Below are 56,106 nucleotides of genomic sequence, written 5' to 3'. Positions count from 1 at the left end.
GGTCGGGAACAGCAGGATCGGCAGGAACAGCAGGGAGATCCCGCGCAGCGCGTAGTACACGGCGAGCAGCCGCCGCGCCTCGAACCGGTCGGTGAACCATCCGGACGCGATCGTCCCGACCACGTCGAAGACACCGATGACCGCGAGCAGCGACGCGGCGGCCTGCACCGGCATGTGGTGGTCGTGGGCAGCGGGCACGAAGTGCGTCTTGACGAGCCCGTTCGTCGAGGCGCCGCAGATCGCGAACGATCCGGCGAGCAGCCAGAAGGGCCCGGTCCTGGCGGCTCTGAACAGCACCCGGACCGCCCGCCGCGCGGCACCGGTCACGGGCGCCGGCTTGGCGACGAACTCCTGGGCCCCGTACGCCTTCACCCCCACGTCGGCGGGGTGGTCCCGCAGGAGCAGCCACACGAACGGCACCACGGCGAGCGCCGACAGGGACACGGTGACCGCGGCGGGCTCCCAGCCGTGCCGCTCGACGATCCACGACAGGAGCGGCAGGAACACCAACTGGCCCGAGGCCCCGGCCGCCGTCAGGATGCCGGTGACGAGGCCGCGCCTGGCCACGAACCAGCGGTTGGTGACGGTGGCGGCGAAGGCGAGCGCCATCGAACCGCTGCCCAGGCCGACCAACACACCCCAGTACATGACCAGTTGCCAGGCGGCGGTCATCCAGACGGTCAGCAGTGACCCGGCGGCGATGACCGACAGGGCGACGGCGACGACCTTCCGTATCCCGAAGCGGTCCATGAGGGCGGCGGCGAAAGGGGCCGTGACCCCGTACAGCGCGAGGTTGACGGAGACGGCGAAGCCGATGGTCCCCCGCGACCAGCCGAAGTCCTGGTGCAACGGTTCGATGAGCAGTCCTGGCAGCGAGGCGAACGCGGCGGCCCCGATGATCGTCACGAAGGTGACGGCGGCCACGGCCCAGGCCCGGTGGGGGCCCCTCCTGCCACGCCGCGCACGGGTGTCGGGGAAGTCCTGCGTCGGTGTCGTAGTCACAGACCAAGAGCCTGGGCCACGGAACGTTCCCGGACGAGTGGCCCGACCGACAGCATTCGCTAGGATCGGGCCATGCGTGTTCCCCGGCACCGCGTCGCCGTACTGGCCCTTGACGGACTGATCCCCTTCGAACTGGGCATCCCCCAGCGCATCTTCGGCAAGGCCCGCACCCCGGACATGCGACCGCTCTACGAGGTGGTCACGGTCGCCGTCCGCGAGGCGGGCCCGGTCCAGACGGACGCCGACTTCGCGATCCTGGTGGAGAACGGCCCGGAGGCCCTCGCCACCGCGGACACGGTGATCATTCCGGCGTCGTACGAACTCGGCCCGGTCTACGAGGAGGGTCGCCTCGACGCCGACCTGGAGGCGGCCTTCGCCCATATCCGGCCCGGCACCCGCATGGTCTCCATCTGCACCGGCAGCTACGTCCTCGCCGCCGCGGGCCACCTGGACGGGCGGCCCGCGACCACGCACTGGGCGGAGGCGGCCCACTTCCAGGAACTGTTCCCCTCGGTCCGGGTCGACGCGGACGTCCTCTTCATCGACGACGGCGACGTCCTCACCTCCGCCGGGGTCGCGGCGGGCCTCGACCTGTGCCTGCACATCGTGCGCCGCGACCACGGCACGGCCGTCGCCAACGACGTGGCCCGCCGCACGGTCGTCCCCCCGCACCGCGACGGCGGCCAGGCACAGTTCATCCGACGCCCGCTCCCCGAACCCCGGTTGGCGACGACGACAGCGGCCCGCGCCTGGGCCCTGGCCCGCCTGCACGAGCCGATCCAGCTCCGCGACATGGCCGAGCAGGAGTCCATGTCCGTACGCACCTTCACGCGCCGCTTCCGCGAAGAGGTCGGCATCAGCCCCGGCCAATGGCTCACCCAGCAACGCGTCGAGCGCGCCCGCCACCTCCTGGAGACCTCCGCCCTCTCCATCGACCAGGTCTCCCGCGACGCGGGCTTCGGCACGGCCCAGTCCATGCGACAGCATCTCCAGTCGGCGCTGGGAGTGACCCCGACGACGTACCGCAGAACGTTCCGCTCCGCGGCTTGACCGGCGCCGCGGCGCACCCCCCACCGACCGTCATCCGCGTACGAGACGGGAGGGGCCGGTCGGGGTATGTGCGCGCGCAGCACACCAGCACGCGGTAGCGGCGGCCGAAGCAACCGGCGAGGCCATCAAGATGGCGAGCACGGACATACCCCGGGCGGCCCCGCACCCACCCACACACCTGTCGGATCGAGACGGAAACCCGCCAACGCACCCCAGACGGCCACCCTCCCTTCCTGCCCTTCCTGGCGACGAGGGCGCTAGAACGTCAGCACCCCCCGAGCGACCCGCCCCCGCTCCGCATCCTCGACCGCCTTGCCGAAGTCCTCCACCGGATAGGTCCGCGTCACCAACTCGTCCAGCAACAACCGCCCCTCCCCGTAAAGCTCCGCATACAGCCGAATATCCCGCTGCGGCCGAGAGGACCCGTACCGGCACCCCAGCACCGACTTGTCCAGAAACAACGCGGCGGGCACGAAGGAGGCCTCCGCATCAGCCGCCGGCATCCCGAGCAGCACCGCCTGCCCATGCCGGTCCAGCAGGTCGATCGCGGCCCGCACCAGCTCCACCCGCCCCACGCACTCGAAGACGTGATCGGCCCCGTCGGGCAGAACGCCCCGCACCTCCCCCACATCCGTCAGGAACTCCGTCGCCCCGAACAGCCGAGCCACCTCCTCCTTCCCGGGATTCGCATCGACGGCGACGATCCGCAGCGCCCCGGCGATCCGCGCGCCTTGCAGCACGTTCAGCCCCACCCCACCGGCCCCGATCACCACGACGGAGTCCCCCCGGTCGACCCGCGCCCGGTTCAGGACCGCCCCCATCCCGGTCAGCACCCCGCACCCCATCAACGCGGCCGACGTCATCGGAATCCCCGCCGGGATCTTCACCGCCTGCACGGCTTTCACCACGGTCCGCTCCGCGAAGGCCGAATTGGACGCGAACTGATACACCGGTCGGCCACCCCGCGAGAACGGCTGCCCGGGCATCCCGATCGCCTGTCGGCACATGGTCGGCCGCCCCCGGTCGCATTCGGCGCAGGCCCCGCAGTTGGCCAGGGTGGACAGCGCCACGTGGTCCCCCTCGACCACATGCGTCACCCCGGCCCCCACCGCCTCGACCACTCCGGCCCCTTCATGCCCGAGCACCACGGGCCGCGGGAACGGAATGGTCCCGTCGATCACGGAGAGGTCGGAGTGGCACAGCCCGGCGGCGGCGACGGCGATCCGCACCTCCCCGGCCCCCGGCTCCCGCACGTCGAGATCGTCCACGACGACGACCTGTCGCCCGTCGAACAGAACACCCCGCATGACCTACGCCTCCCTGGGCAGGCCGAGCACGCGCTCGGCGATGATGGTGCGCTGGATCTCGTCGGAGCCGCCGTAGATGGTGTCGGCGCGGCTGAAGAGGAACAGCCGCTGCTGGTCGTCGAGTGCGTAGGGCGCCGCGGCGGACCAGTCCAGCGGCCCGACGGCGCCACCGGCCCCCCGGACGCGGATGGCCAGCTCCCCGAGCCGCTGATGCCAGCCGCCCCACAACAACTTGGCCACACTGGAAACCCCACCAACACCAGCACCCGCACCACCACCCCCACCCGCACCGCCCCCTCCACCCCCACCCAACATCCGCAACGCATTCCAGCGCATCACCCGCAACTCACCCCACAACCGCACAATCCCCTCCACCACCACCGGATCCCCCACCGCCCCCGAGGCGACCGCACTCCTCACCACCCCCCGCAACTCCTCCTCGAACCCCACCTGCTGCGCCAGCGTCGACACCCCCCGCTCGACCCCGAGCAGCCCCATGGCGACCCGCCACCCGTCCCCCTCCTCCCCCACGAGATCCGCCGCGACGGCCCCGTCGAAGAACACCTCGTTGAACTCGCTCGTCCCGGTCAACTGCCGGATGGGCCGCACGTCGATCCGCCCGGGCTGGTCCATCGGCACGAGCAGGAACGACAGCCCCCGGTGCCGCACCGACCCCGCCTCGCTCCGCGCGAGCACGAAGCACCAGTCGGCCTCATGGGCCAGCGACGTCCACACCTTCTGCCCGGTGACCCGCCACCGCCCGTCCCGGCCGCGCGAGGCGCACGTCCGCAGGGAGGCGAGGTCCGACCCGGCGCCGGGTTCGCTGTAGCCCTGGCACCACAGCTCCTCGCCCCGGGCGATGGGCGGGAGGTAGCGCCGCCGCTGCTCCTCGTCGCCGTACGCGAGCAACGTGGGGGCGAGCAGGTTCTCCCCGATGTGTCCGTACCGGCCCGGGGCCCGCGCCCGGGCGTACTCCTCGGCCCAGACGACCTGCTGCGTCAGGGTGCCCACGCGATTGCCGTACGCACCGTCGCCCCACCCGAGCCCGATCCACCCCCCGCTCCCCAACTCCCGCTCCCAGGCGCGCCGTTGTGCCGCTCCGACATGCTCACTGCCGGGCCCACCCCGCCCCACGATCCGCGCGAACCGCCCGGTCAGACGCGTATCGAGCCACGCCCTGGCCTCCTCCCGGAACGCCTCGTCCTCTTCCCCGAACCCGAACTCCACGCCACCGCCCCCGCCCCCGCCCACACCACCGGGCCCCCACCGGGGCCCGGCCGCTCCCCGGCCGCTCATGAGTTGGGCCGCTCCGCGGCGGCGGCGGCCCGGGCCATCTCCGCCACGACCGCGAGCATCGGCATCGGGTCGACCCCGACCGTCCCGGGCAGGAAGTCGGCGATCCGCTCGGGCGTCCAGGACCCTTCCGCGTACCCGGCGCGCAGCTCCCGCGGCTGCGCCCAGACCGCGATCTTCGGTCCGGCCACGGTGTAGACCTGCCCGGTGATCCCTTCCGCGCGGGCTCGTTCGCTGAGCAGGTAGACGACCAGGGCGGCGACGTCCTCCGGCTCCCCGATCTCCGTCAGCTCCATGGGTACGTCGGCCGACATCCGCGTACGGGCGACGGGCGCCACGGCGTTGGCGCTGACCCCGTACTTGTGGAGCCCGAGGGCGGCGCTGCGCACCAGGGAGATGATCCCGCCCTTGGCTGCGCTGTAGTTGGCCTGCGCGACGGACCCCTGATGGTTGCCGCTGGTGAACCCGATGAGGGTCCCGGACCCCTGCCCGCGCATGACGGCACTGGCGGCCCGGAAGACGGTGAAGGTGCCTTTCAGGTGAGTGGCGACCACCGGGTCCCACTCCTCCTCCGTCATGTTGAAGAGCATGCGTTCCCGCAGGATCCCGGCGACGCAGACCACCCCGTCGACGCGCCCGAACTCCTCCACGGCCACGTCGACGACCCGCTGTCCGCCGGCCATGGTCGACACGTCGTCGGCCACGGCGACCGCCGACCCGCCCGCGGCCTCGATCTCCTTGACCACCGCCGACGCCACCTCGGAGGTGGGCTCGCCGCCCGTTTTGGACACCCCGTAGTCGTTGACGACGACCTCGGCGCCCTCGGCGGCGCACGCGAGCGCCACGGCGCGGCCGATGCCCCGCCCCGCTCCTGTCACGGCGACGACCTTGCCTGCCAAGAAGTTCCCCACGCCCGGCCCCTTCCCGCAGTTTCTGACGGCCCGTTAGATTTTGCTCGGGTTCGGATTCTACGGCCCGTCAGATACCGGAACACAAGACCCGGGGAGGCCCCGATGCCGTTGCCCGCCGAGTTCCACGACATCGCCAAGCGCGTGAACAACTGGGGGCGTTGGGGGGAGAACGACGAGATCGGCACCCTGAACCTGGTCACCGACGAGGTGGTCCGGCTGGCCGCGTCCGAGGTCCGCCGGGGCCGCCGCGTCCCCCTCGCCCTGCCGCTCAAGGAGGACGGCGTGCAGGCGGGCCTGATCCCCGGCCGGATCAACCCGCTGCACACGATGGTCCAGATCAACCAGCGGATCTTCGGCCCCGACACGGTGGCCACCAGCGACGACGCGGTGACGATGGGCCTCCAGGCGGCCACCCACTGGGACGCGCTGACCCACGTCTCGCACTCGGGCCGCCTCTACAACGGCCGCCCGGCGGACACCGTCACGGCGCACGGCGGAGCCGAGTTCAGCGGCATCGACAAGATCCCGTACCTCGTCTCGCGCGGCGTCCTGCTCGACGTGGCGGCGGCGAAGGGCCTCGACCGGCTGCCCGGCGACCACGCGGTGACGCCCGAAGACCTGGACGAGGCGGCGGAGTTCGGCCGCGTCACCGTCCGCGCGGGCGACATCGTGCTGGTGCGCACGGGCCAGATCCAGGTGTATCTGGCCGGTGACAAGCACGGTTACGCGTATCCGTCCCCTGGCCTGTCGGTCCGCACCCCGGAGTGGTTCCACGCCCGCGATGTGGCGGCGGTCGCCAACGACACGCTGACCTTCGAGATCTTCCCCCCGGAGATCGAGAACCTGTGGCTCCCGGTGCACGCCCTCGACCTGGTGGAGATGGGCATGGTGCAGGGCCAGAACTGGAATCTGGAAACGTTGTCCACAGCCTGTGGAGAAGAGAACCGCTACACGTTCCTGCTCTCGGCGATGCCCGAGCCGTTCAGCGGCGCGACGGGCACCCCGGTGGCGCCGGTGGCCGTGCTCTGAGCCGCGCGGGACGGCGAAGCCGCGAGGGGTGCGGGACGGCGGTCCCGGCACCCCCACGGCGACGATCCGACATGTCGCCGAGGGCCCCCGTCACAAGGGCCCTCGACGTCCCCTCGCAGCGAATCGCTGACCACAATCGTGATCAAACGGGCACTGCGCGTCAACACCCGCAAGAAGATTCACCGTTGATGTGCCTATTTCTCCGGGCGCGCACCGAAGCACGGGGCGGGAGCGGACCCGGCGCGCGCCCACCCGGGTCCCAGCGGTCGCACACGGGCGGTCTCACACCGCCTCGAAGGCCACCCCGTCGTAGGACCCGACGCCCCCGGCCGCGGCTGCCGCCGCGCACCGGTCGAGTTCGCACCAGATGGCCTTGCCCGCGCCCTCGGGGCGCCAGCCCCAGCGGTCGGCGAGCCCGTCGACGAGTTCCAGGCCGCGCCCGTTCGTCGCCTCGCCGTCCGCGTGCCGGGGCGCCGGTGGCCGGTCGCTCGCGTCGGCCACCTCCACCCGCACCATGCCGGGACACACGCCCTGGACGCCGGGCAGCACCATGCGGAGCACCGCGGGGCGTCCGGTGTGCACCACGGCGTTGGTGACGAGTTCGGAGACGAGCAGGACCAGCGTCTCGGCCAACGGCTCATCGGCCTGTATCCCCGAACCGGCGAGGCGTGACCGCACCCACCTGCGGGCCCGCCCGACCTCTGCGGGGTCGGCCCCGACCTCCAACTGCACCTGAAGCACCTGCACCGCTCACACCATCCGAATCCGGCGGGACCGTTGGAGTTCTGCCTCGCGCCACTGACCATCCTGGACACTGCCAAGGATCACGGTCCGTGATCCCGTTGCTGCACAGCATGGTTGACGTACAGTCACGTCAACAAGGGCTTCGGGCATATTCCCGCGCGAAGGAGTACGCGTGCGGCATACTGTGCGACGCGTATCGAGGGGGGTCGAACAAGCGGGCGTGACGCCCCGCCCTGCGCTGCGAACGGCGCACATCCCGGGCCCCGGGGCCGCCTCGGAGGCAACACCGGCACCTTCACCCGGGTTCAGCACCACTCGCATCTGCCACAAGGTACCGGAGCCGGATGCCGACTCCGCGCCGTGACGAGCCTCCCGAAGGACACAACCCGGTATCGGCGGACCGTCACTCTCCGTGCACCCTTGCTCAAGGCGTCCGCCGGATCTTCACAGGGCGGCGGCGAGCACGTCCTCGGCGGCCCGCGCGCCTCCCCCGAGCTCGGCCCGCACCCACGCCCGCTTCAGATGCAGGTGCACATCGGCCTCCCAGGTGAAACCCATGCCGCCGTGCACCTGGAGGCAGTCGCGGGCGCCCCGCACGGCGGCCTCGTCGGCGAGCAGCTTCGCGGCGGCGGTCTCGGCCGGGTCCCGGGTCACGGCGGCCGCGTACACGGCGACGCGGGCCATCTCGGTCCGTACCAGCATGTCGGCGCAAAGGTGTTTGACGGCCTGGAAGGCGCCGACCGGCCGCCCGAACTGGTGGCGGATCCGGGCGTGTTGGACGGCCATGTCGAGGGTGCGGCCGGCCGAGCCGAGCTGTTCGGCGGCGTACAGGAGGGTGGCCTCCGGCGGGGGCGGGGTCCGGTCGCCGGGCACGGTGTGCAGCGGTGTGAGCGGGTCGACCGAGGCGAGCGGTTCGGCGCCGCCCGCGTCGCCGCGCACCACGTCGGCGGCGTCCGGCCAGGGCAGCAGCCCCCCGTACGGCTGTGTCACGACCGTCTCGCCGCGGGCCGCGCCCGGTACGTCCCCGGCGGCGAGGAACGTGGCCACGAGGGGTCCGGGCAGCAGCGCCCGGCCGCACTCCTCGAACACGACGACGGCCTCCGGCAGGCCGAGCCCGAGCCCGCCCGCCGCCTCGGGCACGCGGAGCGAGAAGAGGCCCGCCGCGCCGAGCTCCCGCCACAGCGACCGGTCGAGCGCGGGCCGCTCCACCGCGCCGCGCAGGGCGTCCCGGCCGAACCGCCCGGCGAGCAGGTCCCGCGTGCCGCCTTGCAGGGCCCGCTGGTCCGCCGTCAGTTGGAAGTGCATGGTCAGCGGCTTCCTCTCGGTTCTTTGGGCAGGCCGAGGATGCGTTCGGCGACGATGTTCCGCTGGATCTGCGACGTACCGGCCGCGATCGTGTAGGACAGTGACGCCAGCCGGTCGAGCGTCCATTCCCGGCCGGTGTCCAGCGCCCCGGCGCCGCCGAGGACCTGGGCCGCGGCGTCGTAGAGCCGCTGCCGTGCGTGCGAGTAGCGGAGCTTGAAGACGGAGCCGCCCACGCCGGGTCGTCCGCCACCGGCCTGGGCCTCGCTCACGTTCCACTGGGTGAGCCGCCACAGCGCGCCGAACTCGGCGGACAGCAGCGCGAGTTCGCGGCGCAGTACGGCGTCGTCCCAGCGTCCGCTCGCGCGTGCGTGGGCCGCCAGTTCCCCCAGGGTGCGGCGGCAGGCGACGACCTCTCCGACGAAGGCGGTGCCGCGTTCGAACGACAAGGTGACCATCGTGACGCGCCAGCCGTCGTTCTCGGCCCCGACCCGGTGGGCGACGGGCACCCGTACGTCGTCGAGGAACATCTCCGCGAACTCCGTCGACCCGGCGAGGGTGCGCAGCGGGCGCACGGTGATGCCCGGGGTGTCCATCGGCATGGCGAGCCAGGAGATGCCGCGGTGCGCGGGGGCGTCGGGGTCGGTGCGGACGAGCAGTTCGCACCAGTCGGCGACCTCGGCGTGCGAGGTCCAGATCTTCGAGCCGTTGACCACGTACGTGTCGCCGTCGCGCACCGCGCGCGTGCGGAGCGCCGCGAGGTCGGACCCGGCGTCCGGTTCGCTGAAGCCCTGGCACCACACCTCCTCGCCGCGCAGGATCGGCGCCAGCCAGCGGGCCCGCTGCCGTTCGCTGCCCTCGGCGGCGACGGTGGGCCCGGCGTGCAGCAGGCCGACGAAGTTGGCGCCCACGTAGGGCGCGCCCGCCTTCTCCGTCTCCTCCAGGAAGATGAGCCGGGTGGTGGGTGAGGCGTCCCAGTGGATCTCCCCGTACCCGGCGTCGTGGAGCCTGCGCTGCCATCCCGTGTCGTAGGCGCGGCGTCCGGGCCAGTCCGTGGGCGACGGCTTCGCCGGGAGGGCCGGCAGGGTGGCCGCGAGCCACTCCCGCAGGCGGGCCCGGAACCCCTCTTCCTCCTCGGTGTACGCGAGGTCCATGGGGGCGCGGCCTACCTGGCCGGCTTGTCGAGGTCCAGGCCGAGCATGCGGATGGCGTTGCCGCGCATCAGTTTGTACACGGTCTCGTCGTCGAGGCCCTTCACATGGTCGAGGGCGACCTCCTTGGTGTTCGGGAAGGTCGAGTCGACGTGCGGGTAGTCCGTCTCGAAGGTGGCATTGTCGCGACCGACGACGTCGAGCGAGGCGACGCCGTGCTTGTCGCGGAAGAAGCAGCAGAACATCTGCCGGTAGTAGTACGTGGACGGCGGCTCGGGGACGATGTCCCGGACGCCGCCCCACGCGCGGTGCTCCTCCCACACGTCGTCGGCGCGCTCCAGGGCGTACGGGATCCAGCCCATCTGGCCCTCGCTGTAGGCGAGTTTGAGCGTCGGGTGCTTCACCAGCACGCCGCTGAACAGGAAGTCCATCATCGACGCCATCGCGTTGTTGAAGCTGAGCGCGGCCTGTACGGCCGGGGGTGCGTCGGGGGAGGCGGCCGGCATCTGGGAGGAGGAGCCGATGTGCATGTTGACGACGGTCCCGGTCTCCTGGCACACGGCGAAGAAGGGGTCCCAGTACCCGGAGTGGATCGACGGCAGGCCCAGGTGGGTGGGGATCTCGGAGAAGGTGACCGCCCGTACGCCGCGGGCCGCGTTGCGCCGGATCTCGGCGACGGCGAGGTCGATGTCCCACAGCGGGATGATGCAGAGCGGGATGAGCCGGCCGCCGCTGTCGCCGCACCACTCCTCGACCATCCAGTCGTTGTAGGCGCGTACGCAGGCGAGCGCGGTCTCCTTGTCGTGCGCCTCGGCGAACGTCTGGCCGCAGAAGCGCGGGAAGGTCGGGAAGCAGAGGGACGCCTCGACGTGGTTGAGGTCCATGTCGTCGAGGCGCGCCTTGGGGTCCCAGCAGCCGCGCCGCATCTCGGCCCGGGTGATGCCTTCGAGGGTCATGTCGTCCCGGTCGAACCCGACCGCGGCGATGTTGCGCTTGTACGGGAATGTCAGGTCCTCGTAGACCCACCAGTCGGTCGGCGGTCCGTCGGGGTCCATGGTGATCCGGTACTTGCCCGCCTCGTAGGCGAGCTCGCCGATCCCGGCGGTGAGCGGCTTCGGGCCGCGGTCGCGGTACTTGGCCGGCAGCCAGGTCTCGAAGAGGTGGGCCGGTTCGATCACATGGTCGTCGACGCTGACGATGCGCGGCAGTTCCGTCATGACTACTGAGCCTCTCCGCGTTACCTGATGACCCGTCAGATGCAGGCTAGCCCCGCGCCTCTGGACCGACAAGGAGCGCGGACTTACGCTCTCCCCTGGTTCTGATGGTCCGTCAGTTATGGCGCCGCGCGCGGCGCTCAGGGGGGTCACGGCAATGACGCAGAGCACCGCACACGCCCTGGGGGCCTCCCGCACGCTCTGGGAACTGGTCGAGCGCCGCGCCGCGCTCACCCCCGACCGCCCGGTCCTCCTCCAGGGCGAGCGCGTCCTCACCTTCGGCGGGCTGCGGGACCGCGCCGAGCGGGTCGCGGCGGCCCTCCACGCACGCGGCGTCCGCCCGGGCACCGTGGTCGCCTGGCAACTGCCCACCCGCATCGAGACGGCCGTGCTCAGCTTCGCGCTGGCCCGTCTCGGCGCCGTCCAGACCCCGGTCATCCCGTTCTACCGGGACCGCGAGGTCGGCTTCGCCCTGCGGGAGTCGAGGGCCCGCTTCTTCGCGACACCCGGCACCTGGCGCGGCTTCGACCACACCGCCATGGCGCGCCGCCTCGGCGCCCCCGGCGTCTTCGAGGCGTACGAGGGCCTGCCCGAGGCCGACCCGTCCGTCCTCCCGCCCCCGCCCGCCGACGGCACCACGGTCCGCTGGATCTACTGGACCTCCGGCACGACCTCCGACCCCAAGGGCGTCCTGCACACCGACCGCTCCCTCATCGCGGGCGGCTCCTGCCTCGCCCACGCCCTGCGCCTGTCCGCCCGCGACGTCGGCTCCATGGCGTTCCCCTACGCGCACATCGCGGGCCCCGACTACACGGTGATGCTGCTCCTGTACGGGTTCCCCGCGGTGATGTTCGAGCAGTTCGCCCTGCCGGACGCGCTGGAGGAGTACCGGCGGCACGGAGTGACGGTCGCGGGCGGTTCGACGGCGTTCTACTCGATGTTCCTGACCGAGCAACGCAAGGACCCCGGGCGGCCGTTGATACCGACGCTGCGGCTCCTCGCGGGCGGCGGCGCGCCCAAGCCGCCGGAGATCTACCACGCCGTGGTGCGCGAGATGGGCGTACAGCTCACCCACGGGTACGGCATGACCGAGGTCCCCATGATCACGATGGGGGCGCCGGACGACACGGCGGACCATCTGGCGACGACGGAGGGCCGCCCGCCCGCGGGCATGGAGATCCGGACGGTCGACGCCGACGGCAAGCAGCTCCCGGCCGGGGTCGACGGCGAGGTCAGGCTGCGCGGGGAGGCGGTCTGCCAGGGCTATCTGGACCCGCGCCAGAGCGCCGACGCCTTCGACGCGGACGGCTTCCTGATCACCGGCGACCTGGGCCACCTCCTGCCCAGCGGGCATCTCGTCCTCACCGGGCGCGCCAAGGACATCATCATCCGCAAGGGCGAGAACATCTCCGCCAAGGAGATCGAGGACCTGCTGCACCGGCACCCCGGGGTCCAGGACGCAGCCGTCATCGGCCTGCCGGACGCGGAGCGCGGGGAGCGGGTCTGCGCGGTCCTCGAACCGGCGCCGGGGACCGCACCGCTGACCCCGGACGCCGTGACGGCGTACCTGCGCGGCCAGGGCCTGTCGACCTTCAAACTGCCCGAGCAGGTGGAGGTCGTTCAGGCCCTGCCCCGCAACGAGACGCTGAGGAAGGTGCTCAAGTACAAGCTCCGGGAGCGGTACGGGTCCGGCCCGCGACAGTGACGCGGGCGGGTGCTCACTCGGGGACGGTGAAGTACGCGGCGAACCCGCGCACCAGTTCTTCCTCCGCGATCCGCCCGTCGCCGTCCGCGTCCAGCGCCGCCACGGCCGCCGCGGCGGACCGCTCCTCGACACCCAGCACGCGCAGGGCCCGCCGGGCCGCGTCCGCGCCGATGCCGGGGCCCTCGGGGTCGGCGACCTCGATGGCGCCGCGCAGGAACGGCCGCGCGATCTCGGCGAACCGCTCCGGGCTGTCCCGCAGCCGCTTCACGGCCCCGGTCACGAACTCCCCCCGGGTCACCCGCTGGTCCCCGTCCACGTCCGCGATCCCGGCCATGCCCTGCCAGAACGCCTCGGCCCCGGCGAACAGCGCCTGCCCCTTGTCGCAACGGGCGGTCGCGCCGAACTCGGCGAGCAGCGCCTTGGCCGCGGCGTAGAAGTCCTCGCGGTCGATGTATCCGTTGCCGTCCTGGTCGAAGCCGGTGAACCGGGCCGCGATCCTCCGCTCGTCCATGCTCATGAGCCGCCTCTCGCATCGGTGGGTCCTACACCTCGGAGCGTACGTCCGCGAGGACGGGCTCTCAGGCGGAATCTCAGGCGGACAACGGCTCCGCCTCGTCGTCCACGGCCGCCGTGACGTCCGGGTACACCTCGAAGAGGCGGCGGACACCGAGCGCGGCGAGCACCCGGTTCACGTGCGAGCCGTCGACCGCGCCCTGGGCCGGCAGGATCACCCGGAGCCGCCCCTGGCACGAGCGCATCAAGCGGCGGGCGGCGATGAGGACACCGACGCCGCTGGAGTCGCAGAACAGCACGTCGGAGAGGTCGAGCACGAGGCTGCGCCGCCCGTCGGCGACCGCGTCGTGGACCTGCTGCCGCAGCGCGGGGGAGGTCACGAGGTCCATCTCTCCCGACACCCGTACGACGGCCCAGTCGCCCCGTCCGCTCTCACTCATCCTGAGCGTCACGCGCCACCCCTCCTCTCGCTCGCCAGTGATCCCGGATACGGAACCTGTCACTACGCTTGCACTGCGCGGCTGCCCGCGTGGCGATGCGCTGAAACAACCCCCGCAGACCTATCACATATGACCTGGTTAAGACCGACCCGGTCACAATCGAGCACTTACGGTCAACGTTCTCGGCTGTTCTTTACCATTCACTCCTGCCCCGCCGCGCACAATGCGGCAAAGGTGCGTGCGTTGTCGGCGCCGCGCACTACATTCGAGGAGAAGACAAGCAGTTCAGCAGTTGAGCAGCACGGGCGGTCGGTGAGGGGGCCCCATGCCCAAGGAGACTCCGTCCCGCTGGGACCGGAGGATGCAGCAGCGCCTCGCGCACGGCGAGGCCGCCGCCCTCGGCGAGCTGTACGACCGCTTCGCGTCCCTCGTGCACGGCCTCGCCCACCGCGTCCTGGACGACGAGGACGCCGCCGACCAGATCACCCGCGAGGTCTTCACCCACATCTGGGAGAACCCCGAGGCGTACGAACCCAAGCAGGGTCCCCTGCGCTCGTTCATCGCCACCCTCGCCCACCACCAGGCCGTCCAGCGGCTGCGCCAGACCGAGTCCGCCGCCCTCGTGCGCACCGGCCTCGGCACCACCGAGGACCTGGAGCGCAAAGTGCGTCACGCCTCCGCGGCGGCCCGCGCCGACTACATCGTGACGTCGATGCCCGCCCCGCTCAGGGCCGCCCTGGAACTCGCCTACTTCCAGCGCCGCGACTACCGCCAGACCGCCGCCGACCTCGGCGTCACCGAGGACGAGGCGCGCCGCCGCCTCCGCCTCGGCCTGCAACTGCTGTCCACGGCTCACGACAGCGGCACACCGCCCGGCCGGTACGGGAGGCCCGCATGAGCGGGACGCCCGGCCCCGGTCCCTTCGACCCCTTCGACGGCGAACCGTGGGAGGGGCAGCACCCCGGCGGCGCGGCGGACGCGCCACGGATACCGCCCCCGCGCACCTCCGTCGAGGACACCGGGCGCCCGCTCCCCGCACCGCCCGCGCCCGCGCCGGTCGTCCTCGACCACCACGTCCTCAAGTCACTGCTCGGCGCCTGGGCCCTGTCCGCCTGCTCGCCCGAGGAATCCGCCGCCGTCGACGACCACCTGCTCGACTGCGGCACCTGCGCCGAGGAAGCGCTGCGCCTGCGGGACGCCGTCGGCCTGCTGCACCCCGAGGAGTCCCTCGACCTCGACCCGATGCTGCGCTCCCGCGTCCTGGAGGGCTGCCTGTCCCGGCGCCCGGCCCGCATCCCGGTCCCCGGCTGGGCCGCCCCCTACGACGCGGAGACCGCCCGCCTCGACGCCCTGCTCAAGGACATCGGCGAGAGCGAGTGGCACGCGCCGGTGCGGCTGCGCTGGTACGAGCACGAGGAGCAGGTCAGCCGCAGGACCACGGTCGCCGGGGTGATCGCCCATCTCACCGGCGTCGACGGCCTGGTCGCCCGCGCCCTCGGCCTCGACGACCCCGCCCCCGGCACCCCGCTCCGCCCGACCGACGGCGACCACGCGGCCGTCGCCGCCGCGCTGGAGGGGCTCGGGCCGGCCGAGCGCACCGAAGCGCACTGGAAGGCGTCCCACTTCCCGTTGACGCGGGCCGTGCGGGCGCCCTGGCGGGACCAGTCGCACGCCCTCATCCGCACGGTGTCCTTCGCCGGTTCGGACACCGCCGGCCCCGGCGGCTCGGGCCAACTCCCCGTCTCCTACGGCGCGTTCGACCTGCCCCTGCGGGACGCCATGATCGACCGGGCCTTCGAGTGCTGGATCCACGCCGGTGACATCGCGGACGCGGTGGACTACCCGTACGAGCCGCCCTCGCCGCGCCACCTCAACCGCATGATCGACCTCGCGGCGCGGATGCTCCCCGCCTCCCTCGCCGCGCGCCGGGGCACCTGCGCCCCGGCGGACGAGCCCGGCCGCAGTCTGCGCCTGGAGGTCGAGGGGGCGGGCGGCGGCGAGTGGCTGATCGCCCTGGACTCCCCGGCGGACGGCTCCGCCGGGCGCCAGGTGGCGCATGTCGCCCTCGACGGGGTGGAGTTCTGCCGCCTGGCCGCGGGCCATGTGTCGCCGGACGAGGCGGCGGCGGGCGGAGTGGGCGACCGGGAGGCGATCCGGGAGGTCCTGTCGGCGACGGCGGCGCTGAGCCGCTTGTGACCGAGCGTTCGCCACGGGGGACCGGGTACTGCCCCACCCGGAGCAGCACCCGGCGAACGGCCTAGGCGAAAACGACGGTCCGCCGCCCGTTCAGCAGGATGCGCCGCTCCGCGTGCCACTTGACGGCCCGCGCCAGCGCCTGGCACTCCACGTCCCGCCCGATCGCCACCAACTGGTCAGGCGTGACATCGTGCCCGACCCGCTCGACCTCCTGCTCGATGATCGGCCCCTCGTCGAGGTCGGCGGTCACGTAGTGCGCGGTCGCCCCGATCAGCTTCACCCCGCGCGCATGCGCCTGGTGGTACGGCTTCGCGCCCTTGAAGCTCGGCAGGAACGAGTGGTGGATGTTGATGATCCGCCCGCTGAGCTGCTTGCACAGGTCGTCCGAGAGCACCTGCATGTACCGGGCGAGCACGACCAGCTCGACGCCCTCCGCCCGCACCAGGTCGAGGACCTGCTGCTCGGCCTGCGCCTTGGTGTCCTTGGTGACCGGGATGTGGTGGAAGGGGATGTCGTAGGAGCCGACGAGCTCCGCGAAGTCCCGGTGGTTGGAGACCACGGCCGCGATGTCGACGGGCAGCGCGCCGATCCGGGCCCGGAAGAGCAGGTCGTTCAGGCAGTGCCCGAACTTGCTGACCATCAGGACGACCCTCATCCGGTCCGAGGCCCGGTGGATCTGCCAGTCCATCCGGAACGAGTCCCCGATCGCGGCGAAGCTGGCGCGCAGCTTCTCCACGGTGACGGGGGCGTCCGCGCTGAAGTGGACGCGCATGAAGAAGAGTCCCGTGTCGTGGTCACCGAACTGCTGGCTGTCCTCGATGTTGCAGCCGGTCATGAAGAGGTAGCTCGACACGGCGTGCACGATGCCCTGCTTGTCGGGGCAGGAGAGGATGAGGACGTACTGCTCGGAGCCGGTGGTGGAAACGGGTGCGGGCGCGTTCATGCGAAAAGGTTCGCACATCGGCGGCGTCCGGCGACCGCGTGTCCCGCGAAGCGGACGTACCGGGACCGCCCGTCACCCGCGCTACGCGGCCCGCGTCATGATCCGCAGCACTTCGAGGGTCCGGGGCGCGTCGTCCGGGTCCTCGCCGTCGCTGGTGGCCAGCCGCACATGGGCGTCACGGGCCGACCGCACGGCCTCGGGCCATCCCGGGTCGTTCAGATAGGCGGAGACCGGCGCGTCCGGCCCGACCTGGTGCATGATCCGCAGGACCCGCAGCACGGCGGTGTCGACCAGGGCCGCTTCCTGCGAGTCCCGGAATATCGTCCCCACGTACTTCTCGGCCGACCAGTTGTCCAGCCAGGTGTCCTCGACGAGCCGGTAGACGGCGTCGGTCACGTCCCCGTACCCGTCCACACCCGCGAGCCAGACGTTCTGTTGGAAGGACGGGTCGGAGAGCATGTGCAGCGCGGAGCGCACATTGCTGCGCCAGCGCCACCACGGCATGTCGTTGAGTGGCATGCCGTCCATTTTCGTGGAGCGACGGCCACGGCGGGAAGACTTCTCCGAGCTTTGCACGGTCATCGATCGTACGTCCCACCCCGCGATGCCCCGACCTCCCCCCGTAATTCACCTCCCTGTCACCCCGTGTTGACCGCTGGTCACTCACCGGTTCCGGATGTGCCGGAATCGTGCGGGCCCATGACCGGTCGGCGCCCCACCCTCAGCAAGCGCACCTTCCGTATCACCGCCCTCGCCACCGCCCTCGCCACGGGCGCGGCCCTCCTCGCCGGCTGCGGACTGGTCCCCGGGACCACCGCGGGCGCGGGGGACGAGGCGGTCACCGTGATGACCTGGGCCCCGGAGCGGACCGCCGCGACGAACATGCCCGGCATGCCCGCCATGGCCCAGGCGTACGCGCGCTGGGTCAACGCCCACGGCGGCCTCGGCGGGCGCACCCTGAAGGTCCTCACCTGCAACGACCACAACGACAGCGTGGGTGCCGCGAAGTGCGCCCGCGCGGCCGTCGACCGGCACGTCGTCGCCGTCGTCGGCTCCTACAGCCAGCACGGCCGCGCCTTCCTCTCCCCGCTGGAGGCGGCCGGCATCCCCTACATCGGCGGCTACGGCGTCACCGACGCCGAGTTCACCAGCCCGCTGTCCTACCCGGTCAACGGCGGCCAGGCCGCCCTGCTGGCGGGCAACGGGGAGCAGCTCGCCGCGACGTGCGGGCGCACCGTCCTGGTCCGGCCCGACACCATCGCGGGCGACGGGCTCCCGGCCCTGCTCGACACGGGCCTCGCCCTGCGCGACCGGCCCGCCGCCACCGACCTGCGCGCCGCGGAGGACGCCACCGACTACGGCGACGCGGCGCGCCGCGCCCTGGCCACCGCGAGCGCCGGGCCCGCCGGCGAGGGCTGCGTCGCCGCCGTGCTCGGGGAACGTACGGACACGTTCTTCGACTCGTTCCGGCGGCTGCGCGACGACTACCCGGCGGTGCGGACGTCGACCGTCCTCGGCAGCGTCGACCAGTCCGTCATCGACCGCACCGGTGGCGCGAACAGCCCGTACGAGGGCGCGTACGTCACCGGCTGGTACCCGGCGGCCGACGACGAGCGCTGGGGGCCGATGCGCAAGGCGGTCGGCGAGCACGCCTTCGGCGACAACCGGATCGACCCGGCGGACGCGGGCGTGCAGACCACCTGGATCGCGTACACCGTCCTGAAGCAGGCCGTCGAGGGGCTCGGCGACGGCGAGGTGAGCGCGCGCGCCCTGCGCATCGCTCTCGACAAGGGCGCGGAGGTCACGACGGGCGGCCTCACTCCCCCACTGCGCTGGGGCTACGACCACATGTCCGCGGCCGGTGACTATCCGCGCCTGGTCAACGCCCGGGTCACCTTCCAGAAGGTGACCCGGGGACATCTCGTCGCGAGCCGCGAGGGCCAGGTCGACGTGACGGACACGCTGGCGAAGGCGCCCTGAGCCGCAGGGCCCGACTAGAGCTGCACGGCCGTGCGCCGGGTCAGCAGGTACTTGTCGGCGATCGTGTTCCACAGCCCGGCGGCCTTCGTCTTCTCGGTGGAGGCCGTACTGCTGTCGGAGTCGCCCGCGCGGCGCTGCGGCGTCACCCTGGCCCGCCCCTTGTGGCAGCCCTTCTTCCCGGCGACCTGGTCGCCCCACGCCGCGTAGTGGCTGTCCGCCGACGCGGACGCCTTCCACGCCCGGGTGAGCGCGTCCTTCAGGGCGACGTGGTCGGGGAGCTGGTCCACGGCGAGGGCGTTGAGGCGCGTCACCAGGTTGTTGCGCTGGCTCGCGGCGTCCCGCAGCGCCTGGGAGGCCGGGCCGAGTTCCTTGCAGGCCCCGATGTCGGCGACGGCCCCGACGACCGCTTCGCGGCTGTTGTTGGAGTCGGCGAGCAGCTTGTCGAGGGCGACGGCCTGCTCCCTGGCGGGGTCGGCGGGCGGCGACGACTGGTCCGAGGCGGCGGGCGAGGAGTCCGAGACGGTCTGGGTCGCGTCCGCCTTCTTGTCGTCGTCCCCGCCACTGCTGAGCATGGCGCCCGCGCCGACACCGACGACGAGGAGGGCGACGCCGACCGCGGCGATCAGCGGCAGCTTCGAACCGGTGCGGGCCTTGCGGCGCGACGGCTCCGGCTCGTACGCCCGCTGCTGCGGGTACTGGGGTCCGGGCCCGGCCGGGCTCTGCTGCGCGTGCGGGTCGAAGCGCGGCATCTGCTGCGTCGACGCGGCCCCGCCCTCCGGCTCCGTACGGAACAGGGCGTCGAACTCGGCGGGCGGCTGCCGCTCACCCGGCGCACCGGGGCGGACGTCGTAGGCGCCATTCTGCGGCGACGGCTGCGACGGCTCCGCGGGCACCGGCGGTATGTACTGGGTCGCCTCGCTGTCCGGGCCGCCCGGTACCGCGTCGGGCAGCGCCCCCGGCATGGGCTGCCGCACCGCGTGCCCCAGGTACCGCGTGTCGTCCGGGGCGGGCGCCTCGGGCGGCAGCGGCGCGGCGGCCTGCGGGTGCGGGCCCGGCTGCTGCGGGACGGGCGCGATGTACTGCGTGGCGTCACCGTCGAAGGAGGCACCGGCGTACGGAGCGCCGTAGGCCCCGCCGTGCGAGCCGTCGTAGCCGGTGGGCGCGGCGGGCGGCAGCGGGGCCGACCGCCCGTGCCGCGGCTGTTGCTGCTGAGGCGGCAGCGGAGCCCCGGGCTGAGGCTGAGGCTGAGGCTGCGCGGACGGCTGCCCCCACTCGTACGTCGGCATCGGACCGGCGGCCTGGGCCTGCTGGGAGTCGGGCCCCCACGGCTGGCCCCACGGCGAGGCGCCCGCGGGTCCCGCCTGGTCGCCGAACGTGCCCGGCAACAGGGGCTCTCCGCCGTCGGCGGGCAGCACGACGCCTTCATGTGCCTGCCGTGCCGCGGGAAGATGCGGATCTTCACCCTGTCCGCGCTGCTGCGTCACCGGGACTCCTACGTAGGGGGGTCGGAATCGTCGGCTCACGCTACCGGGTTCCCGCACGCCCGTGCTACGCACCTCAAACTCAGGGAGCCTCCCCCGTGACAGGAGTAACAAAACAAGCCGGTCGGGCGCTGGTTTTGCGCCCGACCGCCCTCGTTCACGCCGCCTGTAGCTCCACGCGCGCCCCGAACTCCCGTACCACCGGCTCCTCCCGGAACGGTTCGAGCCGTTCCTTGAAGTCCTCCAGGTACTCCGCGCCCCGGTTGGAACGCACCGTGCCCAGCAGCTCGGCGGCCTGAAGTCCGGTGGCACAGGCCTGTTCCACCTCCCGCTGCTGCACCTGCGCCGTGGCCAGCAGGACGAGCCCGATGGCGCGCCGCCTGGTCCGCGACTCCGGATGCCCGTCGAGCGCTTCGCGCGCGCACCGCGCCGCGTCCCGCGCCTGACCCAAGTCCCGGTGGCAGTGCGCGAGTTCGTCGGCGAGGTAGGCGTGGCCGAAATGGCTGATCCAGTCCGGGTCGTCCCCGGAGCCGGTCTGCCCGTCGGCCCGCTCCATGGCGCCGATCGCCGCGCCGGAGGCGGCCTGCGCGGCCCTGGCGTCCCCGAGAAGGGCGTGGCCGCGCGCCTCGGCGGCGTGGAACATCGCCTCCGCACGCGGCGTCACGCGCCCGCGCGCCCCCTCCTGAGCCGCGCGGGCGAGCTGGGCGATCTCGCGCGGGTTGCCGAGCTGCGCCGCCAAGTGGCTCATGGACGCGGCCAGTACGTACCCGCCGTACCCGCGGTCCCCCGCGGCCTGGGCCAGCCTGAGCGCCTGGATGTAGTAGCGCTGGGCGAGGCCCGGCTGCCCGGTGTCGATCGCCATGTACCCGGCCAGCTCCGTCAACCGGGCCACTGCGGCGAACAGTTCACGCCCCACGGCTTCCCGGTAGGACCCGGCGAGCAGTCCGCTCACCACGCTGTTCAGGTAGTGCACGAGCACCGGGCGCACATGCCCGCTGCCGTACTGGTGGTCGAGCTCGGTCAGCGCCCGCGTCATCGCCCGCACCGCCGCCACGTCCGAGGGGCCGACCCGTGGCCCCGCGGCCCGCGCGACCTGCGAGTCCGGCACGGAGATCAGCCAGTCGCGGCTGGGCTCGACCAGCGCCGACGACGCCACGGAGGCCCCGGACAGGAAGTCCCTGCGCCCCACGTCGCTGCGCCACAGCTCACACACCTGCTCGATGGCGCCGAGCACGGTCGGCGAGAACTGGAGTCCCACGCCCGAGGCGAGGTTCTTGCCGTTGGCCATGCCGATCTCGTCGATCGTCACGGTGCGGCCGAGTTTGCGGCCCAGGGCCTCGGCGATGATCCCCGGCGCCCGGCCGCGCGGCTGCTGCCCGCGCAGCCAGCGCGCCACCGACGTCTTGTCGTAGCGCAGGTCGAGGCCGTGCTCCGCTCCGCACATGTTGACCCGGCGGGCCAGGCCGGCGTTGGAACAACCCGCCTCCTGGATGAGTGCCTGAAGCCGTTCGTTGGGCTGTCGCGCGACGAGTGGCCGTGCGGCCATGGCGTACCCCCTGCTGTGCCCGTCTCCCGGTGGCCGGCTGCCGACGACAGCCGGATCGATGGATCACTGCCCGGCGGAGAAACGGAAGATGCACCACAAACGGGTAGCAAACCACGCACTCGGCGTGTCGCGGCCCTTCATGGACTCGTCCCGGTCTCCCCCTCGTTCCCTCACCGCACTACCCAGCCCCCGCCGCCGTCTCGCGTGCGCGCCCCCGCCCATGCACCCATGCGCCCCACATGCGGGAACGATGCCTCCGTCTTGTCCGCTTGTACGCCCGTAACCCCGGGTGTCGGCGAGAGTTGAGAACGTCGTGGAAGAGACCATCGCAGGCACCTCGGACGTCACCTCACCCGTCACCGCGGCCGGACAGATCCCCCAGCAGCGCGGTGAAACCCTCCTCGACACGGCCGTTCGCTACGCGGAGGAACGGCACTGGGACGTGTTCCCCGGCACCTGGCTGGAGTTCGACGAGGGCCTACAGCGCTGCTCGTGCGGCGACGCCCGCTGCCCGGCGCCCGGCGCCCACCCCGCGCGCCCCGACTGGGCGAGCCAGGCGACCGGCAGCGCGACGGCCGCGCGCCGCATGTGGTCCAAGCAGCCGACGGCGTCGATCCTGCTGCCCACGGGCCGCACGTTCGACGCGATCGACGTCCCCGAGACCGCCGGGTTCCTCGCGCTGGCCCGCATGGAGCGCATGGAGCTGACCCTCGGCCCGGTCACCCGCACCCCCGACCGGCGCATGCAGTTCTTCGTGCTCCCCGGCGCGAGCCTCAAGGTCCCCGACCTCATCCGCAAGCTGGGCTGGCCCCCGGCCTCCCTCGACCTGCTCACCCTCGGCGAGGGCGGCTACGTGGCGGCGCCCCCCACCCGCTTCGGCGGCCAGGGCGCCGCCCAGTGGGCCTGCCGCCCCACCGCCGCGAACCGCTGGCTCCCCGACGCGGAGGAACTCGTCTCCCCCCTGGCCTACGCCTGCGGGCGCGAGGGGCGGCGCGGCCAGGGCGTGTCCTAGAGTCCATCGTGCGCGGACGCGCGTAAGCGCCGACGTGCGACAGGGCCGCCGAAGGGAGCGCACCGAGTTGAGCTCGGCCGAGGAAACAGCAGCCGTCCACGTACACGACCTCTGGAAGTCCTTCGGGCAGCAGACCGCGGTCGCCGGAATCGACCTCACGCTGCCCGCGGGCAGGTTCATCGGCCTGGTCGGCCCGAACGGGGCGGGCAAGACCACCACCCTCTCCATGGTCACCGGGCTGCTGCGGCCCGACCGCGGCACCGTGCGCGTCGCGGGCCACGACGTGTGGGCCGACCCGGCCGAGGTCAAGGCCCGCATCGGCGTGCTCCCCGAGGGCCTGCGCCTCTTCGAGCGCCTCTCGGGACGGGAACTCCTCGCCTACACGGGCCGGTTGCGCGGCCTGCCCGGCGAAGAGGTCGACACCCGCGCGGCCCAGCTCCTGGACGTCCTCGATCTCGCCCCGGCCCAGCACAAGCTCGTCGTCGACTACTCGACCGGCATGCGCAAGAAGATCGGCCTCGCCGCGGCCCTCCTCCACAACCCCGAAGTCCTTTTCCTGGACGAGCCGTTCGAGGGCGTCGACCCGGTCTCGGCGCAGACGATCCGCGGCGTCCTGGAACGCTTCACGCGCGGCGGGGCGACGGTCGTCTTCTCCTCCCACGTCATGGAGCTGGTGGAGTCGCTGTGCGACTGGGTCGCCGTCATGGCCGCCGGCCGCATCCGCGCCCAGGGGCCGCTGGCGGAGGTGCGGGGCGACGCGGCCTCCCTCCAGGAAGCCTTCCTGAAACTGGTCGGCGCGGGCGACCGGGACAACGGCACCACCCTCGACTGGCTGGGCGGCGCCCGGTGACCCGCGTCCTCGTCCAGCTCAAACTGGCCCTGCTCCGCAACGGACTGCGCCAGTCCGCCGGGCGCCGCGCCGCCTACCTCGCCTCGGTCGTCGTCGTCCTGCTGATCGCGGCGCTCCAACTCCTCGGCCTCGTCCTCCTCCACGGGAACGCGCACGCCGCGACCGTCGGCACCCTCCTCACCGCCCTCCTCGCGCTCGGCTGGGCGGTGCTCCCCCTCTTCTTCCCGAGCGGCGACGAGACCCTCGACCCGACCCGCCTCGTCATGCTGCCGCTCCGCCCCGACCCGCTGGTCCGCGGACTGCTCGTGGCCTCCCTCGTCGGCATCGGGCCCCTCTTCACGCTCACCCTGGTGGTCGGCGCGGCCTACGCCACCGCGCGCGGACCCGCCGCCGCGGCCGTCGCCGTGCTCGCGGTGCCGCTCGCCCTCCTCACCTGCGTCGCGCTGGCCCGTGCCGTCGCCGCCGCCAACATCCGGCTGCTCACCAGCCGCAAGGGCCGCGACCTCGCCGTCCTCAGCGGCCTCGTCGTCGCGATCGGCGCCCAGCTCGTCAACTTCGGTGTGCAGCGCCTCGGTGCGGCGGGTGGCGTCGGGGCGCTCGACCCCGTGGCGGACGTCCTGCGCTGGATCCCCCCGGCGTCGGCGATCGGCGCCGTCGACGCGGCGGGCGACGGCGCGTACGGCACGGCGGTGGCGCGACTGGCGCTCTCGGTGGCCGGGTTGGTGTTCCTGCTCACCACCTGGCGGCGCGCCCTGACCCACCTGATGACCTCCCCGGACGGATCGACGATCCAGGCCGCCGAGCCGGGCCGCAGGAGCCGGCGCGGCGACCCCGGCCGCCGCCTGCTCCCCGACGGCCGCACCGGCACCGTCATGGGGCGCACCCTGCGCTACGTGTGGCGCGACCCGAAGACCAAGGCCGCCTGGGTCACGTCCCTCGCCATCGGACTGATCGTCCCCGTCCTCAACGCCCTCCAGGGCACCGGCTCGGTCTACTTCGCCTGCTTCGCCGCCGGCATGCTCGGCATCCAGATGTACAACCAGTTCGGCCAGGACACGTCCGCGTTCTGGATAGTGGCCATGACGATCTCCTCGCCCCGCGACGCGTACCTGGAGATGCGGGCCCGCGCCCTCGCGCTGCTCCTGATCACCCTGCCCTACGCCACTCTCGTCACCGTCGTCACGACGGCGATGCTCGGCGCCTGGGCGGATTTCGCGGAGGTCCTGGGCCTCTCCTTCGCGCTGTTGGGCGCGATGCTCGCGACGGGTGCCTGGTCCTCGGCCCGTTTCCCGTACTCGATCCCGCAGGAGGGCTACAAGAACGTGGTCCCCGGGCAGGCCGGTCTCGCCTGGATATCGATTTTCGGCGGGATGGTGGCGGCGGCCCTGCTCTGCGCCCCCGTCCTCGCGCTCACGATCACCCTGCACGCCCAGGGCGCCGACTCCTGGTCCTGGACGCTCCTGCCGATCGGCGCGGCCTACGGCGCGGCGGCCACCCTCCTCGGCCTGCGCCTGGCGGCCCCGCGCACGGCGGACAGGCTGCCGGAGATCCTGACGGCGGTCAGCAAGGGGTAGCGGGCGGCTGGACGCAGGCGACCCGCGAGCCATGGTTCCTCCCGTGCGGACACGGGCGGAAGCCGGCCGGACGTACCGGCGGCTCGCGGGTCGGGTGACTGCTTGGGAATGGGGCCGGCTGCACGCACCACTCACGTGCTGGTCCGACGCCGAATCCGAGATGCGACGACGGGCCGCTAGCCCGCAGTCACCTCAGACGTCCGGTGTGCATACATGCTCCGAACCACCTCCTCTCCTCTGTGCGACACAGCCTACGAAGCCGGATGACGGGCCTCAACCGGTTTTTCGGGAACGGGCCCGGGGCGCGTACGGGCATGCTGGAGGCGTGCGGATATGGACTTTCGTGAAGTTGACCGAACCGCGTGTGGGATGCGTCACGTTCGAGTTGAATGATCTGGAGCACTACAAGAAGCAGTACGAGCAGTACGAGGATGTCGTCGCGCCGACACAGCCCGCAGGGGGTGCCAGGTGAGTGCTTCCCGGCGTAGTGGGACCGCCGATGCGCTCGGGCCCGATGAGCCCGGGCGGGACGGGGCCGATCTGCTGGCCGCGTTGCTGGACGGGATGGACGCCGCGTTGTGCGCCTTCGACGCCGATGGGGTCGTGACCCATTGGAATCGGGAGGCCGAGCGGATCCTGGGCTGGACCGCGGCGGAGGCCGTGGGGCGGACCGGGTTCGCGGGGTGGGCCGTGCGGTCGGCCGACGCGGACGAGGTGCAGGGGCGGCTCCTGGCGGCGATGCACGCGCCGGGCCGCCAGGTGCACGAGTTCGCGCTGGTCACCAAGGACGGGGGCCGCGTCCTCGTCCGTACGCAGTCGGCCGCCGTGCCGGGGCCCGACGGCAAGCCCGCCGGGGTGTACTGCGCCTTCAGCGAGGTGCACGCGCAGATCGACCTGGAGCGGTCCATCGCGCTGAGCGAGGCGCTGTTCGAGGACGCCGTGTGGGGCGTGGTGCTGGTCGACGCCGATCTGCGTCCCGCCGTGGTCAACGCGCACGCCGCGCGGGCGCTGGGCTCCGGGCGCAGCGCCCTCCTCGGGCGTCCGCTCGGCGATCTGATCGCCCAGGGCCTGGAGGAGCTGGAGGGCGCGCTCAGCCATGTGCTGTCCGAGGGTGTGCCGCCGGCGCCCATGGAGGTGTGGGTGACGCTGCGGCTGCCGGAGGACGGCCAGGAGCGCAGGTGCTGGCGGAGCGGTTTCGTGCGGCTGTCGTCGCCGCTGGCCGAGGAGCCGGTGCCGCTCGGGGTCGGCTGGCTGTTCCAGGACGTCACCGAGGCGAAGCTGGTCGAGCAGGAGGCGGCGCAACTGCGCTTCAGGGCGAACCAGTTGCACCGGGCCGCGCGGGCCGCCGCCGAGTGCGAGGACCCGGCCGAGGCGGCCACCGTGCACCTGGACTTCGCGCTGGCCGGGTTCGCCGACCACGCGGTGATCGACCTGCTGGTGAGCGAGGAGCCGCCGCGGCTCGTGCGCGCCGCGGAGACGCCCTCGGGGGCGCCCGGGGCGAGTCTGCTCGTGACACGGGGCGCGCTGCCCGTGCGGTACGCGGAGGGGCATCCGGCGTTGCAGTGCGTGGACCGGGCCGGTTCGGTGCGGGCCGGTGCGCCGGAGCGGGGCGGGGCCGACGCGGCGCGGTGGGCGGCGGACCGGCAGTGGCCCGAGGGGTCGGTGTACGCGTTGTGCGCGGTGCTGCGCAGCCGGGGGCGCACGCTCGGGGTGGTGACGTTCCTGCGGGGCGCGAGCCGGGCCCGGTTCGAGCGGGGCGACGCGATGTACGCGGAGAGCGTGGCGGTACGGATCGCGGCCGCGGTGGATCTGGCGGGCCTCGGCCCGGACGGGGCGTGAGAGCCGGGGCCTGAGGGTCTGGGCTCTCAGTGCTGGTAGAAGATGCGGTCGCGGTACTCGGCGAAGACCTTGGCGTTCCAGGCGTGGCCGCCGTCCACGTTGCCCGAGCGCAGCAGCGGCGGCTGGATGCCGCGGTCGGCGAGGGCGGTGGCGCAGGTGGCCAGCACGGCCTGCATGAGGGCGCTGGTGGTGACGGTGGAGGCGGAGGCGAAGGGGGCGTCGATGCCGTCGTGGTCGAGTTCCGCGTCGCCGACCTCGATCTTGGAGTCGAGGACGAGGTCGCAGTGGTCGCGCAGGTAGGTGCCGGAGACGTGGCGGGACTTCGGGGCGTCGGGGCCGCTCGCGTAGGCGAGGGAGGTCACGCCGATGACCTTCAGGCCGAGCGCCCGGGCGTTCATGGCCATCTCGACGGGCAGGGCGTTGCGTCCTGACAGGGAGATGATGACGAGGGCGTCGCCCGCCGTGGCGGGGCTGGAGTCCAGGACGGCGGCGGCCAGGCCGTCGACGCGCTCCAGGGCCGAGCCGAGGGTGGCCGGCATGACGTCCACGCCGACGGCGCCGGGGACGGCCAGCAGGTTCATCAGGGCGAGGCTGCCCGCGCGGTAGACGACGTCCTGGGCGGCGAGCGAGGAGTGGCCCGCGCCGAAGGCGAAGAGGCGGCCCCCCGCGACGACGGTGTCGGCGAGCAGGGTGCCGGCGGCGGTGATGTTCTCCGTCTCCTCGTCGCGGACCCGTCGCAGCAGGCCGATCGCGGTGTCGAGGTACTGCGTGGCCGGCTTGCTCTCGCGCATCGGCGTAGCCCCTTGAGTCGTGGTGTCGCGGATCACGGTGCGGTCTGGACCAGGGCTGTGTCAATACGCTTCCGGGCGCTGTCGGGCCACTGTTTCCCCGGCGCGGGACGGTTGTCAGCGGTATGCGTCAGAATTGGGGCAGGGCCAGCGCACGAGCGACACGGCGAGCCAGCGGGGCCGTCGCGGAGCAGAGAGCTACACGAGGGGCACGTATGTCCGGACTGATCGACACCACGGAGATGTATCTCCGCACCATCCTCGAGCTCGAAGAGGAAGGTGTGGTCCCCATGCGCGCCCGGATCGCCGAGCGGCTCGACCAGAGCGGCCCGACGGTCAGCCAGACCGTGGCCCGTATGGAGCGGGACGGCCTGGTCGCCGTGGCCGCCGACCGGCACCTGGAGTTGACGGACGAGGGGCGTCGGCTGGCCACGCGCGTGATGCGCAAGCACCGGCTCGCCGAGTGTCTGCTGGTCGACGTGATCGGCCTGGAGTGGGAGCAGGTGCACGCGGAGGCGTGTCGCTGGGAGCACGTGATGAGCGAGGCCGTGGAGCGGCGCGTCCTGGAGTTGCTGCGGCATCCGACGGAGTCGCCGTACGGGAACCCGATCCCGGGCCTGGAGGAGCTGGGCGAGAAGGACGGCGCGGACCCGTTCCTGGACGAGGGCATGGTCTCGCTCTCCGAGCTGGACGCGGGCGCGGACGGCAAGACGGTCGTCGTGCGGCGCATCGGTGAGCCGATCCAGACGGACGCGCAGCTCATGTACACGCTGCGGCGTGCGGGGGTGCAGCCCGGTTCGGTGGTCAGCGTGACGCGGTCGCCGGGCGGGGTCCTGGTGGGCAGCAGTGGTGAGGCGGCCGAGCTGGCGCTGGACATCGCCTCGCACGTCTTCGTCGCCAAGCGCTGACCTCCCGCCTCCGGCTTGTGGCCGCAACGGCCGTGACGGGCGGGGCAGTTGGTGTGTTCTCCGGCGCGTGGCGCCTTCGCGCAGAAAGCAAGATTCACTGTGCGGAATCGCAGCGGCGGGACGCCGCACGTGCAAGGCTGTCGCCGTGAGGCATATGACCGGAGGGGGCCTGGTATGGACCTGCCGCTCGAAGCCGAGGGCCCCGGCGCCTGGCGGCGCCGGGGCCTGTCCTCCCCTGTGCTGACCCGGAGCCCCGAGCTCCCAGGGTCACTCCCCACGGACCTCTTTCCCCGAGTGGTCCGCTCCCCGAGGAAGAGATCCCCTCGGCGGCGCAGGTCATTCCTTGAGGGCTGTCACTCAAACGAGGGGTGTATTCCGAGACCACGAACAGCACCGCACACTCGAAAGAATGTTCGATAGCGTGCGGGGGTACGCGACTGCAGGCGCGACCACAAGGGGGTGCCGGGGCCTATGGCGCGGCGCATCGACGTGACGGGAGCGGGCGGCATCCGCCTGGCGGCCTGGGAGTTCGCCGACCCGCCCAAGACCGGTGACGGCGGACGGACCCCGGGGGTCCTGCTGTTGCACGGCCTGATGGGCCGGGCGTCCCACTGGGCGGGGACCGCGCGCTGGCTGGCCGAGCGGCACCGGGCGGTCGCCCTCGACCAGCGCGGGCACGGCCAGAGCGACAAGCCCCCGCAGGGCCCCTACGACCGGGAGGCGTACGTCCTGGACGCCGAGGCCGCCCTGGTCCAGCTCGGTCTGGAGCCCGCCGTGCTGATCGGGCACTCCATGGGCGCGCTGACGGCCTGGCAGCTCGCCGCCCGCCGCCCCGACCTGGTGCGGGGCCTGGTCATCTGCGACATGCGGGCCTCCGCGCTCGGGGCCGCGTCCCAGCGAGAGTGGGAGGACTGGTTCAAGGCGTGGCCGCTGCCCTTCGCGACCCTCGCCGACGTGCGGAAGTGGTTCGGGGAGGACGACCCCTGGGTGGAGCGGCCCAACCCCGCGCGCGGGGAGTTCTACGCCGAGGTGATGACCGAGTCCACGGACGGCTGGCGGCCGGTGTTCTCCCGGCGCCAGATGCTCCAGGCCCGCTCCACCTGGGTGTTCGACGCCCACTGGGAGGAGCTGACCGCCGTGCAGTGCCCGACGCTCGTCGTGCGCGGCCTGGACGGGGAGCTCGGCCGGGCGGAGTCGCAGGAGATGGTCCGGGTGCTGCCCCGCGGGGAGTACGCGGAGGTGGCCGACGCCGGTCATCTGGTCCACTACGACCAGCCCGAGGCGTGGCGCGCGGCGATCGAGCCGTTCCTCGACGGGGTACTGGCCGAGTGGTGACCCGGGCCCGGCGCTACGGGCTCAGTCGTTCGACCCGCCAGGCCCCGGCCCCGGCGTCGACGTAGCGGAGCCGGTCGTGGAGCCGGTTCTCGCGGCCCTGCCAGAACTCGACCGTGTGCGGGGTGACCCGGAAGCCGCCCCAGTGCGGCGGCACAGGGATCGCCGAGCCCGCGGGGTGGCGCCGGGTTAACTCGGCGTAGGCCGCGTCGAGTTCGGACCGGTCCGCCAGGACGGACGACTGCGCGCTGGCCCAGGCCCCGAGCTGGGACCCGTGCGGGCGCGAGTGGAAGTACGCCGCCGTCTCCTCCCGTGTCGTACGCGCCGCGGTGCCCGTGACGAGGACCTGGCGGCTCATCGGATGCCAGGGGAACAACAGCGCGACATGCGGGTTGACGGCGAGGTCGCGGGCCTTGCGCGAGCCGTAGTTGGTGTAGAAGACGAAGCCCTCGTCGTCGTACGACTTCAGCAGCACCGTGCGGGAGCTGGGGCGGCCCTCGGCGTCGGCGGTGGAGACGATCATCGCGTTCGGCTCGGCGAGCGGCGGACCCGCGGTGGCCGCCTCCTTGAACCAGCGGGTGAACTGCTCCATCGGGTGCGCGGCGATGCCGGTCTCCAGCAGACCGCCGTCGTGGGTGCGGTACTGCTCCCGCATCACGGCGGGGTCGGGCACGGGGCCGTCCTCGTCCACGCGGCCGGCTACGCGGTCGGCTTGTTCTACGCGGTTGTCATGAGCGCTCACGGCGCCATCCTGCCGCACCCGGGCCCGGCGGCGTGAGACGTGGCACTCAGTGCCGTCAACTCTCGCCAAGTGTGGCACCGGGAGTTAGGGTCCAGGGGCCGAAACGGTGCCGAAACACATCCCGGATCGGTTGGGTGACCCCGTGCCGTACGGGGCATGACGGGGTTGACCCGGGACTGTCGAAGTCCCGCCGCACGTCCACGCATCACGAACGCATCCAGAGGAGCCGCCTGATGTCCGACCCCGGCTTTGACCCCGGTTTCGTACCCGGCCTTGAAGGCGTGGTCGCCTTCGAGACGGAGATCGCCGAACCGGACAAGGAGGGCGGCGCCCTGCGGTACCGGGGCGTCGACATCGAGGAACTCGTCGGCCATGTCTCGTTCGGGAACGTCTGGGGCCTGCTCGTCGACGGTGCCTTCGACCCCGGGCTGCCGCCGGCCGAGCCGTTCCCCATCCCCGTCCACTCCGGTGACATCCGCGTGGACGTCCAGTCGGCGCTCGCCATGCTGGCGCCCGTCTGGGGCCTGAAACCGCTGCTCGACATCGACGAGAAGCAGGCCCGCGACGACCTCGCGCGGGCCGCCGTCATGGCCCTGTCCTACGTCGCGCAGTCCGCGCGCGGGCAGGGTGTGGCGATGGTGCCGCAGAGCGAGATCGACAAGGCGCAGTCCGTCGTCGAACGGTTCATGATCCGCTGGCGCGGCGAGCCCGACCCGAAGCATGTCGCGGCCGTCGACGCGTACTGGACGAGCGCCGCCGAGCACGGCATGAACGCCTCGACGTTCACCGCCCGCGTCATCGCCTCGACCGGCGCGGACGTCGCCGCCGCGCTGTCCGGTGCCGTCGGTGCCATGTCCGGGCCGCTGCACGGCGGGGCGCCGTCGCGCGTCCTCGGCATGATCGAGGAGATCGAGCGGACCGGTGACGCGGAGGCGTACGTCCGTAAGGCGCTCGACCAGGGCGAGCGGCTGATGGGCTTCGGGCACCGGGTGTACCGGGCCGAGGACCCGCGGGCGCGGGTGCTCCGCAGGACGGCCCGCGATCTGGGCGCCCCGCGCTTCGAGGTCGCCGAGGCGCTGGAGAAGGCCGCGCTGGCCGAGTTGCACGCGCGGCGGCCCGATCGGGTGCTGGCCACCAACGTGGAGTTCTGGGCGGCGATCGTCCTGGACTTCGCCGAGGTACCGGCGCACATGTTCACGTCGATGTTCACGTGCGCGCGCACCGCGGGGTGGAGCGCGCACATCCTGGAGCAGAAGCGGACGGGGCGGCTCGTGCGTCCCTCGGCGCGGTACGTGGGGCCGGGTTCGCGTTCCCCGCGCGACATCGACGGCTTCGCCGGGATCGCCTGACAGGCCGGGTCCCCCGCCGGTTCGCGGTCGCGGGCCGGTGGGGGCTGGTCGCGCGGTTCCCCGCGCTCCTGAGAGGCGCACTGCCGGGCCCGGCGACGGCCCCTACGGCGAGAGCACCCGGTCGATGATCCCGGCCCACGCGGAGACGACCCGTTCGCGCCGCGCCCCGTCGTCCGTCAGCAGATTGGCGAGGCCGAGACCCCGCGCCATGTCCAGCAGCCCCTGCACCGCCTCCCGCACCCCGGGCACGGACTCGTCCGCGTCGAGGAGCCGGACGGCGATCCGGTGGGTCTCCCGGCCGACGCGGGCCTCCAGCTCGGCGACCCGGCCGCCCAGCGCGGGCTCGTCGGAGGCGGCGACCCACAGGTGGAGCGCCGCCCGGAACAGCGGGCCCGTGTACAGGTCGACGAGGGCCGCCACCGCCTCGGCCCTGCCGTGGGGGCGCAGCCCGCGCAGGGCGACGGAGCGTTCCTCGGCGACGTACTCGACGGCTGCCGTGAACAGGTCCTCGCGGGTCGGGAAGTGGTGCTGGGCCGCGCCGCGCGAGACCCCGGCGTGTTCGGCGACGACGGCGACCGTGGAGCCGGACCAGCCGCGTTCGGCGAGGCACGCCACGGCCGACTCCAGGAGTTTTTGCCGGGTGGCGCGCGAGCGGTCCTGTTTCGGCGACGTCGCGGCGCGCGCGCCTGCTGCACGTGGGGTCACAACACCCATGCGGGGTCCCGTCGTTCGAGGAAGGCGGTCATCCCTTCGCGGGCCTCGGAGGAGGCGAACAGCCGTGCCGACAGCGCCGTCAGCGACTCCGCGTCCCGGTCGAAGGCTTCCAGGACCTTAACCGTGAGCAGTCGTTTCGTCTCGGCCAGGCCCTGGGGTGAGCTCCTGCGCAGCCCGTCGAGGACCGGTTCGAGCACCTGGTCCACGTCCGGCCCGGCCGTCGTCACGAGCCCGGCGCGGACCGCTTCCGCCGCGTCGAACCTCTCCCCGGTCAGGTAGTGGCGGGCCACCGCGCGCGGGTCGAGGCGGGGCAGCAGCGGCAGGGAGATCACGGCGGGGGCGACGCCGATGCGTACCTCGGTGAAGGCGAACGACGAGGACGCGGACGCCGCCGAGATGTCGCAGGCGCCCAGCAGGCCGAGGCCGCCCGCGCGTACGTGCCCGTCGACGCGTGCGACCACCGGTTTGTCCAGGGCGACGATGCGCCGCAGGAGTCCGACGAGGGTGTCCGGGTGCGGTGGGTCGCGCAGGTCGGCGCCGGCGCAGAAGGTGGTGCCGGTGTGGGTGAGCAGGACGGCGCGTACGCCGGTGTCCTTCCCGGCGCGGTTGAGCCGTTCGGTGAGTTCGCCGACGAGGGCCGACGAGAGGGCGTTGCGGTTGGCGGGTGAGTCGAGGGTGAGGGTGGTGATGCCGCGCGTGTGGGCGTGGTGGACCAGGTTCGCGGCGGGCATCAGCTCTCCCTGAGTCGGCGGCGCAGGATCTTCCCCGACGCCGCGCGCGGCACCCCGTCGATGAAGTCGACGCGGCGGATCTTCTTGTACGGGGCGACGCGTCCGGCGGCGTACGCCATGACGTCCTCGGCGGTGAGTGCCGGGTCGGAGCGCACGACGAACGCCTTCGGGATCTCGTTGCCGTCGGCGTCGGGCACCCCGATGACGGCGGCGTCCGCGATGGCGTCGTGGGTGAGGAGCAGTGCCTCCAGTTCGGCGGGGGCGACCTGGAAGCCCTTGTACTTGATGAGTTCCTTGACCCGGTCCACGACGAACAGCCAGCCGTCGGCGTCGACCCGGCCGACGTCGCCGGTGTGCAGCCAGCCGTCGGTGTCGATCATGTCGGCGGTGGCCTGGGGGCGGCCGAGGTAGCCCTTCATGACCTGCGGGCCGCGGATGAGGACTTCGCCGGGTTCGCCGGGGGCGGCGTCCTTCGCCGGGTCGTCCAGGGACAGCAGCCGCATCTCGGTGGAGGCGATGAGTTTGCCGACGGTGCCCGGCGGCGGGTCCTCGGCGTGCAGGGGGACGACGTGGGTGCCGGGCGAGAGTTCCGTCATGCCGTAGGCCTGGCCGACGGGTGGCAGGCCGAGCCTGCGGGAGCAGGCCTGGGCGAGTTCGGCGTCCAGGGGCGCCGCCGCGCTGATGACGTACTGGAGCGACGACAGGTCGTAGCCCTCGACGGCCGGGTGTTTGGCGAGGGCGAGGACGATGGGCGGGGCCACGTAGAGCGCGGTGATGCGGTGCTTCTCGATCGCGGCGAGGAACGTGTCGAGGTCGAAGCGGGGCAGGACGACGACGGTCGCGCCCTGGCGGAGCGGGGCGTTCATGAGGGCGGTCAGGCCGTAGATGTGGAAGAAGGGCAGGACCGCGAGGATGCGCTCGCCGGGGCCCATCGGGATGAGGGGTTCGAGCTGGGCGAGGTTGGTGGCGATGTTGCGGTGGGTCAGCATGACGCCCTTGGGGACGCCGGTGGTGCCGGACGAGTACGGGAGCGCGGCCACGTCCTCGGCCGGGTCGAGGGTGACCGACGGCTCCGGGGCGCCGGTGCCGAGCATGTCGAGCAGGGAGCGGTGGCCGCTGTCGCCCGCCGGGTCGCAGACGAGGATCTCCCGTACGCCGCCCGCGCGTTCGGCCGCCGCGCGGGCCGGGGCGAGCAGCGGGGTGACCGTGACGATCCAGCGCGCGGCGGAGTCCCGGAGCTGTTTCGCGAACTCCTCGGGGGTGGCCAGCGGGTGCACGGTGGTCACGGAGGCGCCCGCGCGCGTGGCGCCGTAGAACGCGACCGGGTAGGCGACCGTGTTGGGGCTGTGCAGGGCGACGACGTCCCCCTTGCGGACGCCCGCGGCGGTGAGCCCGGCGGCCACTTCGCGGTGGAACCGGTCGAGCTGGGCGTACGTGATCGTCGTGCCGGCCACCCCGTCGATGAGGGCCGGGGTGTCCCCCCGGGCCGCGGCGCCACCGAGCACGACGTCGTGGATGGGCTGGTCGACGACTGCTGTGTCCTCGTACTCACTCCGGTACACCATGCTGGGCTCCTCGTGGCGGGAGACGGACTCGGGCAGGTGGCTCAGTACGACTTGGGCAGTCCCAGGGTCTGGTGGGACACGTAGTTGAGGATCATCTCGCGGCTCACCGGGGCGATACGTGCCACGCGTGAGCCGGTGATGAGGGAGGCGAGGCCGAATTCGCGGGTGAGGCCGTTGCCGCCGAGGGTGTGCACGGCCTGGTCGACGGCGTGCACGCAGGCCTCGGCGGCGGCGTACTTGGCCATGTTGGCGGCCTCACCGGCGCCGACGTCGTCGCCCGCGTCGTACAGGCGGGCCGCTTTCTGCATCATGAGGCGGGCCAGTTCCAGCTCGATGTGGACCTGGGCGAGGGGGTGGGCGATGGCCTGGTGGGCGCCGATGGGGGCCTTCCACACGGTGCGTTCGCGGGCGTACTCGACGGCGCGGCGCAGGGCGTAGCGGCCCATGCCGATGGCGAACGCGGCGGTCATCACGCGCTCCGGGTTGAGTCCGGCGAAGAGCTGGAGCAGGCCCGCGTCCTCGTCGCCCACGAGGGCGTCGGCGGGCAGCCGCACCTCGTCGAGGGTCAGCTCGAACTGCTTCTCCGCGGCCTGGAGCTCCATGTCGATCCGACGCCGCTGGAAGCCCGGGGTGTCGCGGTCCACGATGAACAGGCAGGGTTTGAGGGTGCCGGTGCGGTCGTCCGACGTACGGCCCACGACGAGGGTGGCGTCGGCGATGTCGACGCCCGATATGAAGACCTTCCGGCCGGTCAGCACCCAGGTGCCGTCGTCGTCCCTGCGGGCGGTGGTGGTGATCCGGTGCGAGTTGGACCCGGCGTCGGGTTCGGTGATCCCGAAGGCCATGGTGCGGCTGCCGTCGGCGAGCCCGGGCAGCCAGGCGCGCTTCTGCTCCTCGGTGCCGAAGCGGGCGATCACGGTGCCGCAGATCGCGGGTGACACGACCATCATGAGGAGTGGCGAACCAGCAGCCCCCAACTCTTCGAGGACGATGGAGAGTTCGGAGATGCCGCCGCCTCCGCCGCCGTACTCCTCGGGGAGGTTGACGCCGAGGTAGCCGAGTGCGGCGGCCTCGGTCCACAGTTCGTCGGGGTGGGCCCCGGCGGCGGTGACGCGGGCCATGTAGTCGCGGCCGAACCGCTTGCCGAGCGCGGCGACGGCGGCGCGCAGCGCCCGGTGCTCTTCGGTTTCGAGGACGGTGCCGACAGTGCTCATGCGGGTGTTTCCTCCACGGCTTCCACGACGACGGCCAACAGGGAACCCACCTCGACCTGGCGGCCGACGGTGGCGTGCAGAGCGGTGAGCGTTCCGGAGGCGGGGGCGGTGATCCGGTGCTCCATCTTCATGGCCTCCAGCCAGATGAGGGGCTGCCCGGCGGTGACGGGGGCGCCTTCGGCGAGTCCGTCGGCGACGCGGACGACGGTGCCGGGCATCGGCGCGAGCAGGGAGCCGGGGGCGCGTTGTGCGCTCGGGTCGGTGAAGCGGGGCAGGGCGGTGAGGGCGGCGCCGTCGACGTACACGCGGTCGCCGTACGCGGCGACGTGGAACTTCCGCCGTACGCCGCCCACTTCGAGCACGACGTGATCCGGCGCCACGCGGACGACACCGGCGTCGTCGGCTTCGAGCCCGGTGCGGGTGTGCCGGTAGCGGACCTCGTGCTCGACGCCGTCCGCCTCGGTGCGGTACCGCTTGACCTGGGGCTGCGACGCCACGTTGCGGAAGCCGCCGAAGCGGTGTCGGCGGGCGCTCGCGAGGGCGGCGGCGAGCGGGGCGTACGGGTCGGGACCGGGGGTCGTCAGGGCGGCGAGGTGTCGTTCGTAGAACCCGGTGTCCATCCGGCCGTCCGTGAACTCGGGGTGGCGCAGGGAGCGTACGAGCAGGTCGCGGTTGGTGGCCGGGCCGTGCACCTGGGCGCGTTCCAGGGCGCCCGCGAGGGCGCGGACGGCGGCGCCGCGGGTGGGGGCGTGGGCGACGACCTTGGCGAGCATGGCGTCGTAGTGGACGCCGATGGTGTCGCCGTCGGCGTATCCGGTGTCGAGCCGCACTCCTTCGCTCACGGTCAGGCGGTGCAGGGTGCCGGTCTGCGGGGCGAAATCGGCGGCCGGATCCTCGGCGTAGAGGCGGGCCTCGACGGCGTGTCCGCGCGGTTTCGGGGGCTCGGGGTCGAGCGCCTCGCCCTCGGCGATCCGCAGTTGCAGGGCGACGAGGTCGATGCCGAACACGGCCTCGGTGACGGGGTGTTCGACCTGGAGGCGGGTGTTCATCTCCAGGAAGTGCGCCGCCCGGTCCGTGACCAGGAACTCGACCGTCCCCGCACCGACGTACGCGACGGAGCGCACGGCCCGCTCGGCCAGCGCGTACACCTCGCGGACGCGTTCGGGGGCGAGGCCGGGCGCGGGCGCCTCCTCGATCACCTTCTGGTGGCGGCGCTGGAGCGAGCAGTCGCGTGTCCCGAGCGTCCACACGGTGCCGTGCGTGTCGGCGAGGACCTGCACCTCGACGTGGCGCCCGCCCTCGACGTACGGCTCGACGAACACCTCGCCGTCCCCGAACGCGGACAGCGCCTCGGCCCGAGCACCCTCCAACGCGCTGTCCAGTTCGCCCAGTTCCCGCACGACGCGCATGCCGCGCCCGCCGCCGCCCGCCGCGGCCTTCACGAGGACCGGCAGATCGTCCTCGGTGACCTCGCCGAGCGGCGCGATGCCCATGAGCCGCTTGGCGCGCGTCTTGGACGCCATCGCCTCGATCGCCTCGGGCGGCGGCCCGATCCAGAGCAGCCCGGCGTCGGTGACGGCCCGCGCGAAGTCGGCGTTCTCGGAGAGGAACCCGTAGCCGGGGTGGACGGCGTCGGCGCCCGCGTCCAGGGCGGCCTTCACGACGAGGTCGGCGCGCAGGTACGTGTCGGCGGGGGTGGCCCCCGGGAGGCGTACGGCGAGGTCGGCCGTGCGGACGTGGAGGGCGTCGGCGTCCGGGTCCGAGTGCAGGGCGACGGTGCGGATGCCCAGCTCACGGCAGGTGCGAAAGACGCGGCAGGCGATCTCGCCACGGTTGGCGACAAGTACGGAGGAGATCACGTGAGGCTCACATCCTGAAGACGCCGAAGCCGCCGCGGGCGCCCTCGTACGGTGCGGTGTGCAGGGCGGACAGGCAGATGCCGAGGACGGTGCGGGTGTCGCGCGGGTCGATGACCCCGTCGTCGTAGAGCCGTCCGGACAGGAACATCGGCAGCGACTCGGACTCGATCTGCTGCTCCACCATGGCGCGCAGCGCGGCGTCCGCGTCGTCGTCGTAGGGCTGCCCCTTGGCGGCGGCGGACTGCCGGGCCACGATCGACAGGACGCCCGCGAGCTGCTGGGGGCCCATGACGGCGGACTTGGCGCTGGGCCAGGCGAACAGGAAGCGGGGGTCGTAGGCGCGTCCGCACATGCCGTAGTGCCCGGCGCCGTACGAGGCGCCCATGAGGACGGACAGATGCGGGACGCGGCTGTTGCTGACCGCGTTGATCATCATGGCGCCGTGTTTGATGATGCCGCCCTGCTCGTACTCCTTGCCGACCATGTAGCCGGTGGTGTTGTGCAGGAACAGCAGCGGGATGTCGCGTTGGTTGGCCAACTGGATGAACTGGGCGGCCTTCTGCGACTCCTCGCTGAACAGCACTCCCCGCGCGTTGGCGAGGATGCCGACGGGATAGCCGTGCAGGGCGGCCCATCCGGTGACGAGGCTCGCCCCGTAGAGCGGTTTGAACTCGTCGAAGTCGGAGCCGTCGACGATCCGGGCGATGACCTCGCGCGGGTCGAACGGGACCTTCAGGTCCTCCGGCACGATCCCGAGCAGTTCCTCCGGGTCGTACTTGGGCGGCTCGGCGATGTCCGGGTCGGCGTACGCCTTGCGGTGGTTGAGCCGGGCGACGACGCGGCGGGCCTGGCGGATCGCGTCCTGCTCGTCGAGCGCGAAGTAGTCGGCGAGGCCTGAGGTGCGGGCGTGCATCTCGGCGCCGCCGAGCGATTCGTCGTCGCTCTCCTCGCCGGTCGCCATCTTCACGAGGGGCGGCCCGCCGAGGAAGACCTTGGCCTTGTCCTTCACCATGATCACGTGGTCGGACATGCCGGGGACGTAGGCGCCGCCGGCCGTGGAGTTGCCGAGGACGACGGCGACCGTGGGGATCCCGGCGGCGGACAGCCGCGTGATGTCGCGGAAGATGCCGCCGCCGGGGATGAAGATCTCCTTCTGGGACGGAAGGTCGGCGCCGCCCGACTCCACGAGTGAGACGCAGGGCAGCCGGTTGGCGAAGGCGATCTCGTGGGCGCGCAGCGCCTTCTTCAGGGACCACGGGTTGCTGGCTCCGCCGCGCACGGTCGGGTCGTTGGCCGTGATCAGGCACTCCACGCCCTCCACGACCCCGATCCCGGTGACGAGGGAGGCGCCCACGGTGTAGTCGCTGCCCCAGGCGGCGAGCGGCGACAGCTCCAGGAAGGGGGTGTCGGGGTCGAGGAGGAGTTCGACGCGTTCGCGGGCGAGGAGCTTGCCGCGCCCGCGATGCCGTCGCACGTACTTCTCGCCGCCCCCGGCCACCGCCTTCGCGTGCTCGGCGTCGAGCGCGGCGAGCTTGTCGAGGAGGGCCGCGCGATGGGCGGCGTAGTCGTCGGACCGGGTGTCCAGGGCGCTGGCCAGGACGGTCACAGCAGAGCCTCCGGTATGTCGAGGTGGCGGGAGCGCAGCCATTCGCCGAGCCCCTTGGCCTGCGGGTCGAAACGGGCCTGCGCGGCGACGCCCTCACCGAGGAGGCCCTCGACGGTGAAGTTGAGGGCGCGGAGGTTCGGCAGCACGTGCCGGGTGACGGGCAGGCGCGCGGTCTCGGGAAGGAGCGCGCGGAGCCGGTCGACGGTGAGGGTGTGGACGAGCCAGGGCCAGGCGGCGTCGGTGATCGCCCATACGCCGATGTTGGCGTCGCCGCCCTTGTCGCCGCTGCGGGCCCCGGTGACGCGGCCGAGGGGGGCGCGCCGGGTGGTCCCGGCGGGCGGGGGCGGGGGCGGTTCGGGTGCGTCGACGGGGGCCAGGGCGCGGGTGGGCCCGGTGTGGGGCGGTACGGGGCGGCGCTCACCGTCCGGCAGGGCAGCGGTGTGCGGGACGTCGCCGCGGGGGACGTACGCGGCCTCGAAGACGCCGTACGGGGAGCCCTTGCCGGGCGGGGCCGTGACGTGGAACCCGGGGTAGGAGCCGAGGGCCAGCTCGACGGCGGCCCCGCTCAGCGCCCGCCCGACCGCGTCCTGGTCCTGGTCGCGGACGACGAGCCGCAGCAGGGCACTGGCGGTCTCCTCGGTGTCGGCGTCGGTCCTGTCGGTCCTGGCCAGCTCCCAGCGCACCTCCCCCGGCCGGGTCTTGGCGGCGCTCAGCGCCTCCTCCATCTGCTGTCGCACGAGGGCGGCCTTGGCCTCGATGTCGAGCCCGGTGAGCACGAAGACGACCTCGTTGCGGAAGCCGCCGAGCCGGTTCAGGCCGACCTTGAGGGTGGGCGGTGGTGCCTCGCCGCGTACGCCGTGGACGCGGACGCGATCGGGCCCGTCCTGCGTGAGCCGTACGGTGTCGAGCCGGACGGTGACGTCGGGTCCGGCGTACCGGGCGCCGCCGGTCTCGTACAGCAGTTGCGCGGTGACGGTGCCGATGTCGACGAGGCCGCCGGTGCCGGGATGTTTGCCGATGACGGCGGACCCGTCCTCGTGGATCTCGGCGAGGGGGAACCCGGGGCGGGCCGTCCGGTCCGTGTGCTGGGTGAACTGGGAGTAGTTTCCGCCGGTCGCCTGGGTCCCGCACTCCAGGACGTGCCCCGCGACGACCGCCCCGGCGAGCCGGTCGTAGGCGTCCTGTCCCTCGTGGGCCCACCCGAAGTGCCAGGCGGCGGGCCCGCTGACGAGGGCGGCGTCGGTGACGCGCCCGGTGACCACGATGTCGGCGCCCGCGTCCAGGCAGGCGGCGATGCCCGCGCCGCCGAGGTAGGCGTGGGCGGTGAGGGCGCCGGGGAAGCGGCCGGTGCCGAGCAGGTCGTCGCCCTCGACGTGGGCGACCCGCACGGGGATACCGAGCCTGCCACCCAACTCCCGTACGGCGTCGGCAAGTCCGGCGGGATTGAGCCCGCCCGCGTTGGTCACGATCTTGGTGCCGTGTTCGACGGCGAGGCCGAGGCATTCCTCCATCTGCCGCAGGAAGGTACGGGCGTAACCGCGCCCCGGGTCCTTGAGCCGGTCCCGGCCCAGGATCAGCATGGTCAGCTCGGCGAGGTAATCGCCGGTGAGCACGTCGAGGGGGCCGTCGCTCAGCATCTCCCGCATGGCGGTGAAGCGGTCACCGTAGAACCCGGAGGCGTTGCCGATGCGCAGGGGTGGCCGGGTCATGTGGCCGCACCCTTGGGCGAGCGCCCCTGCCCCGGTGGCCCGGCGAAGGCCTGCGCGATGTCGAGCCAGCGGTCGGCGTCGGGGCCTTCGGCGCGTACGGCGAGGTCGTCGCGGTGGGCGCGCTGGGTGACGAGGAGGCAGAAGTCGAGGGCGGGCCCGGTGACGCGCTGCGCGGCGTCCCCGGGACCGTAGGCCCACAACTCACCCGTGGGCGTCGTGAGTTCGACGCGGAACTCGGCGCCGGGGGCGGGGAGGCCGTGCACGGCGAAGGCGAAGTCCCGGGCCCGTACGCCGATCCGGACGACATGCCGCAGCCGGTCGGTGGGCGGGCGCGGAACCCCGAGCGCGTCGGCGACGTCCTGCCCGTGCGCCCAGGTCTCCATGAGGCGCCCGGTGGCCATCGACGCGGCGGACATGGGCGGCCCGTACCAGGGAAACCTGGTACGGCTCGCGGCTGCGGCGCGCAGCGCCACCTGCAACTCCTCGCGCCCCCGCCGCCACTGGGCGAGCAGGGCCGCGGGCTTCTGCGCGGCGCCTTCCTCGGCCCCGTCGTCCACGAACGACTCGGGCGCGGCGATCGCCTTCTCCACTTCCTTCGCGAACGCGTCGGCGTCCCGTACGGCGAGCAGGGCGGCGCGGTCGGTCCAGGCGAGATGGGCGATCTGGTGGGCGACGGTCCAGCCGGGGGCGGGGGTCGCGGCGGCCCACTCCTCGTCGGCCAAGTCACCCACGAGCGCGTCGAGTTGCGAGCTCTCTGCGCGCAAGTCGTCGAACACGGACAGCGTTTCGGACACGGTGCGCTCCCCTCGGGGCAGGGCGGTGTGGCGGCGACGTGAGGGGAGCATGGCAGCGGCCCGAGAAACAATCAAGCGTGCTTGCATGGAAAGTTCCCTGTATCGCTGCGCACACGTTCCACTACTCTCCGCTACAGGACAACCGGAACGGGGTTCCTCCGCATGACCAACCTTCGCTCGCTCGACCCCAGCGCCTCCCCCCTCGACTTCTACGGTTCCGAGCTGCGTCGGCTACGCGAGGAAGCGGGTCTCAGCCAGGAGGAGTTGGGCGCCTGCATCTTCTGTACCGGCTCACTCGTGGGCCAGATCGAGACGACCAAGCGGATCCCGACCCGGGATTTCAGTGAGCGGGCCGACGCGGCGCTCGGCACGGGTGGCACGTTTTCCCGCCTGCTCGGCCTGGTGCTGCGCAGTCGGCTGCCCTCATGGTTCCAGCCGTACGTGGAGCTGGAGGCGCGGGCGTCGTACATCTCCACGTACCAGTGCCAGTTGGTCTACGGGCTGTTGCAGACCGAGGAGTACGCGCGGGCGCTGCTCGGCGTGGACCATCCCGACAAGTTCGAGGAGCAGGTGGCGGCGCGCATGGAGCGCCAACGCATCTTGGACCGTGGCACTCCGCCCGCCTTGTGGGTGGTGCTCGGCGAGGCGGTGCTGCATCAGGAGGTCGGCGGCCGGGATGTCATGGCGGAGCAACTGCGGCACCTGGCGGGCTTCGCCCGGAGCCCCTGGGTGAAGATCCAGGTCCTGCCGTTCGCGGCGGGCCAACACGCCGGGATGATGGGCTCGTTCAATCTCCTGCGCTTCGACGAAGACCCCGATCTCTTCTACGCGGAGAACTACGATCACGGGCACATGACCGCCAATCCGCAAGTCATGAGGGAGCGTTCGGTCGGTTACGCTCGATTGCAGGCTTGCTCCCTCTCCCCCGAGGAGTCGGTCCAGTTGATCGTTCGTGTGACGGAGGAACGCTATGGCTAGGAACCCGATCCCGGCGGAGACGGAATGGCGAAAGTCGTCCTACAGCGGCACCAGCGGCGGTGACTGCATCGAGGTCGCCGCACCGTGGCGCAAGTCGTCCTACAGCGGGCCCAACGGTGGTGATTGCGTCGAGATCGTCGCACTGGCCGCGACCGTGGCGGTACGGGACTCCAAGGACCCCGGTGCCGGCCTCTTCCGCGTCACGCCGAAGGCGTTCACCGCGTTCGTGGCGGCGGCCTCGCTCGGGCGCGTCTGAGCCTTGAGGGACTTGCCGCCATACGGGTACGTACCCGTATCCTGAGCGCAGGAGGTCCCACCATGACTGACGCCAACGTCCGCATCCCCACGGAGGCCCGCGACCGGCTCGCGCAGATAGCGGCCGAGGAAGGGATGTCGCTGCGCGCCTATCTCGCCCACCTCGCCGAGACCCTCCTGACCCCGGCCGAGCGTGCGGAGCGCGCCGCGCGGGCCCGTGCGGTGCTGCGGGAGTGGAACGGATACGACCCCACCCGGGCCGAGGAGGCCCGCATCGACGCCGAGCTCGACCGGCGGCTCTCCCAGGCGGGTGCGCCGTGACCGACGCCCTGCACATCGTCCTTGACGGGTCGGCGTTGGTGGCCGCGGGGAAGGGCAATGCCTTGGCTTCCCGGCTCATCGACCGCGCTCATTCCACGGCCGGTTTCCACCTGTACGCTCCCGTCTGCGCCCTGATCGAGGCCGACCGGGCACGGCGGGGCACCGCCGAACACATCGCGGCCCTGCCTGGCATCACGCTGCTCGAACTCGACCTGTCCACCGCGCTTGCCATGATCCAGGATGACACCTGGGCCTGGTCGCACTGCCGTCACGCGGTGCAGCCGACGCCGGACCGGCCGGACGGCGCGTTCGTCGCCACGGTCGAGCCCGATCGCTGGAAGGGCTACAGGATGATCGACCTCACCCCCTGAACCCCGCACTCCGGTGCCGGATCGCCGCCTCGGCCCGGGCTCGGGTGGGCAGTGAAGACGAACGTGGAGTCGTCGCCGTCCAAGTCGGTGCTGAGAGAGGCGTCCAGCGCGTCCGCCTCGCACAGCTTCAACCCCTCACGCGCCGATCCCCCCGCCCCGCCGACCCACCTGCGTCCGCACCGCGCCCATGCTCGCCACGATGACGAGGGCGATCGCCAGGGCCTGGACCCAGGACAGGGCCTGGCTCAGGACGAGGAAACCGGCTAGGGCCGCCAGAGCCGGTTCCAGGCTCATCATCACGGCGAACGTGGACGCGGGCAGGCGGCGCAGGGCGATGAGTTCGAGGGTGTAGGGCAGCACCGAGGAGAGGATCGCGACGGCCGCGCCGAGGCCGATCGTCACCGGGTCGAGGAGACGGCTGCCCGACGCCGCGACGCCCAGCGGCAGGCAGAGCACGGCCGCGACCGCCATCGCGAGCGCCAGCCCGTCGGCCTGCGGGAAGCGGCGGCCGGTGCGGGCGCTGAAGATGATGTACGCCGCCCACATGCCGCCCGCCGCGAGGGCGCAGGCGACGCCGACGAGGTCGAGGCCGCCCAGCCCGTCGCCCGCGCCGCCGAGCAGGAAGACGCCGCACAGGGCGAGGCCCGCCCACACGAAGTTGATGGCGCGGCGCGAGGCGAGGACGGAGAGGGTCAGGGGGCCCAGGACCTCGAAGGTGACAGCCAGACCGAGCGGGATACGGGCCGCGGCCTGGTAGAAGATCAGGTTCATGCCGCCCATGGCGACGCCGAACGCGACGACCGTGCCCCAGTCGGCGCGCGAGTGGCCGCGCAGTCGCGGGCGGCACACCACCATCAGCACGAGCGCCGCCACGACCAGCCGCAGCGTCACCACACCGACCGCGCCCGCGCGCGGCATCAGGCTCACCGCGAGCGCGCCGCCGAACTGCACCGACACACAGCCGGCGAGCACCAGGCCGACCGGGCCGAGGGAGCCGCCCCGACGTGCCCCTTCGGGCTGTGCCGCGCCCCCGGCGCCGTCGAGGACGGCGGCCTCCGGCACGGGCGGCTGTGGCTGTTGCGTGCGCGAGCCGTTCACAGGGCCTCGTCGTCCTCTCCTCGATCCGACAGCAGTGCATTATTTTGGACGCATATATTCACCATACTGCACCTGCATCACCTCAGGCACCCTCACGCTAGAACCGCCGGGCGCGGCCCGTGAAATGCCTTGTGCGCTCCCGTTATGCTCCGCGGACATGAGCCGCGCACGGGACCACGCCATCGAACTGCGCCACCTGCGCTGCTTCCTCGCGATCGCCGAGGAGGGCGGTGTCACCCGCGCCGCCGCCCGCCTGGGCCTCACCCAGCCCGCCGTCTCCCGCACGCTCGCCGCCCTGGAGACCGCGCTCAGCGTGCGCCTCGTCGACCGCTCCACCCACCACCTCGCCCTCACCCCCGAGGGCCACGCGTTCCAGGAGAAGGCGGCCGTCGCCGTCGCCGCGTTCGAGGACGCCGTCGCCGCCGCCCGCACCACGCACCGGCCGCTGCGCCTGGGCCACGCCTGGTCGGCGGCGGGCGACTTCACGACCCCTCTCCTACGTCGCTGGCGGCGGACCCACCCGGACGTGCCGCTGGTACTGCTGCGGATCGACGACCGCACGGCCGGTCTGACCCGCGGCACCGTCGACGTCGCCCTGCTGCGCGGCCCGGTCGAGGCGCCCGGCCTCGTCACCGAGCTCCTGCACCGCGAGTCGCGGGTGGCGGCACTCCCCGCCGACAGCCCGCTGGCCCACCGCCCCGCGCTCACCCTCGACGACCTCCGCGACGAGGTCATCGCCCTGAACACGGTCTCCGGCACGACCACCCTCGACCTGTGGCCCCCGGCCGCCCGGCCCACCGCGGTCCTGACCGTCGCCAACACGGACGACTGGCTCGCCACGATCGCCGCGGGCCAGGCGGTCGGCGTCACCTCGACCGCCACGGCGGGGATGCACCCGTACCCCGGGGTCACTTTCGTACCGCTCACCGACGCGCCCGACCTGCCCGTCCACCTCGCCCGGCGCGAGGGCCCGGGGCACCCGTCGGGCCCCGATCTCATCGCGCTCGCGCACGAGGTCGCCGCCCAGGGACGGCAGACCCCCGGCTAGCCGAGTCCCTCGGCCAGTACCTCCGCGAGGTGCATCGCCCGCACCCCCGCAAGTTGTTCGACCTGTGTCCGGCACGAGAAGCCGTCGGCCAGCACCAGCGTGTCGTCCCCCGCCGCCCGTACCGCGGGCAGCAGCGACTCCTCCGCGCAGGCCACCGACACCTCGTAATGCCCCTTCTCGAAACCGAAGTTGCCCGCGAGACCGCAGCACCCTCCGCTCAACTCGCCGCTCAGGCCCGCCCGTTCGCGCAGCCTGCGCTCGGCCGCGTCCCCGAGCACCGCGTGCTGGTGGCAGTGCGTCTGGCCTACGACGGGCCGGTCGACGCGGGGCGGCTCCCAGTGCGGCGCGAACCGTTCCAGCGCCTCGGCGAACGTGACGACCTGGTCCGCGAGCAGCCGCGCCCGCGGATCGCCGGGCAGCAGCTCCGGCAGGTCCGAGCGGAGCGCCGCCGCGCACGACGGCTCCAGGACGACGAGGGGCGTCTCCCCGTCGAGCACCGGTTCCAGCAAATCGAGGGTGCGGCGCTGCACGGCGCGGGCCCGGTCGAGCTGCCCGGTCGAGACATACGTCAGGCCGCAGCAGACCCGCCCGCGCACCACCGGCTTTCGGCCGTACGTCCGGGTCGGCGGCGGCGCCACGGCAAGACCGGCCGCCTCCAGGACCCGTACCGCCGCCCACGCCACCCGCGGCGCCAGATGCTCGGTGAACGTGTCCGGCCACAGCACCACCGTGCGACCGCCCGAGCCCCGCGCCGCCGCGACCGACCGCCCGAGCCTGCGGTACCAGGCACGGGTGAACGTCTGCTCGGCCACCCGCGGGAGGTCCCGCTCCCGCGCGATCCCCCCGGCGCGCTTCACCAGAGCCGCCACCACCCGCACCCCGCCGAGGCGGTTGACGATCCGCGCCGTCCGCGTCCGCTCGACCAGCCGCAGCCAGCGCGGCAGCCACCCCATCGCGTAGTGCGCCGTCGGCCGGCGCCGCCCCTCGTAGTGGTGGTGCAGGAACTCCGCCTTGTACGTGGCCATGTCGACGCCGACCGGACAGTCGCTGCGGCACCCCTTGCAGGACAGGCACAGGTCGAGCGCGTCGCGCACCTCCGTCGACCGCCATCCGTCGGTGACGACCTCACCGGCCAGCATCTCGTGCAGCAGCCGCGCCCGCCCGCGCGTGGAGTGCGCCTCCTCCCCGGTGGCCCGGAACGACGGGCACATCACACCGCCGCCCGAACCCGGTGATTCCGTACGGCACTTGGCGACGCCCACGCAGCGGCGCACGGCGGCCGAGAAGTCCCCGCCGTCGTGCGGATAGCCGAAGGCGACGTCCACCGGTTCGCGCGGCAGCACGGCGAACCGCAGGTTCTCGTCGAGCCGCGCGGGCCGCACCAGCATCCCGGGATTCAGCACACCGGCCGGGTCCCACACGCCCTTGACCCGCTCGAACAGGCCGACGAGGTCCGCCCCGTACATCGTCGGCAGCAGCTCGGCCCGCGCCTGCCCGTCCCCGTGCTCCCCCGAAAGCGACCCGCCGTGCGCCACGACCAGCGCCGCCAGCTCCTCGGAGAACCGCCGGAAACGCCCGACCCCCGCGTCCGTCAGCAGATCGAAGTCGATCCGGACGTGGATGCAGCCGTCCCCGAAGTGCCCGTACGGGGCCCCGCGCAGCCCGTGCTCGCGCAGCAGCCCCCTGAACTCCCGCAGATACGCCCCGAGCCGGGCGGGCGGCACGGCGCAGTCCTCCCAGCCGGGCCACGCCTCGCTGCCGTCCGGCATCCGCGTCGCCGTGCCGCTGGCGTCCTCCCGGATCCGCCACAGCGCCCGCTGCCCCGCCGGATCGTCGACGACCAGCGCGTCGTGCACGTCCGCCGCCCGTACGATCCGCTCGGCGGCGGCCCGCGCCTCCCCCGGCGTCGCGCCCCCGGCCTCCACGAACAGCCACGCCCCGCCCCCCGGCAGCCCGGAGCGCTCCGGCACGAGGTCGGCGGCCATGCCCTCGACGGTCAGCGGCCCGTACGGCAGCAGGCCCGCGGCGGCCTCCGCCGCCGCGCTCTCGTCCGCGTACCCGAGCACGGCGAGCGCCTTCGCGCGCGGCGCCTCGACGAGCGCGACCGTCGCCTCGGTGACGAGCCCGAGGGTGCCTTCGGTGCCGCAGAAGAAACGGGCCAGGTCGGTGCCGTTCTCGGGCAGCAGCGCGTCGGCGGCGTACCCGGAGATCCTGCGGGGCAGCCCGGCGAACGGCGCGAACCCGGTCCTGATCGTCGCCAGTTCCCTCTCCACCAGGGCGCGCAGCCCTTCCGGCGCGCCCTCCCAGCCCTTTCCGAGCCGGCAGACGGCGCCGCCCGCGCCCGCGACGTCCAGCGCGGTGACGCTGTCGGCCGTCGTCCCCCAGGCCACGGAGTGCGAGCCGCACGAGTTGTTGCCGATCATGCCGCCGAGCGTGCAGCGGCTGTGCGTCGAGGGGTCGGGCCCGAACCTGAGCCCGTGCGGGGCGGCTGCCGCCTGGAGCCGGTCCAGGATGAGCCCCGGCTGCACACGGGCGGTCCGCGCCGCCGGGTCCAGGTCGAGCACGCGGTTCATGTACCGGGTGAAATCGATGACGACGCCGGTGCCGGTGGCCTGCCCGGCGATGGACGTGCCGCCGCCGCGCCCCACTACCGGGACGTTCCGCTCCGCGCAGAGGGCGAGGGTGGCCCGCACGTCCTCCGCGTCCTTCGGGGCGACGACGCCCAGCGGGACCCTTCGGTAGTTGGAGGCGTCCATGGTGTGCAGGGCGCGGGCCGTGACGCTGAGGTCGACGTCGCCGCGCAGGGTGTTCCGGAGGGCTTTACCGATGTCGTCAGCCATGCGTCCAGCGTGCCCGCCGGGTCCCGGTTGTGTCAGCGGGCCCGGTGGGGGCTGGTCGCGCAGTTCCCCGCGCTCCTCCGGAGCCGCGACGAAACCGCACCCCCTCGGCCGAGACCCCGTATCTCACCGGCCGGACAAAGCCCGGGCCCGCCAAATCCACCCGCTACCCTCCAAGGCGTGGCTGAGATCCAGATTCCCGCTGACATCAAGCCCGCCGACGGACGTTTCGGCGCTGGCCCCTCCAAGGTGCGTACGGAGGCGTTGGACGCCCTGGCCGCCACCGGTACCTCCCTGCTCGGCACCTCCCATCGCCAGGCCCCGGTCAAGAACCTGGTCGGTCGCGTCCGTGAGGGCGTGAAGGACCTGTTCCAGCTCCCCGAGGGCTACGAGGTCATCCTCGGCAACGGCGGCTCGACCGCCTTCTGGGACGTGGCGACGCACGGCCTGATCGAGAACAAGTCGCAGCACCTGAACTTCGGCGAGTTCTCCTCCAAGTTCGCGAAGGCGTCGAAGCTGGCCCCGTGGCTGGCCGAGCCCACCGTGATCAGCTCGGAGCCGGGCACGCACCCGGAGCCGAAGGCCGAGGCCGGTGTCGACGTCTACGGCCTGACGCACAACGAGACCTCCACCGGTGTCGCCGCCCCGATCAAGCGGGTCGCGGGCGCCGACGAGGGCGCGCTCGTCCTGGTCGACGCCACGTCCGGCGCGGGCGGCCTGCCCGTCGACATCGCCGAGACGGACGTCTACTACTTCGCCCCGCAGAAGTCCTTCGCCTCCGACGGCGGCCTGTGGATCGGCGTCTTCTCCCCGGCCGCGATCGAGCGCGCCGAGCGGATCCACGCGTCCGGCCGCCACGTCCCGGAGTTCTTCTCCCTGCCGACGGCGATCGACAACTCGCGCAAGAACCAGACGTACAACACCCCGGCGCTCGCGACCCTCTTCCTGCTCGCCGAGCAGTTGGACTGGATCAACGGGCAGGGCGGTCTCGCCTGGTCGACGGCGCGGACGAAGGACAGCTCGTCCCGGCTGTACTCGTGGGCCGAGGAGTCGAAGCACGCGACGCCGTTCGTGACGGACCCGGCCAAGCGGTCGCAGGTCATCGGCACGATCGACTTCTCCGACGACATCGACGCCGCCGCCGTGGCGAAGGTGCTCCGCGCCAACGGGATCGTCGACACCGAGCCGTACCGCAAGCTGGGCCGCAACCAGCTCCGGGTCGCCATGTTCCCCGCGATCGACCCGGCCGACGTACAGGCGCTGACCGCCTGCGTCGACCACGTCATCGGTCAGCTCTGATCCCGACCCGGATCCCGACTCCGTTCCCGTCGCCGGAGGGGCCCGACGCGGCCCCTCCGGCGCGGTGAGCGGATCACTTCGCCCTGGGGCGCCGCAGCAGCCGCCCGACACCGAGGACGGCGATCAGCACGACGGCCGCGCCGACGGCCCCGGCCTTGCCGGTGAACCCGCCGCCGTCACCGTCACCGCCGTCGTCCGCACCGTTGCCGCCGCCCCCGGAGCCGCCGCCGCCCGCGCCCTCGACCTCCACGGCCTGGACCGAACTCCCCCGGCCCTCGCTGCCGTAGAGCAGCGTCCGCCCGTCGAGGGTGTACGTCACCGACTCGCCCTGCTGCTGCATCGGCACGCTCAACTGGCCCTGCCTCTTGGGCTTCCCGCCGTTCCAGGAGTACGCGACGCCGCCGAAGTAGCCGCGCAGCGCGAGCTGCTTCCCGTCGGGCGAGAAGGCGCCGTCCGTCACCCACAGATCGATGTCGGCGACGCGTCGGAAGACGTTCGTGGCGCCGGGGTTCAGCGGGTCGGGGCCCTCGTAGAGGCCGCCGCCGTCCTCGTCCTTCTCCACGAGGTAGACCCGGCCGGTCTTCGGGTGGACCATCATCGCCTCGGCGTTGCGCGGCCCGTCCGCGTACGTCACGACGTACTGCGTGGCCCGTACGGTCTGGTCGCGCAGCTCCTTCGGCTCGGGCAGCTTGTAGATCCACACGTGGTCCCACTTGCCGCCCAGGTTGTCGCCGATGTCGCCCACGTAGAGGTCGCCGTCGGGGCCGACCGAGATCGCCTCCACGTCGCGCGGAGAACCGATGCCGGTGAGGGTGAGCGTGGCGACGGTCTTCCCGGTGCGGCCGTCGACGGCGTACAGGTAGGCGCCGTCGTCGCTGTCGTTGTGGGTCCAGTAGACGCCGGGGTGGGCTCGGGAGGCCGCCAGGCCGCTGGACTCGGTGATCCGCGGGTCCTTGATCGTGAACCCGTCGGAACCGGCCGGCGGGTCGGCCGCGAGCGCGGGACCGACCGCGCACACCGACAGCAGCACGGCGGCGGTCGCGACCCCACCCACACGCGACGACGCCTTGTACGAACGCATGCCCCCAGCTTGCCAGGCGTGTTGGGTCTCACACGCACGCGGTCCGGGTGATCGAGGATGATGAGCGGATGCTCAGGTTCACTTTCGTCGGCGACTCCATGACGATAGGCAGCGCGGGCGAGCACACCTGGCGCCACCGGATGTGGCAGCACCTGCGCGCCACCGGCACCGACTGCGCCTTCGTGGGCCCCCGCACCGCCCTGCACGGCGGTGGCCACGCTTACGCCGACCCGGACTTCCCGCAGGCCCACCTCGCGGGCTGGGGCGAGGGCTGGCTGCACATGGCACCGGCGATCGCCGACGCCGTCACCGAGTTTCGCTCCGACGTCCTGCTGATCTCGCTGGGCCTGATCGACCTCGGCTTCTACACGAACGCCGAGCAGACCGCGGCCAACGTCCGCCGCTTCGTCACCGAGGCCCGCACCGCCAACCCGGCCCTGCGCATGGTCGTCCTCCCCGTCATCCCGAACATCCGGGCCGAGACCGACGCCCCCTTCGCCGCGCAGGTCGCCCACTTCAACACCCTGCTGGCCAAGACGGTCGCGGACCTCGACGAACCCCGCTCACCGCTGCTGCTCGCCTCGGTCCCGGAGTCGTACGACATCCACACGGACACCTACGACGGCACGCACCCGAACGCGTCCGGCGAACACAAACTGGCCTCGGCGTTCGCGGACGCCCTGCATCAGGCGTGGGGCATCGGCGGCCCTTACCGCGCCCCGCTCACGGCGGTTCGATCTCCGGTGGGTTGACGTGACGGGCGGGTGACCGGCCACTCCGCGTATCGCAGTACCGCGCGGTCCCCTCCTTGTGCGCTTCACACCCAGCCCGCCTTGTATTGTCCTGATCCGCTTGCCTAGAGCGCACTCCACGTCCTTGGCTGGAACCCATGAAGTACACGCAGCTCGGACGCACAGGACTTAAGGTCAGCCGCCTCGTCCTCGGCACCATGAACTTCGGCCCGCAGACCGACGAGGCCACCAGCCACTCCCTCATGGACGCGGCGCTGGCCAGTGGCATCAACTACTTCGACACCGCGAACGTGTACGGCTGGGGCGAGAACAAGGGCCGTACCGAGGAGATCATCGGGAGCTGGTTCGCCCAGGGCGGCGGGCGGCGCGACAAGACCGTTCTCGCCACCAAGGTCTACGGCAACATGTCGGCCGACGGCGGCGCCGTCTGGCCGAACCACGACCGGCTCTCCGCCGTGAACATCCGGCGCGCCGTCGACGCCAGCCTGAAGCGGCTCCGGACCGACTACATCGACATCTACCAGTTCCACCACATCGACCGGCACACCCCGTTCGAGGAGATCTGGCAGGCCATCGACGTCCTGATCCAGCAGGGCAAGATCCTCTACGCGGGCTCGTCCAACTTCCCCGGCTACAAGATCGCCCAGGCCAACGAGGTCGCCGCCCGCCACGGCCGCGTCGGCCTCGTCAGCGAGCAGTGCCTCTACAACCTGGCCGAGCGGCGCGCCGAGATGGAGGTCATCCCGGCCGCCCAGGAGTACGGCCTCGGCGTCATCCCGTGGTCGCCGCTCCACGGCGGCCTGCTCGGTGGCGTCCTGAAGAAGGAGAGCGAGGGCAAGCGCCGCAAGGACGGCCGCAGCGCGAGCGCCCTGGAGAACACCAAGGTGCGCGAGCAGGTCCAGCGCTACGAGGACCTGCTCGGCAAGCACGGCATCGAGCCCGGCGACGCGGCCCTGGCCTGGCTGCTGACCCGGCCCGGCGTCACCGGCCCGATCGTCGGCCCGCGCACCCGGGAACAGCTCGACTCGGCGCTGCGCGCGGTCGACCTCGAACTCGGCGAGGAGGTTCTGACGGCGCTGGACGAGATCTTCCCCGGCCCGGGGCCGTCCCCCGAGGCGTTCGCCTGGTAGGGCGCGGCGGGTGCGGGGCGGCGGCCGGGCGCTGTCAGCCGACGGCCGCCGCCACCGCCACCACGACCAACATCAGCACAAGCACCCCGGCCATGATCCGGTTACGCGTCTTCGGGTCCACGCTCCGAGCCTAACGCGCGCCCGTCAGCTCCCAGGCGGCGACCTTCTCGTAGCGCGGGCGCTCCCCCGGTACCCCGGACCTCGGCAGATCGCTGCGCATGAGCGCCAGCTCGGCCACGGTCCAGGGTGCGCCGGTGAAGGTGTCGAGGGCGGTGACGTACGGCGTGAGGTCGGTGGTCGCGCGGGCGCGGGCCAGCGTCAGATGCGGCCGGTGTTCGCGGTGCTCTGTCGGCAGTCCGGCCTCGCGGCCCGCCGCCCCGGCCCGCTCGGCGAGCCGCCGCAGCGCCTCCGTGCCCCCGCGCACCCCCGCCCACAGGGTCCGCCCGCCGAACTGACCGCCGCCTCCCAACGCCAGCTCGAACGGTTCCGTACCCACCGCCGCCCGCCCGAGCCGCTCCCCGAGCTCCGCCGCGGCCGTCTCCGGTACGTCACCGTAGAAGGCGAGCGTGAGGTGCCATCCGTCCCGGCCGGTCCAGCGCAGCCCGTCGCCGTCGGGCAGCCGGTCGACGGCGAGGCCGAGTTCCACGAGGACGGCGCGGGGCGGCAGGACGGCGGCGAAGAGTCTCACGGGTCCAGGGTCGCTCAGCGGCGCGTAGGGCCGGACGGAGAACCGCCCGGCCCGGCCCGACGCCACCGGTCAGGCGACCGCTGCGAGACGCCGCGGGTCGCGCGGCACGAACTGGACGTGGCGTTCGCCGCGCCGCAGGTCGACCTTGAGGCGCAGGTTCGCCGCGCGGGCCAGCATGAGGCCGACACCGGCCGCCGCCGCGGCGCAGATCACACCGCCCAGCATGAGGCTGACGCGGACCCCGTACTGGTCGGCGAGCCAGCCGAAGAGCGGGCCGCCCAGCGGCGTACCGCCGGTGAAGACCATCATGAACAGGGACATGACGCGTCCGCGCATCTCCGGGTCCGTGCCCATCTGGACCGTGGAGTTGGCCGTGACGTTGACCGTCAGGCCGAGGATGCCGAGCAGCACGATCAGCGGGGCGAACGCCCAGACGCCGGGCGCCCACGCGGCCAGGACCTCCAGGACGCCGAACCCGACCGCGGCACCGACCAGGACCCGCAGGCGGGTCGAGCGGCGGCGGGCGGCGAGCAGGGCGCCGGCCAGTGAGCCGAGCGCCATGAGCGTGTTGAACAGGCCGTACTGTCCGACACCGCCGTGGAAGACGTCGTCGGCGTAGGCGCTGAGCCAGATCGGGAAGTTGAAGCCGAAGGTGCCGACGAAGCCGACGAGCACGATCGGCCAGATCAGCTCGGGGTGCGCGGACACGTAGCGCAGGCCCTCGCGGAGCTGTCCCTTGCCGCGCGGGGCGCGCTTGCTCTCGTGCAGCTCGCGGGTGCGCATCAGCGCCAGGCCGGTGAGCGGGGCGAGGAAGGACAGGCCGTTGGCGAGGAACGCCCAGCCGGGGCCGACGGCCGCGGTCAGCGCGGAGGCGACGGCGGGGCCGATGAGCCGGGCGGACTGGAAGTTCGCGGAGTTCAGGGAGACCGCGTTGCGGACCTGGTCGGGGCCGACCATCTCGGAGACGAAGGACTGCCGCGTCGGGTTGTCGACGACGGTGACCAGGCCGGTGAAGAAGGCGGCTACGTAGACGTGCCAGACCTGTACGTTGCCGGACAGGGTCAGCGCGGCGAGGAACAGGCCGGACAGGCTCATCGCGCCCTGCGTGCAGAACAGCAGGCCGCGCTTGGCGAAGCGGTCGGCGATGACGCCGCCGTACAGCCCGAAGAGCAGCATCGGCAGGAACTGCATCGCCGTGGTGACACCGACGGCGGCGGAGGAGCCCGTGAGGGACAGGACCAGCCAGTCCTGGGTGATGCGGGCCATCCAGGTGCCGGTGTTGGAGATGACGGCCCCGGTCGCGAAGAGGCGGTAGTTGCGTACCTTCAGGCTCGCGAACATCGAGGGCTTGCGTGGGCGGGCGGCTTGGTCGTGGGCGGTTGGTGCGGGGGCGGAGTCTGCTCCGGATCCCGTACTCAAAGTGGCGTCGCCTCCTCGGCGGTCGTGTGCTGGTTGTCAGGGCTGCTCAGAGATGGGCCAGCTTCTCCAGGACGGGTGCGGCGGCGCGCAGCTTGGCCCACTCGTCCTCGTCGAGGCCGACGGCGAGGTCGGCCAGCCACGCGTTCCGCTTGCGGCGGGACTCGGCGAGCATCGCCTCGGCCCGCTCGGTCGACGTGACGACCTTCTGCCTGCGGTCCTCGGGGTGCGGCTCCAGGCCGACCAGTCCCTTGGCCTCCAGGAGAGCGACGATGCGGGTCATGGAGGGCGGCTGCACGTGCTCCTTGCGGGCCAGCTCGCCCGGGGTCGCCGAGCCGCAGCCGGCCAGGGTGCCGAGCACCGACATCTCGGTGGGGCTCAGCGATTCGTCGACCCGCTGGTGCTTGAGTCGACGGGACAGGCGCATCACGGCGGAGCG

At 72.7% G+C, this 56,106-nt stretch carries 52 protein-coding genes (2 of these 52 only partly in view); 22 read left to right on the top strand and 30 right to left on the bottom strand.

Translation table 11 applies throughout. The features are described from left to right. On the bottom strand, window positions 1-1,002 hold the 5' portion of the coding sequence (locus ACIRF8_RS01090) for an MFS transporter (protein ID WP_404209585.1). 297 nt of this gene lie to the left of the window's left edge; only the first 1,002 of its 1,299 coding nucleotides appear in the window; the start codon lies at window positions 1,000-1,002; the stop codon falls past the left edge of the window. A 72-nt stretch (window positions 1,003-1,074) separates the two neighbouring features. Here ACIRF8_RS01090 and ACIRF8_RS01085 point away from each other — a divergent pair, with 72 nt between their 5' ends. Next, window positions 1,075-2,052, top strand: a complete 978-nt coding sequence (locus ACIRF8_RS01085; protein ID WP_404209584.1) for a GlxA family transcriptional regulator — start codon at window positions 1,075-1,077, stop codon at window positions 2,050-2,052. A gap of 257 nt (window positions 2,053-2,309) precedes the next feature. Here the strand turns inward: ACIRF8_RS01085 and ACIRF8_RS01080 are convergent, their stop codons facing one another. From ACIRF8_RS01080 to ACIRF8_RS01070, 3 genes are all read right to left on the bottom strand, one after another. Beyond that, window positions 2,310-3,359 (bottom strand): alcohol dehydrogenase catalytic domain-containing protein, encoded by a 1,050-nt coding sequence (locus ACIRF8_RS01080; RefSeq protein ID WP_404209582.1) that lies wholly within the window; start codon window positions 3,357-3,359, stop codon window positions 2,310-2,312. 3 nt (window positions 3,360-3,362) lie between these two features. Further along, a complete protein-coding gene (locus ACIRF8_RS01075; RefSeq protein WP_404212208.1) occupies window positions 3,363-4,586 on the bottom strand; it encodes an acyl-CoA dehydrogenase family protein in 1,224 nt (407 codons plus the stop codon). A gap of 65 nt (window positions 4,587-4,651) precedes the next feature. Then, window positions 4,652-5,563 carry an SDR family oxidoreductase gene (locus ACIRF8_RS01070; protein ID WP_404209580.1) on the bottom strand — a complete coding sequence of 304 codons (912 nt, stop codon included), beginning with the start codon at window positions 5,561-5,563 and terminating at the stop codon, window positions 4,652-4,654. A 102-nt stretch (window positions 5,564-5,665) separates the two neighbouring features. Between ACIRF8_RS01070 and ACIRF8_RS01065 the strand changes: the two genes are divergently transcribed. Beyond that, window positions 5,666-6,592 carry a cyclase family protein gene (locus tag ACIRF8_RS01065; RefSeq protein ID WP_404209579.1) on the top strand — a complete coding sequence of 309 codons (927 nt, stop codon included), beginning with the start codon at window positions 5,666-5,668 and terminating at the stop codon, window positions 6,590-6,592. Window positions 6,593-6,874: 282 nt separating this feature from the next. On the opposite strand, the gene ACIRF8_RS01060 is transcribed toward ACIRF8_RS01065, so the two are convergent. The 4 genes from ACIRF8_RS01060 to ACIRF8_RS01045 form a co-directional block, all read right to left on the bottom strand. After that, entirely contained in the window at window positions 6,875-7,339 is a 465-nt protein-coding gene (locus tag ACIRF8_RS01060) for an ATP-binding protein (RefSeq protein WP_404209577.1), read from the bottom strand. Window positions 7,340-7,780: 441 nt separating this feature from the next. Further along, window positions 7,781-8,641, bottom strand: coding sequence for an acyl-CoA dehydrogenase family protein (locus ACIRF8_RS01055; RefSeq protein WP_404209575.1), 861 nt, complete (start codon window positions 8,639-8,641; stop codon window positions 7,781-7,783). 2 nt (window positions 8,642-8,643) lie between these two features. Then, on the bottom strand, window positions 8,644-9,792 hold the full coding sequence (locus tag ACIRF8_RS01050; protein ID WP_404209573.1) for an acyl-CoA dehydrogenase family protein: 1,149 nt from the start codon (window positions 9,790-9,792) through the stop codon (window positions 8,644-8,646). Window positions 9,793-9,803: 11 nt separating this feature from the next. After that, on the bottom strand, window positions 9,804-11,006 hold the full coding sequence (locus tag ACIRF8_RS01045; protein WP_404209571.1) for an amidohydrolase family protein: 1,203 nt from the start codon (window positions 11,004-11,006) through the stop codon (window positions 9,804-9,806). Between the two features lie 154 nt (window positions 11,007-11,160). On the opposite strand from ACIRF8_RS01045, the gene ACIRF8_RS01040 reads away from it, so the two are divergent. Beyond that, window positions 11,161-12,708: a class I adenylate-forming enzyme family protein gene (locus tag ACIRF8_RS01040; protein ID WP_404209569.1), complete on the top strand. Its 1,548-nt coding sequence runs from the start codon at window positions 11,161-11,163 to the stop codon at window positions 12,706-12,708. A gap of 13 nt (window positions 12,709-12,721) precedes the next feature. Here ACIRF8_RS01040 and ACIRF8_RS01035 read toward each other — a convergent pair whose 3' ends face one another. Together ACIRF8_RS01035 and ACIRF8_RS01030 are read right to left on the bottom strand one after the other, a co-directional pair. Then, window positions 12,722-13,219 (bottom strand): EF-hand domain-containing protein, encoded by a 498-nt coding sequence (locus ACIRF8_RS01035; protein WP_404212206.1) that lies wholly within the window; start codon window positions 13,217-13,219, stop codon window positions 12,722-12,724. A 79-nt stretch (window positions 13,220-13,298) separates the two neighbouring features. After that, window positions 13,299-13,661: an STAS domain-containing protein gene (locus ACIRF8_RS01030; protein WP_404212204.1), complete on the bottom strand. Its 363-nt coding sequence runs from the start codon at window positions 13,659-13,661 to the stop codon at window positions 13,299-13,301. 325 nt (window positions 13,662-13,986) lie between these two features. On the opposite strand from ACIRF8_RS01030, the gene ACIRF8_RS01025 reads away from it, so the two are divergent. Next, window positions 13,987-14,559, top strand: a complete 573-nt coding sequence (locus tag ACIRF8_RS01025; protein ID WP_404209567.1) for a sigma-70 family RNA polymerase sigma factor — start codon at window positions 13,987-13,989, stop codon at window positions 14,557-14,559. Next, a complete protein-coding gene (locus tag ACIRF8_RS01020; protein WP_404209565.1) occupies window positions 14,556-15,857 on the top strand; it encodes an MDMPI N domain containing protein in 1,302 nt (433 codons plus the stop codon). The genes ACIRF8_RS01025 and ACIRF8_RS01020 overlap by 4 nt, the downstream gene beginning before the upstream one ends. 61 nt (window positions 15,858-15,918) lie before the next feature. Here ACIRF8_RS01020 and purU read toward each other — a convergent pair whose 3' ends face one another. Together purU and ACIRF8_RS01010 are read right to left on the bottom strand one after the other, a co-directional pair. Continuing rightward, window positions 15,919-16,800, bottom strand: a complete 882-nt coding sequence (purU, locus tag ACIRF8_RS01015; protein ID WP_404209563.1) for a formyltetrahydrofolate deformylase — start codon at window positions 16,798-16,800, stop codon at window positions 15,919-15,921. Window positions 16,801-16,881: 81 nt separating this feature from the next. Then, window positions 16,882-17,382 (bottom strand): hypothetical protein, encoded by a 501-nt coding sequence (locus tag ACIRF8_RS01010; RefSeq protein ID WP_404209561.1) that lies wholly within the window; start codon window positions 17,380-17,382, stop codon window positions 16,882-16,884. A gap of 117 nt (window positions 17,383-17,499) precedes the next feature. Here ACIRF8_RS01010 and ACIRF8_RS01005 point away from each other — a divergent pair, with 117 nt between their 5' ends. Next, the gene (locus ACIRF8_RS01005) at window positions 17,500-18,780 is read left to right on the top strand and encodes an ABC transporter substrate-binding protein (protein ID WP_404209559.1); all 1,281 of its coding nucleotides are present in this window, start codon (window positions 17,500-17,502) and stop codon (window positions 18,778-18,780) included. Between the two features lie 14 nt (window positions 18,781-18,794). Here the strand turns inward: ACIRF8_RS01005 and ACIRF8_RS01000 are convergent, their stop codons facing one another. Together ACIRF8_RS01000 and ACIRF8_RS00995 are read right to left on the bottom strand one after the other, a co-directional pair. Next, window positions 18,795-20,264 (bottom strand): hypothetical protein, encoded by a 1,470-nt coding sequence (locus tag ACIRF8_RS01000; protein ID WP_404209558.1) that lies wholly within the window; start codon window positions 20,262-20,264, stop codon window positions 18,795-18,797. Between the two features lie 154 nt (window positions 20,265-20,418). Further along, window positions 20,419-21,807: a transcriptional regulator gene (locus ACIRF8_RS00995; RefSeq protein ID WP_404209556.1), complete on the bottom strand. Its 1,389-nt coding sequence runs from the start codon at window positions 21,805-21,807 to the stop codon at window positions 20,419-20,421. Window positions 21,808-22,120: 313 nt separating this feature from the next. Between ACIRF8_RS00995 and ACIRF8_RS00990 the strand changes: the two genes are divergently transcribed. The 5 genes from ACIRF8_RS00990 (at window position 22,121) to ACIRF8_RS00970 (ending at window position 27,082) form a co-directional block, all read left to right on the top strand. Then, window positions 22,121-22,819, top strand: coding sequence for a bifunctional DNA primase/polymerase (locus ACIRF8_RS00990; RefSeq protein WP_404209554.1), 699 nt, complete (start codon window positions 22,121-22,123; stop codon window positions 22,817-22,819). 67 nt (window positions 22,820-22,886) lie between these two features. Next, a complete protein-coding gene (locus ACIRF8_RS00985; RefSeq protein WP_404209552.1) occupies window positions 22,887-23,669 on the top strand; it encodes an ABC transporter ATP-binding protein in 783 nt (260 codons plus the stop codon). Further along, a complete protein-coding gene (locus tag ACIRF8_RS00980; protein ID WP_404209550.1) occupies window positions 23,666-25,243 on the top strand; it encodes a transporter in 1,578 nt (525 codons plus the stop codon). Before ACIRF8_RS00985 ends, ACIRF8_RS00980 begins: the two co-directional genes overlap by 4 nt. A 349-nt stretch (window positions 25,244-25,592) precedes the next feature. Continuing rightward, complete coding sequence (locus ACIRF8_RS00975) at window positions 25,593-25,715, top strand: hypothetical protein (RefSeq protein ID WP_404209548.1); 123 nt, start codon at window positions 25,593-25,595, stop codon at window positions 25,713-25,715. Next, entirely contained in the window at window positions 25,712-27,082 is a 1,371-nt protein-coding gene (locus tag ACIRF8_RS00970; RefSeq protein WP_404209546.1) for a PAS domain-containing protein, read from the top strand. Before ACIRF8_RS00975 ends, ACIRF8_RS00970 begins: the two co-directional genes overlap by 4 nt. A gap of 26 nt (window positions 27,083-27,108) precedes the next feature. On the opposite strand, the gene ACIRF8_RS00965 is transcribed toward ACIRF8_RS00970, so the two are convergent. Then, window positions 27,109-27,873: an SIS domain-containing protein gene (locus ACIRF8_RS00965; RefSeq protein WP_404209545.1), complete on the bottom strand. Its 765-nt coding sequence runs from the start codon at window positions 27,871-27,873 to the stop codon at window positions 27,109-27,111. Between the two features lie 212 nt (window positions 27,874-28,085). On the opposite strand from ACIRF8_RS00965, the gene ACIRF8_RS00960 reads away from it, so the two are divergent. Both ACIRF8_RS00960 and ACIRF8_RS00955 read left to right on the top strand, forming a co-directional pair. Next, window positions 28,086-28,778 carry a metal-dependent transcriptional regulator gene (locus ACIRF8_RS00960; RefSeq protein WP_404209543.1) on the top strand — a complete coding sequence of 231 codons (693 nt, stop codon included), beginning with the start codon at window positions 28,086-28,088 and terminating at the stop codon, window positions 28,776-28,778. A gap of 471 nt (window positions 28,779-29,249) precedes the next feature. Continuing rightward, window positions 29,250-30,113, top strand: coding sequence for an alpha/beta fold hydrolase (locus ACIRF8_RS00955; RefSeq protein WP_404209542.1), 864 nt, complete (start codon window positions 29,250-29,252; stop codon window positions 30,111-30,113). 13 nt (window positions 30,114-30,126) lie between these two features. On the opposite strand, the gene pdxH is transcribed toward ACIRF8_RS00955, so the two are convergent. Beyond that, a complete protein-coding gene (gene pdxH, locus ACIRF8_RS00950; protein ID WP_404212202.1) occupies window positions 30,127-30,765 on the bottom strand; it encodes a pyridoxamine 5'-phosphate oxidase in 639 nt (212 codons plus the stop codon). Between the two features lie 320 nt (window positions 30,766-31,085). On the opposite strand from pdxH, the gene ACIRF8_RS00945 reads away from it, so the two are divergent. Beyond that, on the top strand, window positions 31,086-32,201 hold the full coding sequence (locus tag ACIRF8_RS00945) for a citrate synthase 2 (RefSeq protein WP_404209540.1): 1,116 nt from the start codon (window positions 31,086-31,088) through the stop codon (window positions 32,199-32,201). Window positions 32,202-32,303: 102 nt separating this feature from the next. Here ACIRF8_RS00945 and ACIRF8_RS00940 read toward each other — a convergent pair whose 3' ends face one another. The 8 genes from ACIRF8_RS00940 to ACIRF8_RS00905 are packed head-to-tail and all read right to left on the bottom strand — an operon-like array spanning window position 32,304 to window position 42,393. After that, the gene (locus ACIRF8_RS00940) at window positions 32,304-32,915 is read right to left on the bottom strand and encodes a TetR/AcrR family transcriptional regulator (protein WP_404209538.1); all 612 of its coding nucleotides are present in this window, start codon (window positions 32,913-32,915) and stop codon (window positions 32,304-32,306) included. Further along, the gene (locus ACIRF8_RS00935; protein WP_404209537.1) at window positions 32,903-33,646 is read right to left on the bottom strand and encodes an enoyl-CoA hydratase family protein; all 744 of its coding nucleotides are present in this window, start codon (window positions 33,644-33,646) and stop codon (window positions 32,903-32,905) included. The genes ACIRF8_RS00940 and ACIRF8_RS00935 overlap by 13 nt, the downstream gene beginning before the upstream one ends. After that, entirely contained in the window at window positions 33,646-35,211 is a 1,566-nt protein-coding gene (locus ACIRF8_RS00930; RefSeq protein WP_404209535.1) for a 4-coumarate--CoA ligase family protein, read from the bottom strand. Before ACIRF8_RS00930 ends, ACIRF8_RS00935 begins: the two co-directional genes overlap by 1 nt. 41 nt (window positions 35,212-35,252) lie before the next feature. After that, window positions 35,253-36,425, bottom strand: a complete 1,173-nt coding sequence (locus ACIRF8_RS00925; protein WP_404209533.1) for an acyl-CoA dehydrogenase family protein — start codon at window positions 36,423-36,425, stop codon at window positions 35,253-35,255. After that, a complete protein-coding gene (locus tag ACIRF8_RS00920) occupies window positions 36,422-38,284 on the bottom strand; it encodes a biotin carboxylase N-terminal domain-containing protein (protein ID WP_404209531.1) in 1,863 nt (620 codons plus the stop codon). Before ACIRF8_RS00920 ends, ACIRF8_RS00925 begins: the two co-directional genes overlap by 4 nt. 7 nt (window positions 38,285-38,291) lie before the next feature. Beyond that, the gene (locus ACIRF8_RS00915; protein WP_404209529.1) at window positions 38,292-39,890 is read right to left on the bottom strand and encodes an acyl-CoA carboxylase subunit beta; all 1,599 of its coding nucleotides are present in this window, start codon (window positions 39,888-39,890) and stop codon (window positions 38,292-38,294) included. Next, a complete protein-coding gene (locus ACIRF8_RS00910) occupies window positions 39,887-41,599 on the bottom strand; it encodes an acyclic terpene utilization AtuA family protein (protein WP_404209527.1) in 1,713 nt (570 codons plus the stop codon). Before ACIRF8_RS00910 ends, ACIRF8_RS00915 begins: the two co-directional genes overlap by 4 nt. Next, entirely contained in the window at window positions 41,596-42,393 is a 798-nt protein-coding gene (locus ACIRF8_RS00905) for a TIGR03084 family metal-binding protein (protein WP_404209525.1), read from the bottom strand. Before ACIRF8_RS00905 ends, ACIRF8_RS00910 begins: the two co-directional genes overlap by 4 nt. A gap of 162 nt (window positions 42,394-42,555) precedes the next feature. Between ACIRF8_RS00905 and ACIRF8_RS00900 the strand changes: the two genes are divergently transcribed. From ACIRF8_RS00900 to ACIRF8_RS00885, 4 genes are all read left to right on the top strand, one after another. Beyond that, window positions 42,556-43,371, top strand: a complete 816-nt coding sequence (locus ACIRF8_RS00900) for a helix-turn-helix domain-containing protein (protein ID WP_404209523.1) — start codon at window positions 42,556-42,558, stop codon at window positions 43,369-43,371. Continuing rightward, a complete protein-coding gene (locus ACIRF8_RS00895) occupies window positions 43,364-43,627 on the top strand; it encodes a DUF397 domain-containing protein (RefSeq protein WP_404209521.1) in 264 nt (87 codons plus the stop codon). Before ACIRF8_RS00900 ends, ACIRF8_RS00895 begins: the two co-directional genes overlap by 8 nt. A gap of 62 nt (window positions 43,628-43,689) precedes the next feature. Beyond that, window positions 43,690-43,947 (top strand): hypothetical protein, encoded by a 258-nt coding sequence (locus tag ACIRF8_RS00890; RefSeq protein ID WP_404209519.1) that lies wholly within the window; start codon window positions 43,690-43,692, stop codon window positions 43,945-43,947. Next, window positions 43,944-44,318, top strand: coding sequence for a hypothetical protein (locus tag ACIRF8_RS00885; RefSeq protein ID WP_404209517.1), 375 nt, complete (start codon window positions 43,944-43,946; stop codon window positions 44,316-44,318). The genes ACIRF8_RS00890 and ACIRF8_RS00885 overlap by 4 nt, the downstream gene beginning before the upstream one ends. 135 nt (window positions 44,319-44,453) lie before the next feature. Here the strand turns inward: ACIRF8_RS00885 and ACIRF8_RS00880 are convergent, their stop codons facing one another. Beyond that, on the bottom strand, window positions 44,454-45,380 hold the full coding sequence (locus tag ACIRF8_RS00880; protein ID WP_404212200.1) for an EamA family transporter: 927 nt from the start codon (window positions 45,378-45,380) through the stop codon (window positions 44,454-44,456). 193 nt (window positions 45,381-45,573) lie between these two features. On the opposite strand from ACIRF8_RS00880, the gene ACIRF8_RS00875 reads away from it, so the two are divergent. Next, the gene (locus tag ACIRF8_RS00875; protein ID WP_404209515.1) at window positions 45,574-46,464 is read left to right on the top strand and encodes a LysR substrate-binding domain-containing protein; all 891 of its coding nucleotides are present in this window, start codon (window positions 45,574-45,576) and stop codon (window positions 46,462-46,464) included. Here the strand turns inward: ACIRF8_RS00875 and ACIRF8_RS00870 are convergent. Next, window positions 46,461-49,304, bottom strand: coding sequence for an FAD-binding and (Fe-S)-binding domain-containing protein (locus ACIRF8_RS00870; protein ID WP_404209513.1), 2,844 nt, complete (start codon window positions 49,302-49,304; stop codon window positions 46,461-46,463). The two genes, ACIRF8_RS00875 and ACIRF8_RS00870, sit on opposite strands and share 4 nt — an antisense overlap. A gap of 177 nt (window positions 49,305-49,481) precedes the next feature. Between ACIRF8_RS00870 and serC the strand changes: the two genes are divergently transcribed. After that, window positions 49,482-50,600 (top strand): phosphoserine transaminase, encoded by a 1,119-nt coding sequence (serC, locus tag ACIRF8_RS00865; RefSeq protein ID WP_404209511.1) that lies wholly within the window; start codon window positions 49,482-49,484, stop codon window positions 50,598-50,600. Between the two features lie 73 nt (window positions 50,601-50,673). Here serC and ACIRF8_RS00860 read toward each other — a convergent pair whose 3' ends face one another. Beyond that, a complete protein-coding gene (locus tag ACIRF8_RS00860) occupies window positions 50,674-51,681 on the bottom strand; it encodes a WD40 repeat domain-containing protein (RefSeq protein WP_404209509.1) in 1,008 nt (335 codons plus the stop codon). A gap of 68 nt (window positions 51,682-51,749) precedes the next feature. On the opposite strand from ACIRF8_RS00860, the gene ACIRF8_RS00855 reads away from it, so the two are divergent. After that, complete coding sequence (locus ACIRF8_RS00855) at window positions 51,750-52,433, top strand: SGNH/GDSL hydrolase family protein (protein WP_404209507.1); 684 nt, start codon at window positions 51,750-51,752, stop codon at window positions 52,431-52,433. Window positions 52,434-52,570: 137 nt separating this feature from the next. Then, the gene (locus ACIRF8_RS00850) at window positions 52,571-53,563 is read left to right on the top strand and encodes an aldo/keto reductase (protein WP_404209505.1); all 993 of its coding nucleotides are present in this window, start codon (window positions 52,571-52,573) and stop codon (window positions 53,561-53,563) included. A 130-nt stretch (window positions 53,564-53,693) separates the two neighbouring features. Here ACIRF8_RS00850 and thpR read toward each other — a convergent pair whose 3' ends face one another. The 3 genes from thpR to ACIRF8_RS00835 all read right to left on the bottom strand — a co-directional run. Beyond that, the gene (gene thpR, locus ACIRF8_RS00845; RefSeq protein WP_404209503.1) at window positions 53,694-54,251 is read right to left on the bottom strand and encodes an RNA 2',3'-cyclic phosphodiesterase; all 558 of its coding nucleotides are present in this window, start codon (window positions 54,249-54,251) and stop codon (window positions 53,694-53,696) included. 69 nt (window positions 54,252-54,320) lie between these two features. Then, window positions 54,321-55,670: an MFS transporter gene (locus tag ACIRF8_RS00840; RefSeq protein ID WP_404209501.1), complete on the bottom strand. Its 1,350-nt coding sequence runs from the start codon at window positions 55,668-55,670 to the stop codon at window positions 54,321-54,323. A gap of 46 nt (window positions 55,671-55,716) precedes the next feature. Beyond that, window positions 55,717-56,106, bottom strand: the 3' portion of a protein-coding gene (locus ACIRF8_RS00835; protein ID WP_404209499.1) for a MarR family winged helix-turn-helix transcriptional regulator. Its footprint extends 48 nt past the window's final position; 390 of the gene's 438 nt are visible here — the last part of the coding sequence; its start codon lies off the right edge, out of view; the stop codon is at window positions 55,717-55,719.

The organism is Streptomyces sp. NPDC102406, assembly GCF_044765725.1.
Classification (GTDB): domain Bacteria; phylum Actinomycetota; class Actinomycetes; order Streptomycetales; family Streptomycetaceae; genus Streptomyces.
This window is presented reverse-complemented; position numbering and strand designations above follow the sequence as displayed.

Bases quoted from the DNA above. Each gene is read 5' to 3' on its own strand.
- ACIRF8_RS01085 (WP_404209584.1), top strand. From the start codon at position 1,075: ATGCGTGTTCCCCGGCACCGCGTCGCCGTACTGGCCCTTGACGGACTG.
- ACIRF8_RS01080 (WP_404209582.1), bottom strand. From the start codon at position 3,359: ATGCGGGGTGTTCTGTTCGACGGGCGACAGGTCGTCGTCGTGGACGAT.
- ACIRF8_RS01065 (WP_404209579.1), top strand. From the start codon at position 5,666: ATGCCGTTGCCCGCCGAGTTCCACGACATCGCCAAGCGCGTGAACAAC.
- ACIRF8_RS01055 (WP_404209575.1), bottom strand. From the start codon at position 8,641: ATGCACTTCCAACTGACGGCGGACCAGCGGGCCCTGCAAGGCGGCACG.
- ACIRF8_RS01050 (WP_404209573.1), bottom strand. From the start codon at position 9,792: ATGGACCTCGCGTACACCGAGGAGGAAGAGGGGTTCCGGGCCCGCCTG.
- ACIRF8_RS01045 (WP_404209571.1), bottom strand. From the start codon at position 11,006: ATGACGGAACTGCCGCGCATCGTCAGCGTCGACGACCATGTGATCGAA.
- ACIRF8_RS01040 (WP_404209569.1), top strand. From the start codon at position 11,161: ATGACGCAGAGCACCGCACACGCCCTGGGGGCCTCCCGCACGCTCTGG.
- ACIRF8_RS01035 (WP_404212206.1), bottom strand. From the start codon at position 13,219: ATGGACGAGCGGAGGATCGCGGCCCGGTTCACCGGCTTCGACCAGGAC.
- ACIRF8_RS01030 (WP_404212204.1), bottom strand. From the start codon at position 13,661: ATGAGTGAGAGCGGACGGGGCGACTGGGCCGTCGTACGGGTGTCGGGA.
- ACIRF8_RS01025 (WP_404209567.1), top strand. From the start codon at position 13,987: ATGCCCAAGGAGACTCCGTCCCGCTGGGACCGGAGGATGCAGCAGCGC.
- ACIRF8_RS01020 (WP_404209565.1), top strand. From the start codon at position 14,556: ATGAGCGGGACGCCCGGCCCCGGTCCCTTCGACCCCTTCGACGGCGAA.
- purU (WP_404209563.1), bottom strand. From the start codon at position 16,800: ATGAACGCGCCCGCACCCGTTTCCACCACCGGCTCCGAGCAGTACGTC.
- ACIRF8_RS01010 (WP_404209561.1), bottom strand. From the start codon at position 17,382: ATGACCGTGCAAAGCTCGGAGAAGTCTTCCCGCCGTGGCCGTCGCTCC.
- ACIRF8_RS01005 (WP_404209559.1), top strand. From the start codon at position 17,500: ATGACCGGTCGGCGCCCCACCCTCAGCAAGCGCACCTTCCGTATCACC.
- ACIRF8_RS00995 (WP_404209556.1), bottom strand. From the start codon at position 21,807: ATGGCCGCACGGCCACTCGTCGCGCGACAGCCCAACGAACGGCTTCAG.
- ACIRF8_RS00965 (WP_404209545.1), bottom strand. From the start codon at position 27,873: ATGCGCGAGAGCAAGCCGGCCACGCAGTACCTCGACACCGCGATCGGC.
- ACIRF8_RS00960 (WP_404209543.1), top strand. From the start codon at position 28,086: ATGTCCGGACTGATCGACACCACGGAGATGTATCTCCGCACCATCCTC.
- ACIRF8_RS00955 (WP_404209542.1), top strand. From the start codon at position 29,250: ATGGCGCGGCGCATCGACGTGACGGGAGCGGGCGGCATCCGCCTGGCG.
- pdxH (WP_404212202.1), bottom strand. From the start codon at position 30,765: ATGCGGGAGCAGTACCGCACCCACGACGGCGGTCTGCTGGAGACCGGC.
- ACIRF8_RS00945 (WP_404209540.1), top strand. From the start codon at position 31,086: ATGTCCGACCCCGGCTTTGACCCCGGTTTCGTACCCGGCCTTGAAGGC.
- ACIRF8_RS00940 (WP_404209538.1), bottom strand. From the start codon at position 32,915: ATGGGTGTTGTGACCCCACGTGCAGCAGGCGCGCGCGCCGCGACGTCG.
- ACIRF8_RS00935 (WP_404209537.1), bottom strand. From the start codon at position 33,646: ATGCCCGCCGCGAACCTGGTCCACCACGCCCACACGCGCGGCATCACC.
- ACIRF8_RS00930 (WP_404209535.1), bottom strand. From the start codon at position 35,211: ATGGTGTACCGGAGTGAGTACGAGGACACAGCAGTCGTCGACCAGCCC.
- ACIRF8_RS00925 (WP_404209533.1), bottom strand. From the start codon at position 36,425: ATGAGCACTGTCGGCACCGTCCTCGAAACCGAAGAGCACCGGGCGCTG.
- ACIRF8_RS00910 (WP_404209527.1), bottom strand. From the start codon at position 41,599: ATGACCCGGCCACCCCTGCGCATCGGCAACGCCTCCGGGTTCTACGGT.
- ACIRF8_RS00900 (WP_404209523.1), top strand. From the start codon at position 42,556: ATGACCAACCTTCGCTCGCTCGACCCCAGCGCCTCCCCCCTCGACTTC.
- ACIRF8_RS00895 (WP_404209521.1), top strand. From the start codon at position 43,364: ATGGCTAGGAACCCGATCCCGGCGGAGACGGAATGGCGAAAGTCGTCC.
- ACIRF8_RS00890 (WP_404209519.1), top strand. From the start codon at position 43,690: ATGACTGACGCCAACGTCCGCATCCCCACGGAGGCCCGCGACCGGCTC.
- ACIRF8_RS00875 (WP_404209515.1), top strand. From the start codon at position 45,574: ATGAGCCGCGCACGGGACCACGCCATCGAACTGCGCCACCTGCGCTGC.
- ACIRF8_RS00870 (WP_404209513.1), bottom strand. From the start codon at position 49,304: ATGGCTGACGACATCGGTAAAGCCCTCCGGAACACCCTGCGCGGCGAC.
- ACIRF8_RS00860 (WP_404209509.1), bottom strand. From the start codon at position 51,681: ATGCGTTCGTACAAGGCGTCGTCGCGTGTGGGTGGGGTCGCGACCGCC.
- ACIRF8_RS00855 (WP_404209507.1), top strand. From the start codon at position 51,750: ATGCTCAGGTTCACTTTCGTCGGCGACTCCATGACGATAGGCAGCGCG.
- ACIRF8_RS00850 (WP_404209505.1), top strand. From the start codon at position 52,571: ATGAAGTACACGCAGCTCGGACGCACAGGACTTAAGGTCAGCCGCCTC.